General features: G+C 57.1%; 58 protein-coding genes and 1 tRNA gene (1 of these 59 running past the window's edge). 38 read left to right on the forward strand and 21 right to left on the reverse strand.

The features are described 5' to 3' along the window. On the reverse strand, positions 1-52 hold the 5' end (the start) of the coding sequence (locus tag HZB34_07870; protein MBI5315872.1) for a hypothetical protein. 770 nt of this gene lie to the left of the window's left edge; only the first 52 of its 822 coding nucleotides appear in the window; the start codon lies at positions 50-52; its stop codon lies off the left edge, out of view. Positions 53-168: 116 nt separating this feature from the next. Between HZB34_07870 and HZB34_07875 the strand changes: the two genes are divergently transcribed. The 6 genes from HZB34_07875 (at position 169) to HZB34_07900 (ending at position 6296) form a co-directional block, all read left to right on the forward strand. Next, positions 169-1122, forward strand: coding sequence for a chromate resistance protein (locus tag HZB34_07875; protein ID MBI5315873.1), 954 nt, complete (start codon positions 169-171; stop codon positions 1120-1122). Between the two features lie 30 nt (positions 1123-1152). After that, a complete protein-coding gene (locus HZB34_07880; GenBank protein MBI5315874.1) occupies positions 1153-1866 on the forward strand; it encodes a DUF1080 domain-containing protein in 714 nt (237 codons plus the stop codon). Positions 1867-2038: 172 nt separating this feature from the next. Beyond that, positions 2039-3049 (forward strand): extracellular solute-binding protein, encoded by a 1011-nt coding sequence (locus tag HZB34_07885; protein MBI5315875.1) that lies wholly within the window; start codon positions 2039-2041, stop codon positions 3047-3049. A 44-nt stretch (positions 3050-3093) separates the two neighbouring features. Continuing rightward, positions 3094-4620, forward strand: a complete 1527-nt coding sequence (locus tag HZB34_07890; GenBank protein MBI5315876.1) for an iron ABC transporter permease — start codon at positions 3094-3096, stop codon at positions 4618-4620. After that, positions 4617-5348 carry an ABC transporter ATP-binding protein gene (locus tag HZB34_07895; protein MBI5315877.1) on the forward strand — a complete coding sequence of 244 codons (732 nt, stop codon included), beginning with the start codon at positions 4617-4619 and terminating at the stop codon, positions 5346-5348. Before HZB34_07890 ends, HZB34_07895 begins: the two co-directional genes overlap by 4 nt. Before the next feature lie 657 nt (positions 5349-6005). Beyond that, positions 6006-6296: a hypothetical protein gene (locus HZB34_07900; protein MBI5315878.1), complete on the forward strand. Its 291-nt coding sequence runs from the start codon at positions 6006-6008 to the stop codon at positions 6294-6296. Positions 6297-6395: 99 nt separating this feature from the next. On the opposite strand, the gene HZB34_07905 is transcribed toward HZB34_07900, so the two are convergent. From HZB34_07905 to HZB34_07915, 3 genes are all read right to left on the reverse strand, one after another. Then, positions 6396-9488 (reverse strand): efflux RND transporter permease subunit, encoded by a 3093-nt coding sequence (locus HZB34_07905; protein ID MBI5315879.1) that lies wholly within the window; start codon positions 9486-9488, stop codon positions 6396-6398. A 2-nt stretch (positions 9489-9490) separates the two neighbouring features. After that, positions 9491-10672, reverse strand: a complete 1182-nt coding sequence (locus HZB34_07910) for an efflux RND transporter periplasmic adaptor subunit (GenBank protein ID MBI5315880.1) — start codon at positions 10670-10672, stop codon at positions 9491-9493. Positions 10673-10857: 185 nt separating this feature from the next. Further along, on the reverse strand, positions 10858-11316 hold the full coding sequence (locus HZB34_07915; GenBank protein ID MBI5315881.1) for a hypothetical protein: 459 nt from the start codon (positions 11314-11316) through the stop codon (positions 10858-10860). A gap of 1112 nt (positions 11317-12428) precedes the next feature. Between HZB34_07915 and HZB34_07920 the strand changes: the two genes are divergently transcribed. From HZB34_07920 to HZB34_07945, 6 genes are all read left to right on the forward strand, one after another. Further along, positions 12429-14855 (forward strand): hypothetical protein, encoded by a 2427-nt coding sequence (locus HZB34_07920; protein ID MBI5315882.1) that lies wholly within the window; start codon positions 12429-12431, stop codon positions 14853-14855. A 26-nt stretch (positions 14856-14881) separates the two neighbouring features. Then, on the forward strand, positions 14882-15427 hold the full coding sequence (locus tag HZB34_07925) for a hypothetical protein (GenBank protein ID MBI5315883.1): 546 nt from the start codon (positions 14882-14884) through the stop codon (positions 15425-15427). A 180-nt stretch (positions 15428-15607) separates the two neighbouring features. Continuing rightward, positions 15608-15928 (forward strand): winged helix-turn-helix transcriptional regulator, encoded by a 321-nt coding sequence (locus HZB34_07930; protein MBI5315884.1) that lies wholly within the window; start codon positions 15608-15610, stop codon positions 15926-15928. Between the two features lie 43 nt (positions 15929-15971). Beyond that, complete coding sequence (locus HZB34_07935) at positions 15972-16838, forward strand: arsenite methyltransferase (GenBank protein MBI5315885.1); 867 nt, start codon at positions 15972-15974, stop codon at positions 16836-16838. A gap of 7 nt (positions 16839-16845) precedes the next feature. Further along, positions 16846-17322, forward strand: coding sequence for an arsenate reductase ArsC (locus HZB34_07940; protein ID MBI5315886.1), 477 nt, complete (start codon positions 16846-16848; stop codon positions 17320-17322). 162 nt (positions 17323-17484) lie between these two features. After that, the gene (locus HZB34_07945) at positions 17485-17994 is read left to right on the forward strand and encodes a thermonuclease family protein (protein MBI5315887.1); all 510 of its coding nucleotides are present in this window, start codon (positions 17485-17487) and stop codon (positions 17992-17994) included. 155 nt (positions 17995-18149) lie between these two features. On the opposite strand, the gene HZB34_07950 is transcribed toward HZB34_07945, so the two are convergent. Further along, positions 18150-18554 carry a hypothetical protein gene (locus HZB34_07950; GenBank protein ID MBI5315888.1) on the reverse strand — a complete coding sequence of 135 codons (405 nt, stop codon included), beginning with the start codon at positions 18552-18554 and terminating at the stop codon, positions 18150-18152. Between the two features lie 511 nt (positions 18555-19065). Between HZB34_07950 and HZB34_07955 the strand changes: the two genes are divergently transcribed. The 3 genes from HZB34_07955 to HZB34_07965 all read left to right on the forward strand — a co-directional run bounded on the left by HZB34_07955 (position 19066) and on the right by HZB34_07965 (position 20675). After that, complete coding sequence (locus tag HZB34_07955; GenBank protein MBI5315889.1) at positions 19066-19518, forward strand: GIY-YIG nuclease family protein; 453 nt, start codon at positions 19066-19068, stop codon at positions 19516-19518. Positions 19519-19542: 24 nt separating this feature from the next. Further along, on the forward strand, positions 19543-20160 hold the full coding sequence (locus tag HZB34_07960; protein MBI5315890.1) for a class I SAM-dependent methyltransferase: 618 nt from the start codon (positions 19543-19545) through the stop codon (positions 20158-20160). A 134-nt stretch (positions 20161-20294) separates the two neighbouring features. Further along, the gene (locus tag HZB34_07965) at positions 20295-20675 is read left to right on the forward strand and encodes a hypothetical protein (protein ID MBI5315891.1); all 381 of its coding nucleotides are present in this window, start codon (positions 20295-20297) and stop codon (positions 20673-20675) included. Positions 20676-20793: 118 nt separating this feature from the next. On the opposite strand, the gene HZB34_07970 is transcribed toward HZB34_07965, so the two are convergent. Further along, complete coding sequence (locus HZB34_07970; GenBank protein MBI5315892.1) at positions 20794-20967, reverse strand: hypothetical protein; 174 nt, start codon at positions 20965-20967, stop codon at positions 20794-20796. Between the two features lie 308 nt (positions 20968-21275). On the opposite strand from HZB34_07970, the gene HZB34_07975 reads away from it, so the two are divergent. The 3 genes from HZB34_07975 (at position 21276) to HZB34_07985 (ending at position 24116) form a co-directional block, all read left to right on the forward strand. Next, the gene (locus tag HZB34_07975; protein MBI5315893.1) at positions 21276-21992 is read left to right on the forward strand and encodes a glycosyltransferase; all 717 of its coding nucleotides are present in this window, start codon (positions 21276-21278) and stop codon (positions 21990-21992) included. A gap of 308 nt (positions 21993-22300) precedes the next feature. Continuing rightward, a complete protein-coding gene (locus HZB34_07980; protein MBI5315894.1) occupies positions 22301-23329 on the forward strand; it encodes a peptidase in 1029 nt (342 codons plus the stop codon). Between the two features lie 10 nt (positions 23330-23339). Then, positions 23340-24116 carry a hypothetical protein gene (locus HZB34_07985; GenBank protein MBI5315895.1) on the forward strand — a complete coding sequence of 259 codons (777 nt, stop codon included), beginning with the start codon at positions 23340-23342 and terminating at the stop codon, positions 24114-24116. Between the two features lie 33 nt (positions 24117-24149). Here the strand turns inward: HZB34_07985 and HZB34_07990 are convergent, their stop codons facing one another. Together HZB34_07990 and HZB34_07995 are read right to left on the reverse strand one after the other, a co-directional pair. Next, positions 24150-25403: a tetratricopeptide repeat protein gene (locus HZB34_07990; protein ID MBI5315896.1), complete on the reverse strand. Its 1254-nt coding sequence runs from the start codon at positions 25401-25403 to the stop codon at positions 24150-24152. 106 nt (positions 25404-25509) lie between these two features. Further along, positions 25510-25938: an HIT family protein gene (locus HZB34_07995; protein ID MBI5315897.1), complete on the reverse strand. Its 429-nt coding sequence runs from the start codon at positions 25936-25938 to the stop codon at positions 25510-25512. Positions 25939-26131: 193 nt separating this feature from the next. Between HZB34_07995 and HZB34_08000 the strand changes: the two genes are divergently transcribed. The 10 genes from HZB34_08000 to HZB34_08045 all read left to right on the forward strand — a co-directional run bounded on the left by HZB34_08000 (position 26132) and on the right by HZB34_08045 (position 36158). Further along, the gene (locus HZB34_08000) at positions 26132-27007 is read left to right on the forward strand and encodes a hypothetical protein (GenBank protein ID MBI5315898.1); all 876 of its coding nucleotides are present in this window, start codon (positions 26132-26134) and stop codon (positions 27005-27007) included. 2 nt (positions 27008-27009) lie between these two features. Further along, positions 27010-27441: a YjbQ family protein gene (locus tag HZB34_08005; GenBank protein ID MBI5315899.1), complete on the forward strand. Its 432-nt coding sequence runs from the start codon at positions 27010-27012 to the stop codon at positions 27439-27441. After that, positions 27438-28550 carry a trypsin-like peptidase domain-containing protein gene (locus tag HZB34_08010; protein ID MBI5315900.1) on the forward strand — a complete coding sequence of 371 codons (1113 nt, stop codon included), beginning with the start codon at positions 27438-27440 and terminating at the stop codon, positions 28548-28550. The genes HZB34_08005 and HZB34_08010 overlap by 4 nt, the downstream gene beginning before the upstream one ends. 74 nt (positions 28551-28624) lie before the next feature. After that, positions 28625-30382: an AAA family ATPase gene (locus HZB34_08015; GenBank protein MBI5315901.1), complete on the forward strand. Its 1758-nt coding sequence runs from the start codon at positions 28625-28627 to the stop codon at positions 30380-30382. Positions 30383-30432: 50 nt separating this feature from the next. Beyond that, a complete protein-coding gene (locus HZB34_08020; protein MBI5315902.1) occupies positions 30433-31959 on the forward strand; it encodes a proteasome accessory factor PafA2 family protein in 1527 nt (508 codons plus the stop codon). Further along, positions 31956-32150, forward strand: a complete 195-nt coding sequence (locus tag HZB34_08025) for a ubiquitin-like protein UBact (protein MBI5315903.1) — start codon at positions 31956-31958, stop codon at positions 32148-32150. The genes HZB34_08020 and HZB34_08025 overlap by 4 nt, the downstream gene beginning before the upstream one ends. Positions 32151-32231: 81 nt before the next feature. After that, on the forward strand, positions 32232-33005 hold the full coding sequence (locus tag HZB34_08030; protein ID MBI5315904.1) for a proteasome subunit alpha: 774 nt from the start codon (positions 32232-32234) through the stop codon (positions 33003-33005). Next, entirely contained in the window at positions 32998-33828 is an 831-nt protein-coding gene (locus HZB34_08035; GenBank protein MBI5315905.1) for a hypothetical protein, read from the forward strand. Before HZB34_08030 ends, HZB34_08035 begins: the two co-directional genes overlap by 8 nt. Before the next feature lies 1 nt (position 33829). Continuing rightward, entirely contained in the window at positions 33830-35314 is a 1485-nt protein-coding gene (locus HZB34_08040) for a proteasome accessory factor PafA2 family protein (GenBank protein ID MBI5315906.1), read from the forward strand. Positions 35315-35519: 205 nt separating this feature from the next. Continuing rightward, on the forward strand, positions 35520-36158 hold the full coding sequence (locus tag HZB34_08045) for a class II aldolase/adducin family protein (GenBank protein ID MBI5315907.1): 639 nt from the start codon (positions 35520-35522) through the stop codon (positions 36156-36158). A gap of 528 nt (positions 36159-36686) precedes the next feature. On the opposite strand, the gene HZB34_08050 is transcribed toward HZB34_08045, so the two are convergent. From HZB34_08050 to HZB34_08095, 10 genes are all read right to left on the reverse strand, one after another. Continuing rightward, positions 36687-36762, reverse strand: a tRNA-Asn gene (locus HZB34_08050). A 106-nt stretch (positions 36763-36868) separates the two neighbouring features. Beyond that, complete coding sequence (locus HZB34_08055) at positions 36869-37138, reverse strand: hypothetical protein (GenBank protein ID MBI5315908.1); 270 nt, start codon at positions 37136-37138, stop codon at positions 36869-36871. An 84-nt stretch (positions 37139-37222) separates the two neighbouring features. Further along, positions 37223-37501, reverse strand: coding sequence for a pyruvate ferredoxin oxidoreductase (locus HZB34_08060; GenBank protein ID MBI5315909.1), 279 nt, complete (start codon positions 37499-37501; stop codon positions 37223-37225). 23 nt (positions 37502-37524) lie between these two features. Beyond that, positions 37525-38232 (reverse strand): 2-oxoacid:acceptor oxidoreductase family protein, encoded by a 708-nt coding sequence (locus HZB34_08065; GenBank protein MBI5315910.1) that lies wholly within the window; start codon positions 38230-38232, stop codon positions 37525-37527. Between the two features lie 23 nt (positions 38233-38255). Continuing rightward, positions 38256-39161, reverse strand: coding sequence for a ferredoxin oxidoreductase (locus tag HZB34_08070; protein ID MBI5315911.1), 906 nt, complete (start codon positions 39159-39161; stop codon positions 38256-38258). Positions 39162-39269: 108 nt separating this feature from the next. Next, complete coding sequence (locus HZB34_08075; protein MBI5315912.1) at positions 39270-40481, reverse strand: ferredoxin oxidoreductase; 1212 nt, start codon at positions 40479-40481, stop codon at positions 39270-39272. A gap of 46 nt (positions 40482-40527) precedes the next feature. After that, positions 40528-41163, reverse strand: coding sequence for a carbon monoxide dehydrogenase (locus HZB34_08080; protein ID MBI5315913.1), 636 nt, complete (start codon positions 41161-41163; stop codon positions 40528-40530). A 354-nt stretch (positions 41164-41517) separates the two neighbouring features. Next, positions 41518-42783, reverse strand: coding sequence for a hypothetical protein (locus HZB34_08085; protein MBI5315914.1), 1266 nt, complete (start codon positions 42781-42783; stop codon positions 41518-41520). Between the two features lie 93 nt (positions 42784-42876). Continuing rightward, on the reverse strand, positions 42877-43155 hold the full coding sequence (locus HZB34_08090; GenBank protein ID MBI5315915.1) for a hypothetical protein: 279 nt from the start codon (positions 43153-43155) through the stop codon (positions 42877-42879). Next, on the reverse strand, positions 43152-43571 hold the full coding sequence (locus HZB34_08095; protein MBI5315916.1) for a DUF2203 domain-containing protein: 420 nt from the start codon (positions 43569-43571) through the stop codon (positions 43152-43154). The genes HZB34_08090 and HZB34_08095 overlap by 4 nt, the downstream gene beginning before the upstream one ends. A 201-nt stretch (positions 43572-43772) precedes the next feature. Here HZB34_08095 and lexA point away from each other — a divergent pair, with 201 nt between their 5' ends. The 6 genes from lexA to HZB34_08125 all read left to right on the forward strand — a co-directional run bounded on the left by lexA (position 43773) and on the right by HZB34_08125 (position 48828). Then, on the forward strand, positions 43773-44318 hold the full coding sequence (gene lexA / locus HZB34_08100; protein ID MBI5315917.1) for a repressor LexA: 546 nt from the start codon (positions 43773-43775) through the stop codon (positions 44316-44318). 8 nt (positions 44319-44326) lie between these two features. Continuing rightward, a complete protein-coding gene (locus HZB34_08105) occupies positions 44327-45037 on the forward strand; it encodes a hypothetical protein (protein MBI5315918.1) in 711 nt (236 codons plus the stop codon). A gap of 2 nt (positions 45038-45039) precedes the next feature. Then, positions 45040-45330 (forward strand): hypothetical protein, encoded by a 291-nt coding sequence (locus HZB34_08110; GenBank protein MBI5315919.1) that lies wholly within the window; start codon positions 45040-45042, stop codon positions 45328-45330. A gap of 22 nt (positions 45331-45352) precedes the next feature. Further along, entirely contained in the window at positions 45353-45745 is a 393-nt protein-coding gene (locus HZB34_08115) for a hypothetical protein (GenBank protein MBI5315920.1), read from the forward strand. 42 nt (positions 45746-45787) lie between these two features. After that, the gene (locus HZB34_08120) at positions 45788-47452 is read left to right on the forward strand and encodes a hypothetical protein (protein ID MBI5315921.1); all 1665 of its coding nucleotides are present in this window, start codon (positions 45788-45790) and stop codon (positions 47450-47452) included. Between the two features lie 509 nt (positions 47453-47961). Further along, the gene (locus HZB34_08125) at positions 47962-48828 is read left to right on the forward strand and encodes a hypothetical protein (protein MBI5315922.1); all 867 of its coding nucleotides are present in this window, start codon (positions 47962-47964) and stop codon (positions 48826-48828) included. A gap of 370 nt (positions 48829-49198) precedes the next feature. Here HZB34_08125 and HZB34_08130 read toward each other — a convergent pair whose 3' ends face one another. From HZB34_08130 to HZB34_08140, 3 genes are all read right to left on the reverse strand, one after another. Then, positions 49199-50464 (reverse strand): hypothetical protein, encoded by a 1266-nt coding sequence (locus HZB34_08130; protein MBI5315923.1) that lies wholly within the window; start codon positions 50462-50464, stop codon positions 49199-49201. Between the two features lie 67 nt (positions 50465-50531). Further along, positions 50532-51095 (reverse strand): LPP20 family lipoprotein, encoded by a 564-nt coding sequence (locus HZB34_08135; protein ID MBI5315924.1) that lies wholly within the window; start codon positions 51093-51095, stop codon positions 50532-50534. A gap of 3 nt (positions 51096-51098) precedes the next feature. Further along, positions 51099-52199, reverse strand: coding sequence for a hypothetical protein (locus HZB34_08140; GenBank protein ID MBI5315925.1), 1101 nt, complete (start codon positions 52197-52199; stop codon positions 51099-51101). 426 nt (positions 52200-52625) lie between these two features. On the opposite strand from HZB34_08140, the gene HZB34_08145 reads away from it, so the two are divergent. The 4 genes from HZB34_08145 to HZB34_08160 are packed head-to-tail and all read left to right on the forward strand — an operon-like array spanning position 52626 to position 56616. Then, complete coding sequence (locus tag HZB34_08145; GenBank protein MBI5315926.1) at positions 52626-53654, forward strand: alkaline phosphatase family protein; 1029 nt, start codon at positions 52626-52628, stop codon at positions 53652-53654. A gap of 29 nt (positions 53655-53683) precedes the next feature. Then, positions 53684-54097: a hypothetical protein gene (locus HZB34_08150; protein ID MBI5315927.1), complete on the forward strand. Its 414-nt coding sequence runs from the start codon at positions 53684-53686 to the stop codon at positions 54095-54097. Between the two features lie 13 nt (positions 54098-54110). After that, entirely contained in the window at positions 54111-55493 is a 1383-nt protein-coding gene (locus HZB34_08155) for a HEAT repeat domain-containing protein (protein ID MBI5315928.1), read from the forward strand. A 40-nt stretch (positions 55494-55533) separates the two neighbouring features. Further along, positions 55534-56616 carry a HEAT repeat domain-containing protein gene (locus tag HZB34_08160; protein MBI5315929.1) on the forward strand — a complete coding sequence of 361 codons (1083 nt, stop codon included), beginning with the start codon at positions 55534-55536 and terminating at the stop codon, positions 56614-56616. Positions 56617-56824: the final 208 nt, after the last annotated feature.

The raw sequence follows: 56824 nt of genomic DNA on the forward strand, positions 1-56824 counted from the left end.
AACTCAGAATATTACTAAGTGCCCGGCGCCGCCCAGTTGTTATCCAGGTCATTAGCTTATCCCCCAGGCGCTGGGAGAGGCTCGGCTCATCGGACTCCCTCGACACCCCGAATGCATGTACTGTAACGTGTGTTTTAATTATAAGCAACATCTGTTACAGTGCCCATGATGACTTGGCTTGTCCTCTCGTATTCCCTGTTGTCCCAGTTGGGGTCTAGCACTCGGGTTGGGCTATGGCGCCGACTCCAGCGGCTGGGAGCCGTTGTTTTGAAAAATGGCCTCTATGTTCTGCCCGATCGCGAGGACTGCAGGGAGGCCTTTCAATGGCTTGCCCAGGAGGTTCAAGAGGCGAAGGGGGACGCCATCGTGATGAACGTCGACCGGTTTGAAAGCATGTCCGAGTCGGAGCTGATTACGCTGTTTCACAAAGCGTGCAAGGAGAAGTATGAACAGCTTGATCAGCAGATCGCCGTTCTGGAGAAAAGCCTTCACCCACGATCACAACGGAAGAACCTCCCTCTGATCAGCAAGAAGCTCATGAAACTTGAGCAAGGGTATGAGGACGTGACCCGGCTGGACTTTTTCGACTCCCCCTATGGGGTCCACGTGGCCTCGCGGCTGCGTCATCTGAAGCAAAGCTTATCCCAGGAGAGCCCCGCCATCAAAACGGTGCCCGTCGCTGCACTCGCAGCGTATCGAGATCGGCGATGGGTCACCAGGCCCCGCCCGCATATTGATCGCCTGGCCTGTGTGTGGTTGATCCGGCGATTCATCAATCCGACTGCTGTCATCCGCTATGCCACCCAGCCTGATCCCGATGAAGTGAGGTTTGATATGCGGGGAGCTGAATTCGGCCATGAAGGGAATCGTTGTACCTTTGAGACAATGCTGCTTCGGTTCGGCCTATCCGACCCAGCGCTACAAGCGATCGCTGAGATAGTCCATGAAATTGACCTGCGAGATGGCCGTTACGCACGACCAGAGGTTGCAGGCCTTGATGTCATTCTCAAGGGATGGCTCCTTGAGAAGCTTTCGGATCACGAACTGGAGTCACATGGCGTAACCCTCTTTCAAGCGATGTATGCGGCGCTTTCACGCAAGCCGAGGCCAGCTGACAGCTAACCGACCTGGCATTAGAAGAAGGAGAATCAGATGCGCAGTGACTGGTGGCGTTTCCTCATCATGGGACTCGTGATGCTGCTGATATCCTGCAGCGCTCCCAATGTCACCACGGCCCAACCAAGGAGCGGCACCCCGTCCACGACAGAGGGATCGATGTCTTCCCATGAGATCACTCTCACATTCGACAGCTTCGAGACAGGGAGGGTCCCTCCCGGCTTTTCGACTGCCCTGACTGGTGGTGGCCCGGTCTCCTGGGTGATCCAGGAAGACCCCACGGCACCCAGTGGAGGCAACGTGCTTGCCCAAACAAGCGCCGACCAGACCGACTACCGCTTTCCCGTCTGCGTCTACGACAAGTTCACGGCCAAGGATGTCGAGGTCTCCGTGAAGTTTAAGGCCGTCTCAGGGACGGTGGACCAAGCAGCCGGTCTCGTGGCGCGGTTCAAGGACAAAGACAACTACTATGTGGTCCGTGCGAATGCCCTTGAGGACAACGTCAGGCTCTACAAGGTCGTAGGTGGCAGTCGTAAGCAACTCGCGGGGGCCAATGTAAACGTGCCGCATGGCGAATGGCACAGCCTCACGCTCGCGATCAAGGGTAGGCACATGGAAGTGCGTTTCGACGGCACGCTCCTGTTGAAGGCCGATGACCGGACCTTCGAAGAAGCAGGCAAGGTGGGACTGTGGACCAAGGCCGACTCGGTGTCGTATTTCGATGATCTCCGGGTGAGACCTTTACAGTAAAGAGAGCACGTTGGGAGGACTAAGGCCCTCAATGGGAATCGTGGCACTTTAGGATCGCAACCAGCAGGTTCGCTTTCCTCACAGCAAACTTGCTCAGACCGGTCAGATGGGCTCTGTACAGGCCCCTAACCTGCCACCCAGGCAATCATCGTCAATCGTTAGAGGAAAGCCAATGCAACGGATTCTCGTCGGGGTCCTCTTGGGATTACTGGCATCAGGCCTTCTCAGCTGCAGCCGAGGAGGAGCCCAAGAAGTTGTCGTCTACACGTCCGTGGACCAGGTGTTTTCCGAACCGATCTTCCGCGCGTTCGAGCGTGAGACCGGAATTGCCGTCCGCGCGGTATTCGATACCGAGGAGACGAAAAGCACCGGAGTCCTCAACCGCCTCATCGCGGAAGCGCGGAGTCCCCGCACAGATGTCTTCTGGTCCGGGGATCCAGTTCGCCCATTTGTCCTCATCAACCATGGCCTCGTCGAGGCGTATATTTCTCCAAGCGCCACCGCGATCCCACCTTCCTTTAAGGCCGCCGATGGCACATGGACCGGTTTCGCTGCCCGAGCGCGGGTGCTACTCGTGAATAAACATCGGGCCCCTTCGCAGGACACCCCCCGGTCCATCGAGGACCTCGCGAATCCTCGGTGGAAAGGGCAAGCCGCCATGGCCAATCCGCTCTTTGGCACCACAACCATGCATGTCGCTGCACTCTTCGCTACCTGGGGACAAGCGCGGACAGAAAGATTTTTGGAGCAGGTGAAGGCGAACAAGGTACGGATTGCCAGCTCGAATGGAGAGGTCAAAAGGCTCGTCATTGCCGGCGAAGCGGCCTTCGGGCTTGTTGATAGCGATGATGCAACAGATGCGCTGAACGCAGGAGCGGCTGTGGAGGTGGTCTACCCCGACCAAGACACGCTCGGCACCCTCGTCATGCCGACCGCCGTCGTGCTGATCCGTGGAGGACCGCACCCGCAAAACGGACGGAAACTGATCGATTACCTGCTCAGTCCTGATATCGAAGCGCGCATGGCAGGGACCGCCGGCCACATGCCTTTGCGCAGCGCTGTGCCGACCCCGGTGCACGTTCGCCCAGTGAGTGCTCTGCGCATGATGCCTGCGGACTACTCCCGGGTGACCTCGGAGATCGAGCGCATCCAGCCATGGCTCCGGAATTGGGTCGGCCTGTGAGAACTCCTCTCAAGCGACTCGAGGAACCTCTTGCACTTTACAGTGTGGGTGTTGTGCTTTGCCTCGTGGCGCTGGTGCCATTCCTCTTCCTTGCCGGCGAACTGGTGGTCGGCGGCCCGAAGGTAATGTCCCAGAGCCTTGCGATAGTCACCTCGTTTCGCCTTCAGAAACTCTTTCTGGACTCTTTCGGTCTCGCCCTTGCGGTGACCGTCCTTTCCCTCCTGGTCGGCGTGCCCATGGGAGTGCTTCTCAGTAAGACGGATGTTGCCGGCCGATCATTGGCTCTGCTCCTCCATGCCTTCCCCATCTTCGTCCCCCCGTTTCTGCTTGCCCTTGGCTGGTTCTACGTGTTTGGTCACCACGGGTTCCTCGGAAACGAAAGGACCGGAGCTGCCCTGTTTAGCCCGCTCGGAGTCGTGGCCGTGCTTTCTCTGAATTTTGCCCCCATTGTCACCCTGTTTGTCGTGATTGGCCTACAAGGCATTGATCAGACCTTGGAAGAAGCGGCCCGTCTGGTCGCTCCGCCGTGGCGGGTGCTGACCCGTATCCTGCTGCCACTCACCTGGCCGACCGTGGCGACCGCAACCCTCGTCGTGTTTGCGCTCGCCTTCAGCGAATTGGCGGTACCCATGTTTTTGCGCGTACCGAATTATCCGGCGGCAATTTTGGCGCGCCTCGGTGGCATGCAATATGATCCCGGCGAAGCGTTTGCGCTCGTGTTGCCTCTGCTGGGGCTTTCGCTGATTCTCTTATTCATCGAGCGCCGGTTCCTGGGCGAGCGGTCGTTTGAAGTGTTTGGCCTCCGTTCCACAGAAGCATGGACGAGGCCGCTCAGATCCTGGCGGCCCGTCATGAGCCTCGTCTGCTGGTTACTCGTACTCTTCAGCATCACGCCCCTTGTGGCCCTAGCGATTCGTGCGAGCGACGGTGGCTTTCCTGCGGTCTCCCAGTGGATCGGGTCTAGCCCAGGGTACAGCGTACTATTCGGGAGCATCTCCGCGACGGTGATTGTGATGATCGGACTCGTGGCAGGTCGCGCGGTCGCACGGAAGACACCTGGCTCCCGCTATTACGATGCCGTTGCCGTCCTGGCGTTCGTCGCACCCGCGTCCGTACTCGGTGTGGGCCTCATCGCTGTGTGGAGTCGTCCAGCGACCCAGTTCGTATATGGAAGTATAGTCATCGTATGCCTTGGTCTTATCGCCCGGTATGGAGTCATCGGCATCCGCACCCTCGCTGCGACGATTGCCCAGAGTTCGCCTCATTTAGAAGAGTCGGCGGCCGCCTTCGGTGCACACTTCTTTCGACGGCTGACCCGGATCTTGCTGCCGATGCATTGGCGAGGCGTCGTCGCGGCATGGTTGCTTGCCCTGGTGTTCTGCTTGCGCGATCTTGACACGGTCATCCTGTTCTATCCACCCGGAATGGAAACCCTGACGATCCGTATCTTTACGCTGGAGGCGAATGGCCCGGAGGCTGTGGTCGCCGCACTCGCCGTGCTCCACATTCTCCTCACAGCGGGCGTGCTCGGCGCAGGGGCCGCCCTCCTTCTCCGAGGAAGACCGCGGTGAGCGCACTGATTGAGCTTGAAGACATTTGGTTGTGCTACGGAGGCCACTCGGTGCTTTCCGGCCTGAGCCTCTCTGTCCCTGAAAGGGACATACTGGCCCTGCTGGGCCCCTCCGGGTGCGGGAAATCCAGCGTGCTGAGGCTGATCCTCGGTTTGACAGCGCCGGATCGCGGTGTGGTCCGTCTCCGGGGAGAGACCGTGAGTGAAAACGGACGCATCATGCGTCTGCCGGAGGAACGCGGTCTCGCTGTGGTGTTTCAAGACCTGGCTCTCTGGCCTCATCTCACGGTGGGCGGTAATCTCAACTTCGTGCTCGGCTCGAAAAAGCTCCCGAGTGAAGAGAAAGATCTGCGGATCACAAATGCACTCCGGCGCGTAAGTCTCGGTGGTATGGAACACCGGTACCCAACGGCGCTTTCGGGCGGCGAGCGGCAGCGTGTCGCGATCGCGCGAGCCCTGGTCCTGGATCCGGACGCGATTCTCCTTGACGAGCCCGCATCCAATCTTGACGTGGTTCTCAAGCGTGACCTCCTCAGGATGTTCCGACAAATCCTCAAGGAGCGGGAGGGGACGGCGCTATACGTGACGCATGACCCACGGGAAGCAGCCAGCCTCGGCGATCGTATCGCGATCATGGAGAAAGGGCAGATTGTTCAAGTAGGTGAGCTGTGTCAGCTACGCGCTCTTCCCGCAAACGATTTTGTCCGGGCTTTCGTGGAGGACATCTAGCAAGGCAGAAAGCCGCTATTGCAGTCACGGGAGTGTGCTGAAACTGGCTCTGCAAGAAGAGCGAATCGGGGCCATTGCATCGTGATCAACGACAACGAGAACATTTATCGCTCCCGCCCGGTACGCTGCCTGACGCTTTTGCGGTCGGGACGTTGTTTGACGGGCGTACCGCTGGAGACTAGAAAGTTGTTCAGTCCAGTCATGCGCCAAGCCCACCTCACGTGATCGGGCAACTCATGGGGAAAGGGGCGGAACATGCGTAGACGGTGGTCCTGCTCAGCGGAACCACGTCGTTGGATCTGGATCTGGAAGTATCACTGCTGCCGGAGGAGGGCAAAGCGGACATGGGTGGTGGCCTCATCTGACGTGCAGCAGACGCTCAAGACTTTCGACCGGATCATTGACGTTCAAAGTGGCGTAAACTCCGCGTCATGACGAGGGGATGCCAGCTACAAGTCTTCTTTGATGCAAAGTTGGTTTTGATTCGTGCGATCAGATCTTCACACCGGGCCAGGTTGGGCTCTGGACCAAATCTGACGCGGTGACATATTTCGACGACCTGCGGCTTCATATTCTGCCCTGAGAGCGCGTGCGATGATCAAGGTAGTTACAGCCTTCGGGAAAGGAATGCGGAGTGCCCAACACATACGGAGATCTGTGACGGGACTGTTAGCGCTGATGTGTGCGGCAGGGTGCGCGATGTTAAGCGGAATCCCAGATCTCGACACTCCAGATGGACGGGTGTACGCGCAACGTTGTGGAGGCTGCCACGGCGTGTCCTATATAGGAGGTCATGGGGTGCCGGATCCGCGGTTCCGGACGATAGCGGAATGGCAGGAAGTCCTGCCCAAAATGGACCGTCTGATCCGCGAAAAAGGACTTCCACCACTGACACAACCGGAACGTGAGACCATAATCCGCTACCTCAGCCAGCACGCGAAATCTTAGGGTTCCCCCTTGAGGCGGCATTCCAACACTGGGCTCAACGTCATGTGTCGGAGTGGGACTTCCTGGAATTCTTTGAATTAATGGATTCGGCCCAAGCTATCACGGCACTCGGGACACTCCATTACTCATCCTGCGACACATACGGGCATACACAGCAGGAATGACCAGCAGTGTTAACACGGTCGAAGTGAGCAGCCCGCCGATGACTACCGTGGCGAGGGGCCGCTGGACCTCAGCTCCCATGCTCGTGGCCAGTGCCATGGGAAGAAATCCGAGGCTGGCGACGAGTGCCGTCATCAGCACGGGCCTGAGTCGGTCCATGGCCCCCTGCGTGATGGCCTGCTCAGTAGGGAGCCCTTCGGACTCGAGTAGCCGGATGTGGCTGACCAGCACCACACCATTGAGCACCGCAATGCCAAACAGGGCAATGAATCCAATGACTGCCGAAATACTGAGCGGCAAACCGCGTAGCCAGAGGGCCAGAATGCCACCAGATAGGGCCAAGGGGACATTGAGAAAAATCAGCAGTGCGGGACGCATGGCCCCGAAGATGACCGACAGGACACCCAGAATCAGGAGGAGGGTGATGGGCACGACCACAGCCAAGCGACTGGTGGCTTCTTGGAGATGCTGAAACTGTCCGCCCCATTTCAATTCGTACCCTGTCGGAAGTGATACCTCGCGTGCCACTCTACGTTGAGCCTCTGCTACAAAGCTGCCAAGATCCCTTCCGCGAATGTTAGTTTCCACCACGATACGTCGCTGCACGTGCTCCCGGCTGATCTGCGCCGGTCCCGTGTCCACCCGGATGGCCGCCACGCGGGAAAGAGGAACGAGTTCACCTTGACCGGTGGGGATGAGCAGACTGCCCAGTGCGAGAGGATCAGCTAATGCGCTGTCGGCTAAGCGGACGACGAGGTCAAAGCGTCGTGGGCCTTGCACCACAGTGCCGACGACACGTCCCACACGTGTGGCTTGAACAAGGGTCAGCACATCGTCTGCCGTGAGTCCATACCGGGCGATCTGTTCCCGATCCACAATCACTCGCAGCAGTGGAAGGCCCGCGACCTGTTCAACTTTGACGTCGGCTGCGCCACGCACGGTTTCTAACTGACGCGCCACAGCCTCGGCCTGCTTTTTGAGCACCTCCAGATCAGGCCCGAAGATCTTGACCGCGAGATCGGAGCGCGTTCCTGCGATCAACTCGTTGAAGCGCATCTCAATCGGTTGCGTAAATCCGAGGCTCACGCCCGGAACTGCTTCAAGAATGGCGGGCTTCATCTTGGCGATCAAGTCTTCGCGCGTGCCGGCCGTCGTCCATTCGTGCTGCGGCTTGAGGATGACGAACACATCGGACAGCTCCACTCCCATCACATCGGTCGCCACCTCGGGACTCCCGGTTCTGGTCACCACCTGCACGACTTCCGGAAATTGGCGAAATACCCGTTCGACGTCCAAGGCAGTTCGGACCGACTCGCTCAGGGACACGCTGGGTAATCGCCATACTTGAATCGCCATGTCCCCCTCGTCGAGTCGAGGCACAAACTCGATGCCGAGCCACCCGGTGATTCCAAGACTCACCACGAACAGCCCAATGGCTGGCGTCACCACCCAGGCCGGGCGCGCGATTGCCCATCTGAGACAGGGCTCATAGGCACGGCGCAGCATGCCGATCACCGGCGTGTGCTCATGTCCAGATTTAGCCCGCACAAACCACAAGGCAAGCAGGGGGGTAACCGTCACTGCGAGGAGAAGTGATCCAGCCAGAGCCAGGATGACGGTCAGTGCCATAGGACGGAACATCTTTCCCTCGATCCCGGTTAGCGCCAGGATCGGCACGTATACGAGAATGATGATACTGACGGCCAGGGTCATGGGGCGAAGTACCTCGCGGCCGGCCGCCTGGATCTCACTCAGCCGTGCGTCCTGGCTCATGACCCCCTTCTTTGCCAATCGACGGAGGATGTTGTCGACCATTACGACCGAACCATCCACGAGCAATCCAAAATCGATGGCGCCGAGACTCATGAGATTGCCGGAGAGCCCCGCCTGCATCATCCCGCTGAACGCGATCAACATCGACAGCGGAATGGCGGACGCCACGATCATGCCTGCGCGAAGATCGCCGAGGAAGAGGAACAGCACTGCGACGACGAGGAGTCCGCCCTCAAGCAGATTGTTGCGCACGGTGTGTATCACCTTCGAGACGAAGATGGTTCGGTCGTAGTAGGGTTCAATTGTCACACCAGGAGGGAGAATCGCTTCAATCTCACTCACGCGGATTTTGACACGTTCAACAAGTTGCTGCGCATTCTCGCCCGCCAACATCTGGACCATTCCGATGACGGTTTCGCCCTCTCCCATCGCGGTCGCCGCGCCGATGCGGAGTGCCGACGCCTCCTTCACCTCCGCGAGGTCTGAAATGAATATCGGTACGCCCCCGGAGCCGCGCGCCACCACAATCCTCGCGAGGTCGGCCACCTGGGTCGCCAAGGCCTCACCACGAATGAGCAATTGCTCGCGTTGACGCTCAATGTAGCCACCGCCGGCGATGGCATTGTTCCGTTCGAGCGCCTCAAACACTTGCCGAAGCGACAGTTTGTAGGACAGGAGCTTCGCGGGATCGACCACCACTTGGAACTGTTGAGGTTCTCCCCCCCATATGTTGACTTCGACCACGCCCGGCACCGCCCGCAGGCGCATCCCGATCTCCCATTCGAGCAGCGTTCGGAGTTCCATGGCACTGTAGCCGTTTCCTTTTACGGTGAATTGATAGACTTCGCCCAATCCGGTTGTCAGCGGTCCCATAATCGGACGGCCATACTCGACTGGGATACGTTCCATCGCACGGGCCAGCCGTTCGGCCACCAACTGTCTCGCGCGGTAGATGTCCGTCCGATCGTCGAAAATTGCGGTGACCGCCGAGAGCCCATAGCGCGACACAGAGCGGAGTTCGCGTAGGGCGGGCAATCCATTTAGCGACGTTTCAATCGGAAACGTGATGAACTGTTCCACTTCAACCGGGCCGAGCGCGGGGGAGCGGGTTAGGATCTGGACCTGAACCGGGGTCAGATCCGGCATGGCGTCAATGGTGAGGTGGAAGAAGGACCACAGGCCGATGACGATCACGAAACTTGTTGCCACCAGCGTGAAGAAGCGGTAGCGCAACGAGAGGGTGAACAGCCGTTCCATCTTTACCCTCCCTCTCCGGACTCGATGTGTTCTTTCAGGAGGACGTTCTTCAGGTCAAAGACCCCGTCGACCACCACCTGCTCGCCCGCTGTCAGTCCTTTGCGCACTTCAACCCACCCCCCACCTTCGCGACCGACGTCAATCGGGACAAAGGCATACCCAGTCTCTCGCTGCACGAACACGCCACGCACGTTGTCCGCCGTCGTCACCGCTGAGACGGGAATCGCCAAGGTCGGTGCACTTGCGATGGCCAACTGAACATCCACATACTCTCGTGGCTTCAGGCGCTGCTGCTGGTTCGCGACCTCGAACCGAACTCGAATCGTCCGGGTGGAAGCATCCGCGACCGGCGCAAGATACGTGAGCGGAGCCGTGACCGGCTCACCGCCCTTCGGCAGGATCGTCCCCACATCGCCCTCTTTGAACTTTCTGGCCTGTTCAATCGACAGGTTCGCGAAGACCCAGACCCGGCTCGTGTCGACGATCTCGAACAGCTCCTTTCCAGGAGCGACTCCCTGCCCCCGCACAATATGTTGCGCCACGACGGTTCCGGCGATCGGCGAGGTGAGCGTATAGCGATGCCCCTCCATATGACTGCCATGCTCCAGTTGATGTAATTCATCTGCCGTCAGGCCCATGTTCAGCAGTTTCTCGCGCACGTGCTGGAATCTCGCCTTCGTCTCCAGATATCGGCCCTTGTCTTCAATGAGCTTTCGTTCGGACACAATGTCCTCGGCCCGAAGTTTTTCTGTTCGCCGGAAGGTGTTCTCGGCCACATCGACCTGCGCCTTGCTCACGAGGTACTCTTCAACTAGCTGATCGAACTGCAAACTGCCGATGGCCGCGAGCGGCTGACCGGGCTTAACCCGATCACCGAGCTGCACGTGGATCTTCTCGACTTGTCCTTCAATCCGGGACGTAATCTGGGCAACCTGCTTCAAGTCGAGGGCGACTTCGCCCGGGGCCGTTACCACCTCTGGAACGACGTGCACGGCGACCGTGTCGATCCGTACTCGATCCCGCACGGCCGCCGGAGCTTGAATGATGCTGATGCGAGGAGCGCCTGATTGTGGCGATTTCGCCACCGATGATGCAGGTTCGCTACTGCGATCTCCGCACGCCGTGAAAGACAGGAACAGCGCGAGCAAGCATGAGCCGCTCCAAGTAATCCCTCTGGTTCTCATAGATCAGGCTCCTATCTGAATCTCTTCGCAGGCGATACGCTCGGACCATCCATGATAAGCCGGAGGGCTCAAAGTGGACGGCATCGCGATCCCCGGAGGTCAGAAGATGGGAAGGGCATCGCCCCTCACCGACATCTGACGCCGATATGTTGCGTTACTTGATTGTCAAGAAACGAAAAAATGGATCAGAGGGATTGAAAGGGAGGGGCACGCAGTGGGATGGCAGTGGAGAGAAACAGAATGTTGGGTGGGGTGTCGGGCTGCAATGCAGCCACGACAATGGCTTGATTGGTCGTTGAACTGCCGTCGGATGGCAATTCAGCAATTATAATTCCTGGCTTTGGCTGTGGACGATCGATCGGAACGGTCAGCAGTGAAAAATCGAGTTCAGCGTGATTGAGCGCATGACCGAAATGCCCAATAGTTTGAAGATGCTGATGCGCGGATTCAGGACAGGTCGAATCGTGGACAGTTTCCGTGAACTCGCACTCGAGGTCTGGGGAGAAAACAGTATGGATCGTGCCACCATGAACATGACTCGCATCCCCGTGAAGATGATCGGCTTCGGGATGGATATGAAAGAACGGGACCACGAGCATCCACGTGGTCAACCAGAATATGGCAAGTATACGGACTCGCGTCACGCTCAACACCTTTCCGCTCTCGGTCTTTGTAACCTGAAACTCAGGCTACACCACTTGGGTCGCAGGAGCAAGTTTCAACGCCTTTGCTTGTTGTCATCCAGGGAATCCAGAGAACGAATCGGTGCTTAGGTGGCTTTCTGGAAACTCCCCTTTGCTGTGCTAAATTCGTGCTAAAAGTTATCTAAATAGATGAGAACCATTGAAGTCAGTAGAGTCGCTAGAACACTCCTAAGTCTTGGTATACAAATAAAAAACGGGGAAACCATTTGAAACACCGAGTCTTTTTAAAATCGTCTTGTTCACATTCGTAAACCGCAGGTCGTCCGTTCAATCCGGATCGCCGGCTCCATTTTCAGTGGCTGATAGAAGCCTCGCAAGCTCGAACCTGCGCTTGTGCTAACCGACCGTCCTGCCTCCAACGCATCCAGCCCTTCCCGCGGACTTTCCACCGCCAAGGAGCCGCAGCAGTGAGAGGCCGCTGTTCGTCTGCCGTGGTCAGCCGGCGATCCCGAGTGTTGTTCTCCCGCTCCATCGAGACACGGCAGACCTGGTTATCGGTACAGCATCCCCACTCTCGACGACCCGGATAAAGCGCTCTCGAAAAAGTCGCAAGCTCACGATTACTCGTGGCTGGTGTGACCCCAATGGTATAGAGCTGGCTCTTATAGCTCAGGATCAGCGGCGACGTGACCCTACGCATAGAGCTGCGGGAGAGGAGAAAGGAATTGGGCAACCTGGTCGGACGGGGCGGGACCAGACTTAACGCGAACCCGCTTTTCTAAGAGCTTCAAACGAATGGCCGCTACACGGAATCACAACGCTCTCATCCTATACAGGGCTATTATAAGTAAGTGCGTACGAGTACTAGACAATATTTAATTGCAGATTCCAATCAATCCCATTTTTCACTCTGCGCCTCAGCCTGGATCATGTACTTAGCGGACCCCAGGGACAGAATGTACCGTGCCCGTATGTAACCCTTTTGGGGGGGGGTATCAGTGACCCTTTCGGGGTATTGTCATGTCCCCTCGAAAGTATCACAACGTCCCCCACAAGCGGTATCCCTGTTGATAACGATGAGGTGTTGCCATGATCTGTAAGGAGGTGTTGCCATGCAAGTTGTAGGAAGTCCGATTCGAAGCAGATCCGGTATGCTCTGGGCCGCAGCCGGAGTTGCATTGTTCTTGCTCATGCAGGCGCCACTTGCGCGTGCAGTACTCAATCCACCGACTCCGTATGTACTTGATGCGGGAACCCAGCTGACGCTCGAGCAGGCCGGGATTCTCAAGCAGGATGGCCAGAAGTGGGGCCGCGTGCTGGGGAAGGCGCTGTTCTGGGATCAGCAAGCCGGCAGCGACGGGAATGCCTGCGCCAGCTGCCACTTCCACGCCGGAGCCGACACGAGGCTCAAAAATCAGATCAACCCGGGTTTCAACGACATCACCGTGGGAGTGAATGGAGATACGACCTTCGGCTCAGAGCGGTCGGATACTCTCGATGTTGCTCGGGGTATGATGCCGTCCGGTTCGCCGGCCGGTCCGAACTATACATTGAAGCCGGGGGATTTTCCCCTGCATCAGCTCAAGGACGAGACAGACCGGAATTCGACGATCAAAACCACTACGAATGACCGCATCTCCTCCCAGGGCGCCTTCGACGGAACCTTCTCGAGGGTGAAAATCCTGGGTCAGCCGGATAAATGTACGCTGGATGGCGAGATCTTCCACGCGGGCCGCTATGCGGCACGCCAAGTGGAGCCACGCAATACGCCGACCACCGTCAATGCAGTGTTTTTTCACCGCAACTTCTGGGACGGTCGTGCCAACAACCTCTTCAACGGCGTGGGCGTCTTCGGCATGCGTGACATACACGGCGATCACAATAAGCGCCTGATCGTCCTGGATCAGACCAACAAGCCGCAGCTCGGCTATCTACAAGTCGAGAACGCCAGTCTCGCCTCCCAGGCTGTCGGTCCGCCGCTGAGCGATCTGGAGATGTCTTGCGGTGGCCGGTCCTTTCCCGATGTCGGGCGGAAATTATTGTTCACCATCCCGCTGTTCCAGCAGAAGGTGGACAAGAGCGACAGCGTGCTCGGCCCCTATGTCAGCCCCCTTGGCAAGGGCCTCAAGCTGCAATACCGCTATGCGGAATTGATCAGGAAGACGTTCGATCCCAAGTATTGGGCTGCACCGGGGCGCTACAAGATCGAAAATGGGAAACTGGTGAATGACCCGAAAGGGTACACACAGATGGAGATCAACTTCTCCATGTTCTGGGGCCTCTCCATCATGCTCTACGAATCGACCCTTGTGTCGGACCAGAGCGAGTTCGACTCCCGCCAGGCGGATGGCCGCTTGGTCATGAATCCTGCGTTCGGTAACCCTAACAACGGACGCTGCACCACCAATCTGCCGGCTCCCCTTAGCGGCGATGAAGAGTTATTGCTGCGAGGATGCACAATCTTTTCTAAGGCAAACAACGGCAGCAATAGAGGGAATGATGGATTGAAGGGGGGAGGCTGTTTCACCTGCCACATCTCGGTGGGGGGTGGACAAGTAGGTGGAGTAGCAAGGTTTCCTTCGCCCATGCTCGCCGAGAACACGTTTCAGGCAGGGGAGACATTTCCGATTTTCCTGCCAGTCCCCGACAGAAATGGCGTCAGAGCCCTTCGGGATCAGGGCTTTGCGGGCCTCGGCCTCCGGCCTGCATTCACCGATCAGATGAGCGGGAAGACGGATCCCTACGGTAACCCGCTATCGTTCGGGGGACAGCTCTGGAACCATCTGGACGGCCTGGCCAATGCCGTCCTGGACCCACCAGTTCAACGGGCCATTACGGCGGGAACGGCACCGGCCCGAGTCGTCGGAGGTGGAGGGGGCACCTTTGCCAAGCTCGAGGTGGACGGCTCGTCCAAGGCCCCGATCCTACGCAACGTTGCGCTCACACCGCCCTACTTCAGCTGGGGGGGGTATCCGTCGCTGCGGCAGCAGTTGAAAGTCTACAACCGTGGTATGAACCGGCGTGATATCACAGCCGCCAACGGCTACGCCGATCGTCCAGCCGGAAGCACCTGTACGACCGGCGACAACTCTGGCTCTGGCCCAGACGGCAAAACGGCCTTGACAGCACTGGGTAGTGACTGCAGCACCAACACCACCGGTGCCATTGTCGCTCTCGGCCTGGCCGATTGCGAGGTCCCTGCAGGGACTGCGCCTGGAGACGAATGTATTGCTCGGGGTTTGACTGTGGCCAATGATGATCTGGCTGCGCTTGAGCGGTTCATGAAATCGCTCACGGACCGTCGTGTTCAGTGCGACATCGCGCCGTTCGACCATCCGGAGTTGAAGGTCACCGATGGGCATTATGCCAGTGACCAGAACCGCGATGGTAAGGCGACCGACATCGCCTTCTCGCTTCCTGCGGTCGGTGCCTCGGGCTATGCGCCTGCGTCAGGGTTCTGCATTCCGAACTCAGGCGATCTGTTCGCTCCGGGCATGCAGGCGAGGTCCGGTGGTGCACGAGTACCATTGGCGCCCTAGGTTCGCATTGTCGCGATAGAGCGGTTGTGAATATTCATGCAATCAGACCGACGCCGGCTTCGTTTGAATGGAGCCGGCGTCGGGCTCCCTCCCGAAACTGTACTGTACTGCCTATTCTCCATGGGATGCCGATGAAGGCTATATGGCTAGGAATGAGGCGAGGGCTTCCTGGCTTGCTGCTTGGTGTGAGCATTCTCGCAGGGGCCCTTGGCTGTGGCTCAGGCGCTACTGACGATCGACCGAATCACAATTCGCCCATAGGGGTAAGCGAGCCAGCCGGGTTGCAGACGAGCCCTGTCGCTGGGAACGCTACGACCGCTGCGACAGCGAAGGGTATTCCGAAGGAACCATTCTCAGGGTCGAATCACAAGGCCATGCCACCCGATGATGTGAAAGCCCAGGAGCGACTGAAAGAGCTGAATGTCTGGGCCAAACAGGGATTCGCGGAAGAGGATGCCCCCCTCATACGGGCCTTGAACGACCCGGATGAACGGGTGCGTACGCGAGCGCAAGAATTGATGGTGGGAGACTGGTCTGCTGAGAGCACCGCGGGTTACCCCCCTCCACGCTAACGGATAGCCGAACGCGTCAAGTTGTCCATTCAATCCGGATCCGCATCTTTTTTTAGCCGCTTCGCCAATGCTCGTCTCTCGAGCAGAACCTGGTGTCACAGGTTCTGTGAGTGTTTCGTTGGACACCTCCTTGTCGTGGCGGGCCTTGACTAATCAAGTTTCGTTGATATATATGTAGCTATGGTCGCGTTCACTGTCCCGCTGAAAAAATCCGTCTCACTGTTTCATGCCTTATCAGACGAAACGCGATTAGTCTTGCTTGAACGGTTGAACGAAGGGGAGCAATGCGTCTGTGAGCTGACAGATGCCATGAAAGCCTCACAGTCTCGCCTGTCCTTTCATCTCAAGGTGCTCAAGGGCGCCGGGCTCATTCGTGATCGCCGGGAGGGGCGTTGGATGTACTACTCGATCGATCCAACTGCGATTGAGGAACTTGAAGCGGTGATCGATACCTTGAAGCAGGTCGCGAAGTCAGCTGGCTCAGCAAGTCGGTGCTGTTGATTTTTTGATCTAATTGATCAACATTTATTGATGGGAGAGGCTTATGATTGATCAACAGGGGTTAAAAGACGAGATCAAGGCTCGGTATGGGAAAGCCGCGTTACAATCCCAGCAAAAGGAACAGCGTTCCTGTTGTGGAGCCGGTTCTGTTCTGACGGACGGGCAGCTCGACCCTATTACCGGCAATTTGTATGGAGATGGCCAGACGGCAGTACTGCCAGAAGAGGCAGTTCGGGCATCGCTCGGTTGTGGCAATCCGACCGCATTAGCACACATTGCGATGGGCGAGACAGTCTTGGATTTGGGGTCTGGCGGTGGAATCGATGTGCTGCTGTCGGCCAGGCGCGTTGGGCCAAGCGGCAAGGTCTACGGGCTGGACATGACCGATGAAATGTTGGAGCTGGCCAGAGCCAACCAAGCCAAGGCCGGTGTCACCAATGTCGAGTTTCTCAAGGGCGATATCGAACACATTCCCCTGCCGGACAATTCGATTGACCTGATCATCTCCAACTGTGTCATCAATCTGTCGCCGGATAAGGATCGGGCGTTGGCTGAAGCCTTTCGGGTGCTGAAACCTGGTGGGCGGTTTGCTGTGTCAGACATCGTCATCCGAGGTGAGATGCCGAAGGCCATTCGGCAGAGCATCGAATTATGGGCTGGGTGCATCGCTGGTGCCTTGGAGGAGACAGAGTACAAGAGGAAACTCAGCCAGGCTGGCTTCGAGCAACTGTCTATAGAAGCCACGCGCGTCTATACGGCCCAAGATGCCCGGGATCTCTTCAACGGGACTGGCGTTGAAATTGAGGCGGTCGCCCCCCTTGTCGATGGCAAATTCGTGAGTGGCTTCATTCGCGCGTCAAAGCCAGTCGCGAGCCAAGCGGCCTGTTGCGCCACAAGTTGTTGCACATGAGCCAATCGTGAAACAGCGGATTCTGTTTCTCTGTACGGGAAACTCGGCGCGCAGCCAGATGGCAGAAGCCCTGCTCCGTTTGATTGCGGGTGACCACTTTGAGGCCGAAAGTGCCGGGACCCATCCGGCCGGCCTCAATCCTATGACGATAGAGTCTATGCAGGAAACCGGCGTAGATGTTCGACACTATCGATCAAAGAATCTCGATGAATTTGTCGGTCAGCCCTTCGACTACGTCATCACGGTGTGTGATCGAGCCAAAGAGTCCTGTCCGGTCTTTCCCGGCGCGATCAATCTGCGTCATTGGTCTTTTGATGACCCGGCCCAAGCCCCATTGGACAGCCGGCGGGAGGTCTTCCGGCTGGTACGGGATGAAATTGCAAACCGGCTGTGCCAGTTTTTGATCGAAGAGGTGCGATTCGCCCCTACGGCTTTGCAGTGCGATTGTTGCAAGGTTCAACTCAAGCCTGACCTTATTGCCTAGACTTTGCGATGGCGTCTGAACGGGTCTGCGAGTATCCAGACTTTGCGTGTCTGTTCTGCTCAAGTAGTTTGTCAACATTCTGTTAGCTTCCTTGATCTCCGTGGAGTGTCTCGCTGTCAAAAAAACGAGAAATAGTTGGCTGGACAGGCCAGGGACGTTAGCATGCGTATCATGCTGAAGCATCGCATCATAACTGGTCTCGTGCTTATCTTGGTGGCAGCCTGTCCGTCCCTCTCCTGGGCGGACTTTGCCGCGAAAGTCGTCTCTGTCCATGAGGGTGATCGTGTCACGATCCGTCACAATGGGAGAAGTGAGATGATTTACCTCAAAGATATCGATTGTCCAGACCTCAAGCAGCCCTATGGTAAACAGGCGAAGCATGTGACGGCTGCTTACGTCGGGAACCGGGACGTGGTGGTTCGAGCGCTCACGCGAGACAAGCAGGGCCGGATGTCGGCCGAAGTTCTCCTTCCGAACGGACCGAACGTGGGGCGTGAACTGGTGAAGGAGGGACTGGCCTGGTGGCAGAGAGCAGGCTCGAGTGATCCTAGCCTTGGGGATCTCGAAGAACTCGCCCGGGCCGAGCACAGGGGCCTGTGGTCAGAACCAAATCCAGTGCCACCCTGGAAGTGGAAACCCACGAAGAGGACTAGTCGGAGGTATTCGAATTAGGTTTATCCCCCTCGCATGCCGGCGATCTTCCGCATCCGCGGCATCTTCTCTCATCACAACTGACAACAGCTTTCATCGTATAAAGATACGTTGCCTCGATACGGCGGCCCCTGCCTGAAGCAGAGCGCATCAAGCAGGGGCAGAATTGTCAGGCTTTAGCTGCCGGACGCAGAATCTGTCGGTAGCGGGGAGGGTTCCGTTGTCGATGGGTCGGCAAAAGAAGGAAAGAGATTGTCCATAAGCGAACCATGGCCCTCTGCATGGGTACTATCGCTCTTTGACCTGACGGCAGGAACGGTCTGGCTATGGGCAATTGCCTCGGCAGGAGGGATCGTGCTGGTCTTGAGCACCTGCGTGACCTGCGCGTTGGTCAGGGGCTCAGACTGGTTCTTCGAAGCATAAGGCTGGTCCTGCCCGGAGTAGTACCAGAAACTACCGGTAATGATGGCAACGGCCACAACCAGCCCGCCTACGAGATAGACCTCTTTGGTGTCCTTACTCGGCCCGACAATGGCAGGGGAGATGTTCCCTGCCGAAACTGGCGATGATGGATCCTGCATGATGCAAACCTCCTGTTTTCGTGAAACGTTAAAGGTGAAACGTGAAACGCGCGGACAATCATTAGGCCTTGGCCCTGCATCACCTCCCTCCGGCCGCTGATTCCGTCTGCCGACGGGCCAGTGCTTGAGCAATCGGAGTACCGGTGTTTCGAAGAGGAGAAAGCGAAGGGGAGTTGAGGAAAATTCAGGGGTTCAGAGAAAGGGAGGAGGGCCTGCGCGATGCGGGGAGGTTCGGACCGGCGTGGGATGCGGGGAGGGACCCGCAAAGCAGAGGAGGGAATAGCCAGGTGCCCTTCGTGCTCGCGGAACCCCCACGATGAAGCTGTGGTCGTTCGACGCGCGCAGTAAAGGGCGGCCTGGCTACTCCCTTGCGGAGGACGTATCTGACCTATAGGTGAGTGGATAAGCGTAGGCGGTTGCAGTAGACTTGCCCGCAACAGATTGCTCAGGCTGCTTTGCTATGCATCCAAGGTAGATCGCCGCACGCTTATTGGCCTGGACTGTACGCGCAATGACATCAGCCACTATCAAGCTTTTCCTCCCACGTGGAGATGCGAAGAGCCTCCGCACTGCCGAAATATCTAACTGGACCGGCAAGGCCGTCGCCGCGCCCCGCACCGAACTAGACGAACTTCTAGCTCGCGAAGAACTCGAAAAAGCTGGCGTCTATATCCTCATTGGCAATCACCCTCTTACTAATGCAGCTCGTGCCTACATCGGAGAGGCGGAGGTCATTCGTGATCGACTTAAGCAGCACAAGACAAAAGAGTTTTGGGTTTCAGCCATCGTTTTTGTCAGCAAGGACGAGAACCTGACTAACAGTGTGTTGACAAACGAGATGACGACACCGGAAACGACACCACGTCTGAGATCACTGACGGAAGCTGAATGGCCTGCGGGCTGTTCAGAAAGGCCGTCCAGCAAGGCCGCAGCGAGCGAAGAGGCGACGCGTACTCTGTGTTGATTTCAAACAATCTTCGGAGAACATATGACCACGCCCAATCAACACTGGAACGCAGTCTTCTCGACCAAATTAGACCAGGAACTCGGCTGGTACGAACGCGATGTGGCGCAGACATTGAAGTTCCTGGATCTTATCCCCGGGAGCCGTACTGCTACGATATTTCTTCCCGGTGCCGGGACGTCGGTTCTCGTTGACGAGCTTCTGACACGAGGGGCGCGCGTGATCGTGAATGATGTCAGCGATGAAGCCTTGAGGAAATTGGAGAAAAGAATCGGGAATATTCAGGACAGAGTGACTTGGCTGCACCATGATATGTCCAAACCGATTCCTGCGGGCCTTCCACAAGTCGATATATGGATTGATCGTGCCGTGCTGCACTTCTTGCTTGATGACGCCGAGATTGAGGGGTATTTCAGGAATTTGCGGTCCCTGCTACGGAAGGGAGGGTTTGCCCTGTTGGCCGAATTTTCAACCGCGGGAGCACCGATGTGTGCCGGGCTGGATGTGCATCGCTACTCTCTTGAGGAATTGACGACACGATTGGGAGAAGGATTCGATCTTATCAAGGATGAAGATTATACATTCATCAACCCGTTTGGCGACCCCAGGCCGTATGTCTATGCGCTCTACAAGAGAAAATGATGACCCTGACAAGGTATCGGGAACCGATTTTCGCCAATCCTACCTTCTTGCCTTCCTTCCTCAATTCTGAAATGATTCCTGCCGCCTTCCCCCTACACGCAATCTACCGTATATGCCACATGTTTGGGGTATGAATGAAAACTGAAGAACCGGCCCTTGCTGAAAAACTGCCCATCTATATGGTGGCATGGTCGCTTCCGCCCTGTTTCGTGATTCTAGCGGTAATTGTTTTGGCGTTGGATTCTTTCAACGACGCTGGGGTTGCCATACTCAAAGGCAAGTACATGTTCCTCCTGTTGGTGGGCGGGACGCTTCTGAACCTTTGGTTCTATGCCGTGCGCCAATTTAAGCTGAAACGGAAGCTCAGCCCGCTTCATATCATTGCCAGCCTGCTGTTTCCGGTCGCCTATATGAGTTTCTACTATGGAGCAGACACAACCCTAGTCATCGCGATCTGCCTGGTGGGGATTCCTGTCAGCATTTTATCGGCTCGGCAGTCTATGAATATGGTGTGAGTCTCTGGGCTGAGAAACATGTCTGCAGGCGGCTTAATATCAGAGAAGTCTGGCAAGGAGGAGGGCAGGGCCAATCAGGAGACGCTCGGCATGGTAGGTGTCAGAAGGTCCTTGAGGATCAGTATTCATCCAATTCATCCGTTTCGTCCAACAGCTCGGCCGTGAACTCGGTATTTCCTGGGTCCCACTTCGCCAATGGGATACCCCCAGCCTTTAGAATCGCTTCCTGCTCCGTGCCGGCCGCGATCGTGAGATCATAATGAACGGTTTGTCGCACCTGAAACATTTTCATTTGGTTGCCTCTTGACGCTGATCGTTCAAATATCTACACCCTTGACGGAATCGACGGCCAACCGAAACGGGCCTTCTCTTTCATCGCCACGGATGCGTGGCGGATTCTAGCATTGAACGAGTTCGACCGGCTACCAGGCGACTGGGCGATTTCTGATTGAGAGGGAAGAAGGAGCACGGTCATTCTAGTATTCTGCTGCTCCACCCTTTCAGCTGCCAGTTCCCATCCCCATGGGAGTTCGTTGACCGCTCAGATTTGGATCGCTATCATTGTATCGACCCGATTACGCATCCTGTTGAGTTGGGATTATGAAACCGATTCTCTCCGTGGCGATCCCCGCACATAACGAGGAGGAGCACATAGCGCGATGCATTGAGAGCGTCGTTGCTGCCGCTCGCCGCGCCTCCCAGCCAGTGGAAGTGGTTGTTGCCTTAAATCGCTGTACAGATAGAACGGGCGAAGTAGCTGAATCTCTTGGCGCCAGGTGCGTCGTCGAGGATAGGAAATGCATCGCTGCCGTTCGAAACGCTGCCGTCCGTGCTTCGACTGCGTCGGCAGTAGCCACGCTTGACGCCGATAGTTGGATGTCCCCGAACACGATTTCCGAGATCCTCGAGCGGGTCTACGATAGTCGCTATGTCGGGGGAGGGTCCGTGGTAAACCTCGAGCGCTATTCGACAGGAATCGTCCTTAGCCTTCTTGCGATCGCTCCCTATCTCGTCAGGCAGCGCGTATCCATTGGGATGTTCTGGTTTTTGCGCGAGTCGTTCGATGCGATCGGCGGCTTCGACGAAACCCTGGTCAGCGTGGAAGACCTGGACTTCGCCGTGCGCCTCAAAGCACACGGGCAAAGTCGCGGGCAGCGATATGGCACCATCTGGCGCAACGGCATCACGACGTCCTGCCGGAAGTGCGATCAGTTTGGAGACTGGTATATTTTCCGCAATCCCCGCCTTGTCAAGGCACTCTTCTCCGGCAGGAACAGACAAGCGGCGGATCACTTCTGGTACGATGCGAGGCGATGAAGTCCTGCCTGTTCATCGATCGGACCTTGGGCCTGGTCTTGAAATCCTGCCATACTAGGATCCACAGCTGTCACATATGCCGCCAGCATGCCTGGTCAAGCAATGTCCCCTGTGGGCCATTGACCCACACAGTAACCCGATCCGATACAGGTGCAGTTCTGTATTTGCTTCCATACAATTTCTCTGCTTCATCATCTTGCAGCTATGCTCGTTATCGGAAGGCACAACATCTGCATGATCGGCACCTGTCAATCTAAAGACCCCGTGGTCTCTGTCGTTCCACATCATCATTGAAAGGAGATGTGACAATGGACAACCGCCCAAAGGTCTGTATCGATCGGATTCTACCCAGAGATCTGATGAGGGCTCAGTTCACCAAGCCCATGCGGGGGGGCGGAAGGAGGGCAATCGCTCCAATTGGGAAGACCTGGATGAATGGTTCGACGCTCCGAGTGCGATTTTTGGGCGGCACTCCGACCGAGCAAACCGTCGCCAGACAACAGGCTGGCTGGTGGTCACAGGTGGCGAATCTGAAATTTGATTTCAACAACGCCTTGAATGCCGAGATTCGCATCGGGTTCGATCACAACGATGGGGCCTGGTCCTACGTCGGGACCGATAGCAGGAGCATCCCATTGGACGAACCGACGATGAACCTGGGGTTTCTGGATGGAGGGACTGCGGGACATGAGTTTGGTCACGCGATCGGATTGGCCCACGAACATCAAAACCCCGCAGGAGGGATCCAGTGGAACGAAGCAGTCGTGATTCGTGAAGCAGCGAAGGCGCCGAACTTCTGGGATGAGGCGACCACGCGGCACAATATTCTTAAGAAGTATCGCGCAGATCAGATTAATGGGACGGCGTTCGACCCGGACTCCATCATGCTGTACTTCTTCCCTCCATCCTGGACGCTCAACGGCGTCGGCACAAAGGCGAATGAAGTCCTTTCGGCGATGGACAAGGCCTTTGTCGCAGGCGCCAAAATGTATCCAAAAACAGGAGGCACGACTTCTACCGCTGTTGAGCTGCGCGTGAACGCCAAGCGCCGCACGCAGGCCTCGATCGGGAAGGTGGGAGAGGAGGATCTCTATCGGTTTACCGCCACGGTGGATGCCCGATACCTGATCGATACCCTGGGGCCGACAGATGTGGTGATGAAACTGTTCGGGCCGAACAGCGAGACCGCGTTAATTGCAGAGGATGACGATTCAGGGCTCGACCTCAATGCCAGGGTCGCAAGTGACCTGATCGCCGGTGAGTATTTTGTGCAGATTCGTCATTACAGTCGTCAAAGCGGGACAGGGAAATATTCGATCAAAGTCCGTAAGCTTTAGAGGAGTGGCCATGATCATTTCAGTTATCAACCATACGGCAGGGCAGGTGTCCGACGAAGAGCTGCAAAATGCCATTCGGGCGATTAATCGACAGATTCGCGATGACTATGAGCCCTATTGGCACATCGGTGGAGAGTTGCGCTTGGAAGGGAAAAGCGGGGCCAAGCCCTCGAAGCAGAATCTCAGCGACATGCGGGGCGATGCAGTGCTGTACCTCTGGAATGCGGTGGACGTCGATGACGCGTTAGGCTACCACGACGCCAACAACCGCGGTATTCCCTATGGATTCGTGTTTACAGAACTGGCCAAACAGCTTGGAGAGAACTGGTCGGTGACTTTGTCGCATGAGGCCCTGGAAATGTTAGGTGATTCGGAAGTGAATTTGCTCGTTCAGGGTCCGCACCCAGCTGAGCCAAGCAGGACGGTCTTTCATTGGTATGAGATGTGTGACGCAGTTCAGGCCGAGACCTATGAAATCGATGGCGTGGCAGTCTCGAACTTTGTCTTGCCGCTCTATTTTACGGGTGGAGACGAGATAGGAGGGCGCAACGACTTTCTTGGACGGACCTATAAGGGAAAGACCTTGCGGTCGTTCGGGGTGAATCCAGGTGGGTACGTTGGATTCTTCGACCCTGAGAAGGGTGATCATGACACATTCACCGCCAAGGGGGATGGTGTGGCAGCTCGCCGCCTAAAATGGAAGTCTCGAGCAAAGGGCGCCAGGAGAGGGATTCGCTATCAGCGTTATGCGTGTCGGCCAAACCGTCCAGCCAGGAAAAGACGGTAGAGTTCCAGCAGCCTGCCGGCGGACGAAGGCTCGCTAGCGACCTTCAATTGCATCCAGAACCGCGTTCATCTCCTCCTTGGGCAACCCCTTCAGCACCATCTCCGCTTTCTGCAGATCCTGTGCGACACCGAGGCCTTTGCCGTAGATACGTGCCAGCGCTTTCTTGGCTGGGATGAAGCCATCGGCAGCGGTGGTGGCAAAACATGCGAGGATGCGTTTGTCGAATTGAGCAAGGCTGGTATCGATGCCTGTTTCATACAAGCGCGCCAGTTCGTCGTGCGCATCTTCGCCCAGTGCAAAGGCTTCGGCAAACAGAGCGGTGATTCCGTTGGAGGCCTGGCCGCTTTTGAGCAGGGCGATACCCACTGATTCGTTCGAATTGTGCCTGCCGGCATCCGGGTAGTCGCCCCAGAGCTCACGGCGATATTGCCTGAAGGCACTCATCGCGTCCATTCGGCGCTGCTCAGGCTGGTCGGGCGAGAGGGCCTGGCGACGAAGCTGTGAAAGGGATTCCGCTGCGCGCTGCTGACCGAACTCCAGAGCCTTGGTCCACCAGCGGATCGCGAGTGCCATGTTCTTTTCGACGCCTTGTCCGTGACGGTAGGCGTTGCCGATGGAGTACTGCGCCTGTGGAATTCCGCTGTTCGCCGCGTCCTCCATGAGGAGCGTGGCTTCCCGGTCCTGATTCGTCAGTTTCAAGACCAGCGCGAGGCGATAACGGGCGTCGTGAAAGTTCGGTCGCAGATCCAGGGCCTTGCGATAGGATTGGATTGCGGCTGGTAGGTTGCCCAGCGAATACTGGACGCTGCCCAAGCTGTAATGCGCAAGTGTTAACTGGGGGTCGAGCATGATGGCGTCCATCAAGGCGATAGAGGCTGCCTGCTCATCGTGTTTGGCCATTAGTGTGACACCGAGTTGCAGATAGGCTTTGGCGTTACGTGAGTCGAGCTTGATTGCCACGCGGCATTCATCGAGCGCGCTGTCGAGATCGCCGATGCGATAGAGCCCCTGTGCTAACTTCAGCCGGACGTCTGCGTCGTTCGGCGACAGAAGGGCTGCGCTACGCAATTCACCCAGCACCGTCACCTGGTCCGTCTGTTCCTGTGGGAAGAGTTCGGGTGGCTGGTTCTCATCCATAGGCGCGGGTGAGGTTTCAGAAAACGGGGGCGGGGACTCAAGCGCTGGGGCCGGTTCGTTCTCGGGCGCTTGCGCAAACGCTGACTGGCCGGAGAGTCCTGTGACGAAGGATGCACACAAGAGGGCTGCGAGCAGTAATCGACGGTTCATTGTAAACTGCGGCCCTCCGGATTACTTGTCAAAGATCTATAGTATATCACCGAATCGATGTCGGGAGCCCACATATGGTTCGTTGAACGGAGCAGCAATCCGTGCTTCAACTGACGCTCTGAAGGGCCTGCTGCAGCAGCTGAACGGCGCTCCGGAGATCAGACTCTGAGAGGAGTTTGAGATCATGCTGTACCACCCACACTGGTTTGAGGGGGGCGGGGTCGTCGGTGAGTCGGGGAATGAGATGCCAGTGGATGTGGGGGAGTTGGTTGCCGAGGAGTTCGTAGTTGATCTTCCTGGCCGCATAGACTTGGGCTAGTGATTGAGCGACGAGACTCACTTCCTCCATCAGCTGAATCCGCTCTGTGGAAGACAAATGAAACAGTTCGGTTGCGTGGCGCTTGAAGACGACCACGGTCCAGCCGGGAAAGAACTGGTCATCGTGAAGATAGGCCTTTGACAGTCCAAGGTCGGCAATAAAATGGCCTTCTCTCGGCCAGCTGCCTAGGCATGCTTTGCAACTTGAGTCTTTCATCGTTGATTGGCCATCCGCCACTCCTTAGATACTCGCTCAACCTTGACCTCAACCTCAGCCTTCCATGTGCGGTCTTCAGTAGGATAGCAGAGATCACGGCTTCTATCGAGGCCACAGACAGGCTCGCCTTGACACCTCGTTTCATCCGACGATATTCTGCTCGCGAGAGTCGGATTGTGTTCTGCAGATTCCTATGAAGCCGAATTCCTCTATTGCACGCCGTGCGCCACTGCTCGTCCCACGCTCATTGGTGTCTCAGCTCATGCGTCTGTACGACTATCCGCATCCGGTACATCCCAGGCAAGTGATTCGAGGTTACGATCGGCCCCATGCGATCAGGACTGCGCGCATGTGTGCGGCAGTTGCGACGGCATTGGGGCACGGTACGGAACGAGTGCACCAGTATCAGATTGCCTGTCTCCTGCATGACTTGGGCCGGGCCGGGCTCGATCGCCGACTCTTCGGGAAGATCTGGTCCTGGGCCAAGGAGCGGGGGATTCCGACGAGGCCACGGGAATGGAGAGCCCGATACAAAAACACTCCCTACGGACATGAAACGGAAGCCTTCCTCAGATGCTATCGAAAAGACCTTGAAGCCGACGGTATTCCGATGACTGCCTGGGCGAAAGAACAGGTTGAGATGCGGCTAGGGTACTCGCGCCGGCTGGCCCGCCGGTTGCGGACGGTTCGGCCAGCCCTGAGAAAGATGGGGGTGATCTGGCTCCCTTGGATGCAGCAGGTGATGCTCTATTATTATTATCCCGAGAAGCTGGCCACTGCCGGGCCCTGGGTCAGGCAGTTGGCGGAAATCCTCGTCGCCTGCGAACAGTTTGAAGCCTATAGCAATCAGCGTCGTGGGCGCGATTACTATGTGCGAGAGAAGGAAACGTTGGCCGATGCCTTTGCCTATCTGGAGACGTTGCAGCAGGAAGGTATGTTGAGCGGCAGGGTGGTGGGGGCGTTGCGCCGGTTGACGGCGCAGGGCGAGTTTGATGCAATTCTGGAGGAGGCACGAGGTCGTGCCTTCACACGGAGCGAGCGACGCGCGCTCCGAGCGGTGGAGGCATAAAGATGGCGGTCAAGACGGTGTCGTTGCGGCTTACTATGGAAGGGGGCACCCAAATCGAAAATGTGACGAAGTCCGTGGCCGAGGCCCTGGCCGGTACCGGGCTGTCGGCTGGGATCGTGACGGTGTTCGTGAAGCATACGACTGCATCGGTGATGATTATCGAAGATGAGCCTGGTATCAGAGCTGATACCAAGACCTTTTGGGATCGGGCTGTGCCGGCCGATCCAGGCTGGCAGCATAATACGAGAAATGCCGGTGAGGATAACGGCCACAGCCATTTGCGGGGTCAGCTGCAGGGACCGTCTGTGACCATTCCGTTCCGAGACGGGGTGATGTTGCTGGGAACTTGGCAACAGGTCGTCGTCGTCGATTTTGATACCAGATCTCGAACCAGGGAGCTGATTATACAAATCATGGGGGAGCGAGGGGGATGAAGAAACCAATTATTTCGATGGGACTCTTGCTCATCAGCCTCTGCCCTGTCTTGGCGATGGCTGAGTGGGGGAAGCCGTTGGGCGGGAACTACACCGGGCCCGAAGGAAAACCGCGCCTCGTGGCGCCCTCACCCGTTGAGTTGGGCGCAGACGAACGGGCTACGATGGCCGTGTTCGAGCAGGCAACGAAATCCGTGGTCTTCATCGCCAATACGGCCATCAGGCGTGATCCCTGGTCGTTCGACCTGTTCGAGGCCCCTCAGGGGTCCGGTTCCGGCTTTGTGTGGAATAAGCAGGGACATATCGTCACCAATTTTCATGTCGTCTATGGAGCCAATTCGATCAAGGTGACGCTCGCCGACCGGTCCGAACATAAGGCTGTCGTGATCGGCGCCGATCCCGATCATGACCTTGCAGTGCTGCAAGTCCAAGCGCCGGACGAGGCGCTTTCGCCAGTGGTGGTGGGCACCTCGAATGATCTGCGGGTCGGGCAAAAGGTCTTGGCGATCGGCAATCCGTTTGGCCTCGATCACACGCTGACGACCGGCGTGGTGAGCGCCTTAGGGCGGACCATCAAGTCACTATCGAATCGGACTATTGAAGGGGTCATCCAGACTGATGCCGCCATCAATCCCGGAAACTCCGGAGGGCCCTTGCTGGACAGCGCCGGCCGCTTGATCGGTGTGAATACCCAGATTGTGAGCCCGAGCGGGGCTTTTGCCGGAATCGGCTTTGCCGTGCCGGTCGATACTGTCAATCGCATTGTCCCGGAGCTGATCAAGCACGGCAAGCTCATTCGCCCGGGGCTCGGAGTCTCACTCGTTCCCGATGCGATGGCCAAGCGGTGGGGGATAAAAGGACTGATTATCGGCAAGGTGTCCCGTGGCAGCGGGGCTGAGCGGGCGGGGTTGAAGGGCGCGCGCGAGACCTTCGCCGGGCGTGTAGAATTGGGCGATATCATTGTGGCCGTTGACGGCAAGCCAATCGAGACCCAGGACGATCTGATGGATGTCCTGGATCGGCACAAAGTGAACGATCCGGTGACGGTAGAGATTCTGCGAGAAAAGCGCCGCGAACGTGTATCTGTGACGCTCCAAGCCATTAATTGAACGGTTGTGATAGACGACAATCCATGAGGCCGCTATGGTAGGATCACCCATCTGTTCCGTATGGAGGACCACCGATGAGTGATCGCCGACCCGCTGATCAACAGGACCCGGAGCCTAACGGAAAGACGGAGGCTGCCGCGAATCAGTCGACGCGTGCGGGAACTGATCCGCTGGAGCTCATTGAACAATGTCTTGCGTCATTTCCCGACGGCGACCCGAGGCAGAAGATTCTCTACAAGCTGCGCCATGCTGTGATCCTCGGACAAGCAGCCCAGCAGCAGCGCGAGGTCGAATTCAAGAAAGTCGCCGATGTAATTGCGAAGCTCACGGCGCCGGCAAACCGGGTAGGCACCCTGCTTGAGGTGCCTGGTGAAGGCCTCGCGCGGATTCTGGTGGGAGGGGCTGAATACTATGCCTCGGTCGATCCACGAGTGCTGGTGGCCGAGCTCAAGATCGGCGCACAGATTCTGGTCAACGAAGCCTATGCGGTGATCAAGATCTTAGGCTATGACCGTAATGGGCCCGTGTTGAAGGTGGCGGAAGCGTTGGCGGATGGGAGATTGCGTTTCGAGCAGGAGATGGGCCGGCAGGTCTTGATTCTCCAACGATCGAGCGATCTTATCGGCGTGGATCTGAAGGCCGGCGATGAGGTGCGTATCGACTCCACCCTCCACGTGGCGATCGAAAAATTGGAAGACCGGAAGGCCAAGTCCCGCCTGCTTGACGAGGTTCCCGCTGTCACATGGGAGCAGATCGGGGGGCAAGCCGAGGCGATCGCAGCGATCCAGAAGGCGATCGAGTATCCCCTACTCCATGCAGAGACGTTTCAGCGGTTCAAGTTTACTCAACCGAAGGGCTTTCTGCTCTATGGGCCTCCTGGCTGCGGGAAGACCTTGATCGGGCAGGCTGCTGCCGCCAGTCTCTCGAAACTGGTAGGGGAGTCGAGCCAGGGAGCATCCGATGAGAAGGGAGGCAGACCGCCGGTGACCAGGGGGGCCTTCCTCCATATCAAGGGGCCGGAGATATTGAATATGTGGCTGGGGGAATCGGAGCGGATGGTTCGGGATCTTTTCGCCCAGGCCCGGGCTCGTCGGAGCGAGGGGGCATTGCCCTTTATCTTTATTGATGAGGCTGAGTCGATTCTCGGCACGAGGCGGGCATCCCGTTCATTCAATATCTCCAGTACCTTGGTGCCGATGTTCTGTTCAGAGATGGACGGAATCGAATCGTTGCACGATGTGGTGATCATTCTGGCTTCGAATCGGCCTGATCTGATAGACCCAGCTGTCCTGCGGCCAGGGCGTATCGACCGCAAGATTAAAGTGAGTCGGCCGAATCGTGACTCAGCTGCGGCGATTCTCAATGTGTACCTGACAGAAGACCTCCCGCTGGACCGGCAATGGATCGACCAGCACGGCGGAGACCGGAAGCGAGCCTGCGCCGACCTCGTAGAGCATGCGCTCTCCGCGATCTTCTCGCGCATCGATGAGAATCGACTCTTGTCGATCAGGCTTCGAAGCGGACAGAACAAGGTCCTCTATCGGGGCGATCTGATCAGCGGCGCGATCCTGGCTTCGATCGTTCAACGGGCGAAGGAACAGGCGATCGATCGTGTGATTGCAGCAGGCGGGATTGAGCAGAGCGGTATGACCTTGGACGATTTGGTGAACTCCGTGCAGGCAGAGTTTCGGGAGGGTGAGATGCTGCCGCCCGACGATGCGGCGGAAGAATGGCTCAAGCTTCTCGATCACCATCCGGAACAGGTGGTGGGAATCTCGTCGTTCCGGAGAGGGCGGCAGTCCGAAGAGAAATTGATCAACCAAGTAATCTGACGACGTAAGGGGTGAGGGGTAGGGGAGAGTACGCCTAAGGGAAGGGCATGATGCGGCTGTTTGGAATTGAAACAGAGTACGGGATTACCAGGGAAGACCAGGACCTGGTCGATCCGGTCGTGGAGTCGATGGAGCTGGTGCGGGCCCATCTCACTGCTTCGTTCGAGCGGCGCTGGGACTATGGCGGTGAAGATCCGCACGAGGATGCGAGAGGGTTTCGGGTCTCCGGCCTGCAACAAGATAAAGAGGAAGACGAGTTCGCCAAAGTTGATGCCCATCGCCCGTTTTCGTTTCACGAGATGAAAAGCGATCTGGTGCTCCCGAACGGCGCACGTTTCTATAACGACCATACGCACCCTGAATATTCCACGCCTGAATGTCGCACGCTCTTAGCTCTCCTTGCCCATGACCGTGCAGGGGAACGGATTGTTCAGCGGGCGGCAGAACGTCGCAACCATGCGCTGGGTGGAGCCTATGTACAGCTCTACAAGAACAATACGGACTTTCACGGGCATAGTTATGGCTGCCACGATAATTATCTCGTCTCACGGTCGATCCCCTTCCCTTCGCTGACTGCGGGGTTGTTGCCGTTCCTTGTCAGCCGACAGGTGATTGCGGGAGCAGGCAAAGTTGGTGTGGAGGGTCAGGAAAGCGGATTCGTGCCGGGCCAGTATCAGTTATCGCAACGAGCGGATTTTATGGAGACTGATCTGAGCGTTGACACGATGCACAACCGGCCGATTCTGAACACGAGGGACGAACCACACGCGGCCCGGGACAAATATCGACGGCTCCATCTCATCATCGGCGACGCCAATATGTGTGAGTACAGCACGGCGTTGAAAGTCGGGACGACGCAGTTGGTGCTGGAGCTGATTGCGCGAAACGCAGTCCCCGTTGTTGAATTGGAACATCCGGTCACAGCGGTGACACAGCTGTCTCGCGATCAGAATCTGAAGGCGACGGTTCGTCAGAAAAACGGCAGCAGCATCACGGGCCTCGACATCCAAGAGCAGTACTACCTCGCGGCCAAGAAGCACTTGGCCGGTGTTGACCAGGAGACCGATTGGATCCTGCACGAATGGGCCGCCACGCTTCGGTTACTGACCGGTGATCGACGACAACTGGTCGGGCGGATTGACTGGGTCACCAAGCTCTGGCTGTTGGAAACCTTTATGCAGGAAGAACGGATCGGGTGGAATGATCCCTGGTTGGCGAGTTTGGACTTGGAGTACCACAATATGAATCCGGATCGTGGACTCCTCCTGGGGCTTGAGGCTGAGGGGAAGGCTTGGCGGATGACCTCTGAACAGGATGTCGACTCAGCCCTGGCGACTGGTCCGGCCGATACGAGGGCGGGGATTCGCGGCCTCTGCATCAGACGGTTTCCGGATCAGATCAAATCCATGCAATGGGAGCGTATACAGTTCAGCGGCGGGCTGCTTCCGCTGACATTAGAGATGGGCGATCTCTTTCATCCGCAGGCGGTGCAGGCCTGCGCGCAGATATTCGAGCACGCGGCATCTCCGATGGACGCGCTGAATTCATGGAACAGCAGAAAGGAATCAGGATCATGAGCTACATCTCAATGCCGGAACGCCGTGAAGGGCCAAGCAATCCGATGCCGAAGGCCCCGAGTCCGTCTGATGAGGGCGGTGGGCCGAAACGGCCTGAGACAGGGTCCCCCGATAAAGATAATTTGCTCAAGCGTATGCGCAAGGTTGATCCGAAACAGGCTGAGAGATATCGGCAGAGAACAGGAGAGTAAGGACGTTAGGGGTGAGGGGGTAGGTTCTGAGATCCGATCGCCTGACGCTTCACGTTTCACGCTTCACGAGGGGTTTTCAAGATGGGGATGCAAGGTGATTTCTATCAACTACTCAAAGAGCAGGGCTATACATTGGGAAGTTCAGGCCAGGCCGGGACTGGTCATGCGCTCACGAATGCCACGACGATATTGGCCTTCAAATATCGCGATGGTGTGCTGGTGGCGGGAGATCGTCGTGCGACCGCCGGCAATATGGTGATGTACGATCGCACGGATAAGGTGTTGGAGATCGATCGCCACAGCGTGATGGCGATTGCCGGCGTTCCGGCGACCGCCTATGAAATGGTGCGAATCCTGGAACACTCTTTCAAATATTACCGGAGGACGCAATTACAAGAATTAAGTTTCGACGGCAAACTTCGCGCGGTCTCGAAGCTTTTGAAGGAGAATGTGCCTGCGGCATTGGCCGGGACCGGCGCGGTCGTCCCGGTGTTCGCCGGCTATGATATGGACCAGGGTTCAGCAAAAATCTATTTCTACGATATTCTCGGGGCGGAGTTTGAAGGAGTGGAATATGCTGTGTCCGGGTCCGGTTCCCCCACGATCCGGGGGATCTTGCACTATCTGAATACATGGGGTGAGCAGCCCCTCAATGCGCTACCTCAAGAGCAGGCGATGGTGCAGGCCTTACGATTGCTCGCAAGTGCAGCGGAATTCGATTCGGCGACAGGAGGGGTCAATAGGGAAGCGAGTCTCTACCCTGTCATCAAGTTGATCACTGGGGCCGGTGTGCAGACCGTACTGGACGCGACATTGAAACCCCTCTACGAATCGCAGGTGGTGCGCTATGTATGAAGAGCCCTATCGCTGGGTGGAAGCAGTCGGCAATCGGCGGCAGTATCTCGACGATCAATTCAAGCAGGGGAGCCCGGTTGTCGCGCTGACCTATGAAGGGGGCATTCTTCTGACGACGGTCAGCAAGGGGACACCGAAGCTCTACGAGATCTACGACCGGTTGGCGTTGGGGGGGATGGGGCACCCCACGGATTTGGAAAAGCTGCGCTTCAGTCTGCTTGAAATGGCGCATGTCGAAGGGTTCAACCGCTCACCGGCCGATGTGACGGGATCGAGACTGGTGAAATACGGTATTGCTCCTGTGATCAAACAGGCTTTCGAGGAAGTATACAAGGCGCCGTTCATCGTACGCATTCTAGTGGCCGAGTTGGGTTTGAAGCCGGAGAAGGACGCGCTTCTGACGATCAACTACGATGGTACGTTTGAGGAAACGACTGGCTGCGCGGTCCTGGCTGCCGCCCCGGCTATCCAAACGAAGATGCTGGCCTATCTTAAGGAGCAACAGCCAGTCACACTATCATTGGAACAGGCGTTGAATTTGGCATTGCGTGGTTGGGCAATCGGTTCGATGGCCCAGCAACAGGCTGAGGCGGATCAAGAGACTGAAGCCAAGTCGGCGGCGACCGGAGTCGGCTCATCAGCTCCTGCCATTCCAAGCAATGACACCTTGATCGCACACGTGCGTGGCCTTGCCGGTGAACGGACGATCGAATGTGCAGTCCTCGAACGGCAGGCTCCCGGCACCTCCAAGTATCGTTCGCTCAAGCAGGCAGAACTTTCACAGCTCCTGCCGAAGGTGCTTCAATCCGTTGTGGCTGATTGAGATGTTGAACCGTATTTTCGGACTTGAAACCGAATACGGACTCTTGGTGAATCACGACCGGCCTGATCATTCCCCCACCTGGTTTGCCCACAAGATCCGAGACCATCTCTTTCACGTCCAACGGCGAGGCGTTCTCGACCTGCACCACCGGGGACATGATGAACCGCCGGGCAACGGAGGATTTCTCACCAATGCTGGGCGCATGTACCTCGACATGGGACATCTGGAGTGGGCTTCACCGGAGTGTGAATCGCTCACTGATGTGGTCGCTGCCGACCGTGCAGGCGATCAGTTGCTGCAGGATGTGATTCAAGACCTTGGTCTGGCCGATATGGTCTCGTTGATCAAGAACAATGTGGACCATGAAACCGACGCGACCTTTGGATCGCATGAAAACTACCTCGTGTCACGCCGGTTCCCCTTTACCAGACACGGCCTCGGACCGTTGGTGACCTTCCTGGTTACCAGACAGATTTTTACGGGGGCCGGACGTGTCGGCACGGCTGGTCCCCAGGATGCCTGGATTCAGAGGGACCGGCTCATTGTGCCGAGAGGAACCAACTATCGCCACACGCAGCAGCCTCTCCTCCCGTTTCAGATTTCTCAGCGTGCAGATTATATCGTCAATGACTTCTTCGAATGGGTGCAGCAGAATCGCGCCATTGTGAATACCAGAGATGAGCCGCTGGCTGACCCGAATCAATACCGCCGAATTCATCTTTTGTTGGGCGATTCCAATATGGCTGAGGTGGCAACGGCGTTGAAGTTAGGCACGACAGGACTGGTCCTTCAACTGATCGAAGAGGGCCATGCGCCACTCGACCTTGAGATCCATGAACCGGTGGAAACTATGCAGGAATTGTCGCAGGATCAGGGTCGACAATGGATCGTTCGGTTGGACTCAGGGAAGTCGATTTCTGCAATCGACATTCAGGAGGCGTTTGTTGCTGCGGCGCAGGCGCATTATCGGGGGCAAGACGAAGAGACTGATTGGGTGCTCGATCAATGGGAAGCGGTTTTGCAAGACCTCCGCGGAGACTACCAGGCACTAGTCGGACGGGTCGATTGGGCTTCGAAGTTGTGGCTGCTCGAAACCTTTCGTGAGACGGAACAGATGACATGGGCAGATCCGGCCTTGAAGAGTCTGGATCTGGAGTATCACAATCTCCATCAAGGCAAGGGGCTATATTATGGGCTCATGGAAGAAGGGCGGGTTCCACGGCTCACTACGGACAAGGCAATTGCGTTGTCCATGGACCATCCGCCTCGTAACACAAGAGCGTTTGGGAGGGGTGAACTTATCCGACATTTGCTAGCCTGTGAACATCCTGGCGAGCCGGTTGATCCCGAATCGGAAGCACGGTTTTCTCCCTCGTATGTGATCAACTGGTCCATCTTTCAGCTGCGTGGTCACACGCCATTTCCCATGCCGGATCCCTTCAAAACCTACGTACAGGAAGTGCGCGCCCATCTTCAGACAACCTGATCCGGTTGCTGTTCAGACCTATCTCATTTTGCCCGAGATGCCTCAGCCTTCGTTGGGCTGCTGTGCTGAAACGGTTTTTTCTTGCCTGTGAGGCATTCTTTCCAGCAATACTTCTTGTAGTAAAGAAGGTGGGCTGAGTGTCGTTTCAAGGCATCCTAAGCAGGATGCCGATAGCGAGGTTCAGAAGGAAACAGGGGGAGGGAGTATGCTGACGGCAATTGGCGACGTGATGCGGCGGGCGTATGAACGGGGATGGATTACGACCAGAGACGGCAACATCAGTATGCGAAAGCGAGAGGGGAAGTATCTCTATATCACGCCTTCAGGTTGGCGGAAGACGATTGTCCACCCGGAACATGTCGTGCGACTGGAGATTATGGAAGACCCGGTGACGCACAAGCTGATTCCGAATGTCCGTGATGGACAAAGTCCTTCGGGCGAGCTGTGGATGCATTGGAATTTGCAGCGTGATTCGAAACGCACCAGGACGGTCGTGCATGTGCATGCGACTCACATCGTGGCTGCGATATATGCGGGCGTCGATCTGCAGAAAATTAGCGCCGAGTTTCCCGAAATTGCCCGCTATACGCGTGTGGGACCGACCGTGCCGACGCTGCCGGCGCTGTCTCGTGAATTGGCCGACGCAACGGCAGAATGTCTCGGGTTGAAGCATGATGGGATGTTGGCTTTCGATATTGTGGGGCAATCCAACCACGGGGTCTGTGCCGTTGCGCAGGATCCATGGGCCGCCTATGAGCACATTGAACGGCTCGACCATGTCTGTGAGATTGTTCTCAAGAGCGGTGTGGCGGCACTCGCCTCCACTCAACCAGCAGGCTGTTGATAAAGTCCGCCAGCAGAGAGAGATGGCCCGGTGAGTCCCCTGTGCTCGCGCAACGCGCGGCCTCAGCAGGTGCGGTGCAAGGGCGTAAGGAGCTTTCTTTGCTCCCGGAGCGTGCGCCCTGAGAAGGGCCTCGCTCGACGGCCGCAGTCGAAAGCTCCTCACGCCCTTGCTGGCCTTGGTATTGGCATGAAGAAAAGAATAGGAATGGACGCGCGCAGTGGGGGACTCATCCGGGTCATCCTTTGGATACCGTAAACGAGCGAGCCTGGAAGAACGATCTTTGGTCGCTTGCTGCGGCCTTGCACGCGGAACGGTGCGTCCTTGGGCGAGGAGGTTGTCTTGGCAACCTCTGGGCGGGCGGGTGGAGTGACTGCCGGGGTTGGGCGGGTGAGAAGGCTAGCCTTTCTTAATAGCCTGCGATTGGCTTCTCAACGGGTCTACGAGTATCCTCACTGGCGGCCTAAGAGCTAGACCGCATGGCACAAAAAAAGACTATTGGCGCATATGCCAATAGCCCTTTTTGTATTGTGGCTCCCCGGGCAGGACTCGAACCTGCGACCAGCCGGTTAACAGCCGGCTGCTCTACCAACTGAGCTACCGGGGAACGAGATCGTCCATATTCGGGAGTTGCATTCTAGCAAAAGATGTAGGTTGGGAGGGAGATTTTTTTCAATCAAGGCAGGTCGCCCGCCCTGCATGCTTCCGCCTCTTTATACATCAAAATCTTCGGTCTCATCCTCATCCGAGCTTGCATCCGTGTTGCCTGATGCAACGGAGGCGTAGTGCTTCGCCCAGGTCAGATAAAGATTTCCGCTGTCACGCATGGTATCGGCAGCCTTGACGAGTGTCTGTGCCAATTCCGGGTCTTTCCCGCTGGCATGAATATCGGCTGCGCGCCGTTCGAGCGCTTTCGGGTACTCGTGAATCAGACCGGCAATCTCCCGGACGAGCTCATCAATGACATTGTCTTCGGTTTTCATCTGAATCCCTCCACAACACCAACAAAAAACCCCATAGCGCAGGCGCCATGGGGTCTTGCGCGGGAGACCCGCTACACGAAACGGTTAGCCTTGGTAAGCCTGCCCCAGTGCGGCGGATTCGCCTTTTTGCGACATCAGTTTTCCGGTGGCGCTGACTGCCTGCATGGTGATGGCATAATGCTTGGCCGCGTCGCAGACGATCACACAGAGTTCACAACCTTTACAGCGATCAATGAAGACCTCGGCCACCATTTTCCCCGGATTGAGGTCGAGGCAGTTGGCCTCAGGACAATACATGATGCAGAGCCGACATCCCTTCTTGGCCACGCATTTCTCATCGATGACTTGCGCAACGTTATACATGCGAGCTGGTTCCTTCTCTCTCGTTAGGCTGCAACGGCGGGATTACCGACCCGTAGCTCGTACTTATTCTTGTCGGCCCACTCACTGGCGATGTCGTAAGCCGCTTTCACCGTTGCCAGGTTCTTGGCCAGCAACATTTCTTTCTTGGCAAATTTCTTCTTGATCGCTTCGTCCAGGGAGGCGGTTCCACCGGAGGCGACGAACTTCTTCCCGAACCGTTCCTGTAAGGCGCCGTCCAGGGCATCCATCGACACGCACTTGGTAATGCCTGCAACCGATCCAAGCATCGCCATATTCGTCGAGAGCTCGGTGCCGGCCACCTCGATGGCGAGCTCAGTGCCTGCGATATAAAATAATGCGACGTTGAGATCCTTCAGCCGCTGGATATCTTCGTCAGACAGAAGAGGCTGGTCGGAGTTGATGATGACCAGCCCGCCTTCCTTCACGCCGGAGTAGAAGGGCATGGTATAGCTCTTCCCCATGGTGATGACTTGGGGATGAAAGACCTGGATGACGTCGGGAAACACCAACTCGCCACGGTCGTAGATCCGTTCGATGCCGATCCGGCAATAGCTCTCCGCCGGCGCCATGCGTTTTTCGGCGCCGAAGAAGGGATTGGAGATCGAAAACTTGCCGTCGCGATTGGCAGCCATGGCCAGGACATGCGCGGCGGTGACGGCGCCCTGTCCGCCTAATCCCGACATTCGGACGTTCAGTCTTTTCTTGATCATGGTCGTCTCTCCCGAGATTCGGTTTAGGCCCCTTGCGCGGCGAGCTGCTTCGCAGCGGCCTTCTTTTCCTTGTCCTTGGCAGCCAGCTCCGCCAACAGTTCCTTGGCTGGCTCACTGATAAATTCCTTGTACGCGAACCGCTCGGTCGGCTTCTCAGAATCCCGCATTTCCTGGAGCCCTTCCATGCTGTTCTTCCCGATTTCGAGAATGCAGGGCGTGTAGAGCTGGAGATAGGTCGGGCCGATTTCGCGCGCGATCATGACCGCGTTCCGGACCACCTTCTCAACAAGCGATGGTTTACTGACGGTGCAGGAGATCACGTAATGACAGCCTGATTCGCGAGCGATTTCCGGCAGACGGACCTTGTCGAAAAGCTTTCCGACCGGGGCCATCTTCGCGACGAACCCCTTCTGCATCAAGCCGCTCTCCTGGCCGCCGGTATTGGCGTACAGTTCGTTATCGAAACAGATCGTGGTGAACTTCTCTTGGCGAAACCAGGCTTGCAGTGTCATGTCGAGGCCGATATCGACGGTGGCGCCGTCGCCGGCGAGCACGACGACGTCTTTTGTCCGGCCAGGGAAACGGACGGTTAAGGCGCGCTTCAAGCCGGAAGCGATGGCGTTTTGATTACCGAAGAGGGAGTGAATGTTGTGCACGGCGACCATGGGGAACACCAAGCTGGTGCAACCGGTGGAGCCGACCATGACTGTGTCTTCGGGGTTCGGCAAAGAGGCCAGGATGTAACGGAAGGCCATGGATTCCGGGCAGCCGGCGCAGAGGGAGTGCTGCTCGATCAATTCCTTGCTGTTCCCGATATCCTTCCAGCCTCGGTCCTCCTTACCATAGGTCGCGCTCTTGACCAGGTCTTGATAGTCGGACGGCATAATGTCGTATAGGTCTTCCGAAATCTTGATACGCTCCTTGCTCATGATGGCCTCCTCGTTCGAATGATTATAGAAGGTTAAGGCTGAGGTTGAGTGGAAGGCAGATAGCTTGTTCTTCCCTTGACCTTAGCCTCGACCTTAACCTGTATCCTATCAGCTACCACGACCGGCCAACGACATGGCACGCATGCCGAGCAGGTTCTTGATCTCGGAAACAATAATTTCCGGTGGCATCGTCATGCCTCCGCAGACACGCGGACCGGCGTTCAGACGATCGCTGTTGGGGATGCTGGCTCTAATTTCCTTTGCCAACCACCCGGTCACGTTGAACTCCGGGACGACGATGTACTTGGCGTTCTTTGTGGCTTCACGGATTTCCTCGCCCGGCCAAGGCCGCAAAGCCTTGATCTTGACCAGACCGCAACGGATACCTTCATCCTCGAGGAGCCGGATGGCTTCACGACCCTGTGACACTGCTGTACCAGAGGAGACAATGACGACCTCGGCATCGGTATTTTCTGTCTCGATCAATCCATTGATCCACTTGATCGTGTGCTTGCGGGACCGTTCCACTGCCGCCCAGACTTCTTGCTGCCAGGATGCGTGGGTGGCATAGCTGATGTAGTTGCTCTTCATGACAAACGGGTCGCGCATCATTCGGACTGGCGGGCATTCCATATCCATACAGGGCACGGGGGAGCGGTATGGGTCATAGGGTGGAAGGCACATGTCGGCTGGGGTGAGGTTGACCACATCCTTCGTGTGGGTCACAAAGAATCCATCGCAGCAGAGGGCTAAAGGTAGGTGGACATCAGGTTCTTCCGACACCATGTAGCCTTTGAGGATCCAATCGAAGAAGTCCTGTGCGGTTTCCGCATGCCAGACGAGCATACCGGTGTTCAAAAGATATGAAATCTCCAGAGTGTCAGGCTGGATCGACAGCGGCGAGTTGATGCCACGACAGGTGACGATCATTTGAATCGGCAACCGTGCGCCGGCCCACATCGGAAAGTTCTCCATCGCGCGCATTGTGCCGGGCCCCGCCGTCGTCGTAAATACCCGGGCTCCGCCGAAGGCCGCTCCTGCGCATTGCGACATGACTGCGAATTCGCTTTCGCCGCGGAAGTAGTCGCCGATGTAACCCTCGGCAAAGAGTTCGCCGATCAAGGCGGCTGCTTCGCTCTGTGGTGTAATCGGGTAGGCGATCATGACGTCACAACTGGCCCGTCGGAGTGCTTCCTTGATGACTTCGCTGCCCGTATAGAACGACGGCGTGCGGGGCGCTTCGTGCATCATTGTCCAAGTATCGGTAAACGTCTGCCCTTTTTTATTTTTTGTGCCGATGACTGAGTGTGTGTCTGCCATGGGTCACGCTCCTTTCACGATCATCAGAGTCTCAGACGACGTAGCGTTAATTTGAGGCTCCGCTTTTGGCTGATGTCAGCCGTGGTTGGACTGTCCCTTTCAATTTTCTCACCCACTCGGCCAGTTTCATAATCTTTTCGACCGATGCGTCACGGAACGAGAGCATGGCATCTTCATGGCCGGCTTGCGCGCACATGGCAATCGTGTAGCAAGACGTGCCGCCTCGAATAATTTTGAGCGACAAATTCGCTTGATGGCAGTGGACCCCGATGAACATGCAGCAATCGATTTTGTTGTGCCAGATGGTCAGGTTCGGATGGTTGGGATTGATCTCGACTTCAGGGTTGATCTTGGGGTATTTGGGGCGGTAGTCCGGCATCGGGATCAACATGGGCGTTTGCCCCGGCTGCACACATTCCTTGAGCGTATTGTACAGGTGGCGGATGGCGGTGGCTTTCTTGGCCGCTTTTTCGTTCCAGGCCCATAGGACTAAGGGGCCGGGGAAGAGGGTCGGCACCTTGGCCATGAGAAATTGTTTCGCCGCTTCCTCGTAGGCCTTTTCCTCTGGGACGATGACGCCGTTGATATGAGCTTCCCCAGGGTTTGGCAAATAAATGCCCATACTTGCCGCCGCTGGAGGAAGAAAATGTTCCGGGCCTGGAAGGACGCGATACTGACTCATTACAGATACTCTCCGGCAAGGGGTTAAAGAACGAGAAATGCAAATTTTCCAACATACTCAACGATGCTCACTCTAAGCTCTTTCTGTGCCCCCTGCAACGTGGCAGAAGGCCCACCCTTCGGAAATTTGGGGCTATAGAGCAAACAAGAGTTAGGCCCTTTGTCCTAAGATGAGGGCCGTGCTCATAGGCGCCAGTCGCGCCTATATCGTTCCTACTTTAAGCGTGCGCATTATAGGGTTGGCCTGTCCGGTCTGTCAAACCTCGTCTTCAGGAAGTCAGGTCACGACGGGCTGGCTGGAGGCTGGTCGGTTTGATTGTGAGATGCTATTAGAATGCGGAGATATTACGCAATGTTACGGCAATTGTTCACAGGACGAATTAGATCCCAGGACACAGGCTCGCTCAAAGTCTTCCTTGGCGAGCCGACCCTGTGATCGTTCTTGATACAGCTTCGCCCTGGTTACCAGAGCGGCAAGATTGGTGGGGTCGGCGCGAATAACGGTGGACAGATCTTCAAGCGCCTCTTCCGGCTGATTCAGCTTGAGATAAATTTCACTCCGTAGTGTATAGGCCTCCTTTTGGTAGGGGATCCAGCTTTGTGGTGTTTCAGCCTTGAGGAGCTTCTTCAGTGTTGCCAATGCTTGACGCCAGGACTTGGCGCCAGCCTGGCGGCGGGCTTGTGTCGTGTATAGGTCGATGAGACGTAGGCGGGCGATATCAGCAAACGGATCAAGATCAAGAACTTGCTCGTAGGCCGCGGCAGCTTCCTCCCACTGTTTTCGCCACGCGAGTACATCTCCCTTTCCAATCCATGCCCATATGTTCTTGTCGTCGAGCCTGAGAGCGAGATCGAAGTCTATCCCGGCTTTGTCCAGATAGTTCGTATACTGTGCTGGTCGAGTTTGTTGGGAAAAGGCCAGTGAAACCAGCCGAAGATAGGTTTGTCCTCGCACAATCAGGGGATCGACGTAGCGATCGTCGAGAGTGGCGGCATCGGTCGTGAGCTGGATCTTGTCCCATAGATTCGAGGTGTGGAGGGCAGTCTCGACCATCGCGCGTGCCCGTTGTTGTGAGGTGGACTTCCCAGTCGGATCGATTGACAGCATTCGGACGCCAGTCGGTTGCCGTTGAAGTTCTTGCAGTTGCGAGCGCAATTGGTGATTTTCGTGCTGGAGTTGGCGAAAGTGCTGCGCAAGTTTCTGGTCGGATTGAAGCCGGCTGATCGCCTCCGCCAGAGTGGCTATGTTGACCGTCGCACGAATCCGTATGAAGAAAACGGGACGGTCCAGGTTGAAGGAACGCCTGGTTTCGAGGATTTCCGTTTCCGTGATGGCGGCAGCAATGGTTCTGATCTCCAACGAACTGGTCTGTGTGGTTTTTCCGCCGGACTCTTTCTCTACATCGAGGAATGTAGATTCGAGATACATGCCGGCTTCCTCCACTGCCCTGCGTTGGGCTCGTTGGAGGACTTTCTCTTCTGCCCCGGCTAAGGTATCGCCATCGGCCATCACATATTCGGCGTCGGCGATGACGGTTTTCGTGGAAGCGCTGTATGCAGGGGTTCCCACTAGAAGGAATAGGAAAAGGGAGGGATAGAGCAATATTCGGGAGAGTTTCATTCAGATAACTATACCGCTCACTGGCTGGAGGGGCAATGCAACCAAAGTGGGGCGGAAGAAGTAAGGACTGAAAGAGAGGCAGTAGGCCTTCGGCTACCGCTCCTTTGGGAAAACCTGAGTAAATGGATGGACTTCAACCCGTTCAAATACCCCATTGACTGTATAGGGGTCTTCGCGAGCAAACCGTTGGGCATCTTCCAGCGAGTCTGCCTCGATAACGATCAGACTTCCTGTCTTATCCATGAGAGGACCGGCTAGCACAATCAGGCCCTGGGCATCGAGAGGTTCCATCTTGGCGAGATGCGCCGGGCGATAGATTTTTCTCTTGGCCTCTCCGTCGGGCCCATCAAATCCGAGAATGACAAATTTCATGAACGTCCTAAGCCTTCCAGCGGACAGCGATCTTTGTAGCCGGTGGTCGTTTCATGCCACCAGAGAATCTCTTGTTCTCCGAACTTCCAGCAGAGATAGACCACTCGTCCGTCGAGAAGATGGGGGAAATCACAGAGGCCGAGATCCAGGTCCTTGACCAGGATGCCAAGTTCTTGAATTGCCTGAAGATTCGCACTGACTTGTTGAAGGGCTGAGATATACAGGTGCCCAACGGTGCTGCCTCCACCGTATTCAGCCTGGGCACTGGCTTTCTCTGTGTCTTCTTTCGTGCGCGCCAAGATCATCTTGGCGCGTTGAACCGATGTCAGTTTGGCGTTGAGTTCCGGGATGAGACAATTGGCTTCGGCTAAGGTAAATATTCGCTCGTGCTGTCCCTGTTCATCATCGTGCGCCATACTGTGCCTCCGCGAGCCCCTCATTTAACACACCACTCTTTTGTGCTGCAACCTAAGCGTTCGAGTAAGTAATTGCGTCAAAGCAGGAAGGAGGCTTGGCTAGGCTGGTTGTGCGAGGTGAGGGCTCAGAAAGGCTAGAACGACAGAACCCCTTTGCCCCCCACTTGACAGTCCTTACTTCGATATGTAACATTTTGTGACATGACGGCTAAACAGTTCAGGCAGGCGCGGGTTCGGTTGGGATACACGCAGGCGAAGTTGGCGGAGGTGCTGCAGCTGAGCCGCATGACGATCAGCCGCTATGAGGCCGGCACGTGGGAGGTGCCTTTGTCGGTCGAGATGGCTTTGGACCAGTTAGGATCGGCGCAGATTCCGATGCTCGGGATGGTGGCGGCAGGGGCGCCGATCGAACCGATCACGCAAGCTGAATTGGTGGCGGTGCTGCCGCCGCTGTTGCGAGGAGGAGAGACCTTCGCGCTGCGGGTGAAAGGCGAGTCGATGAAAGACGACGGCATTTTCCCCGGCGATCTGGTCGTGGTCCGGAAGCAGGGTACTGCGCGGAACGGGCAGACGGTGGTGGCGCTGGTGAATAACGAAGCGACGATCAAGAAGTATTACCGCAAGGACGGCCGAATCGAACTGCATCCGGCGAATACAGCGATGAAGCCGATCGTCGTGTCGTCAGGGGACGAGTTTTCCATTCAGGGGATTGTTGCGGGTGTGATCCGCCACTTCAACGAATCGTGAGGTGCTCTATGGCTCTGGTCCAGCAACAAACGATGGAGTTTCCGTTTCGCACAGAGAATGGCGGCGTGGTCATCGATGCGCCTCGCCGCCTGTTGGCTGCGTTGCGGCGGAGTGCTGTGTCGACCGATCAGCCGAAGGGGTTGGTGCTCTTGTCCGGACCGCCATCTGTCTATCGACTGGGCCTCTGTGCGGCAGTCGATCGCGCGTTGGCCGGTGAACCGGTCTTGTATCTGGCCGGCGCCAATGTCTTTGATCCGTTCTTAGTGGGGCGGCTGGCAAGGGCCAGTCGGGTGGCACCGGCTCATGTGCTGCAGCAGATTCACGTCTCACGGGCCTTCACCTGTCATCAGATGGTCCGGTTGGTCACGGATTGTCTCCCGTCGGCGTTGCGTAGCTATGATGCGCGATTCGTCATTCTCGCCGGTCCGCTCGACACGTTGTACGACCAGTCGGTGCCGGAAACGGAAGCGATGCGCCTCTTTCGTGCCATGACGGAGGCTCTTCATGATATGGCCGGCCATGGCGTACAAGTGCTGTGTGTGACTCCGCTCGCGCTGCCTGAATCCGGCGGGCGCAGCCGATTTATGGAGACACTTCGTGCGCAGGCACGCCGGGCGATCGACCTGCGAGAGGCCGAGGATGGGCTGTGGCTTCAGGAAGAGGGAGGGCTTGAGCCCAGACGCTGGAGGATTCCGCGTCCGCTCTGGAATCGGTTATAGGCATGGGCCGCACGCTTGTCACGCTCACACAATTGGTCCAGCAGGAAATCGACTCGTGGAGCCGCTACCGGCGTGCGTTGCGGCGCGAGGATCAGCAGGCGCTCGATGTATTGTTCGCCGCAGCCCGCCACCATGCGTCGGCCGGCGCCTATCTCGCGCGTGAAACTCCGTTCGAAGTGATGCTGCTGTCGATGTTGATTGAACAGCAGAAACAGGTCGGCATATTGCAACAGAAAGTGATGATTCTTGAAACCCGCATGCTCCACGACTCGACTCACGGGGTGGCTTCTTGATGTCTATCCGGCGCAAGAGGGTATGGTCGTCTGGCTCCTTTGCGAGGATGGTCGCCGCATCCGGGCCGTCGATCCCTTTGTGCCGACCTGCTACCTGTCGGCTCCGCCGTCTATCCGAGAACAGGTGCTTCGGCTACTCCGCCATGCCTCCTGTCGTATCAGCACCAGAGAGGTGGAACGATACCAACTCGGTGCGCTTCGCCCGATTCCGGTGCTGGAGGTCTCGGTTCATGCTCCCGCGCAGTTTTCGTCCATCACACGACGTCTGATCCGCGTCTGTCCGGACGCGCAGTTCTTTCACGTCGATGTGTCACTGCCGCAGCGCTATTTTTACGATCGGCAGCTCTTCCCTCTCGCCCATTGTGAGGCAGACTTCACAGCCGAAGGCCTGATTCAATCGATTCAGGCGCTGTAGTCCCCCTGGGACACGGATTATGGCCTCCCGCCTCTTACGATTATGGAACTGTCCCCGGACAGTCCGTCACCCAACCCGAATCATGGTGGAGGTGGCCCGCTCGTGGTGCGAATAGACGGGAAGGAGCGTCTGTTGGAAGGCGATGATGCCGATGTAATCCAGCGCCTCGACCAGCTGCTCGCGCGAGAGGACCCCGACATTCTCTTGACGGACTGGGGCGATTCCTATTTGCTGCCTCGTCTCATGACCATGGCGAACCGGTTATGTCTGCCGCTTGCACTCAATGGCGATCCCCGCCGATCCATCGGTGCCAGGAAGCCCCATTCGTATTTTTCATATGGCCGTATTCTGTCCCATGCCGGATCCTGCACCCTGTCGGGACGATTGCACCTTGACCGGCACAATTCCTTTGCGTTGGCGGAGACGGGCCTGGCAGGCCTTATCGAGCAGGCCCGTGTCGCGAAGGTCGATTTGCAGCAGATGGCTCGCACGACGACCGGGACGGGGATCACGTCGATGCAGCTCGAGACGGCTTGTCGAGACGGCCTGTTGATTCCCTATCGCAAGCAGGAGCCGGAAACCTTCAAATCCGCGCTCGAGTTGCTGCGCACCGACCAGGGTGGGCTGGTATTTGCCCCGATCGTCGGCTATCACGAACAGGTCGGCGAACTGGATTTCTCTTCGATGTATCCCTCCATCATGACGCGCTTCAACATCTCGCCTGAGACGGTCAATTGCCGGTGCTGTCGCCATGATCCCACTGCACGGGTGCCGGAGATCGGCCACCACACCTGCCGACATCGTCAGGGCTTGGTGCCCCGCACACTGGCCCCATTGCTCGACAAACGTGCGCGATACAAACGGCTCATGACCGCTGCGACACAGCCGGCGGAAAGGGCCGTGCTCGACCAACGACAAACGGCGCTCAAGTGGCTGCTCGTCGTCTCCTTCGGCTATTTGGGATATAAGAACGCCCGGTTCGGCCGGATCGAAGCGCACGAGGCGGTTACGGCTTACAGCCGCGAGCTGCTGCTGCAGGCCAAGGAGGTTGCCGAGCAGCAGGGCTATCGCCTGCTGCACGCGATTGTGGACTCGCTCTGGCTCGTCAAGCCCGGCGCTGTCAGGACGGATTACGACAGACTTGCGCAGGCGATCACCGAGCGAACGGGGCTCTCGATCGGTGTGGAAGGGGTCTATCATTGGATTGGGTTTCTTCCGTCACGGGTCAATCCACTCATGCCGGTGCCGAATCAGTTCGTGGGCCTGTTTGACCATGGCGCGATGAAGATCCGCGGCATCGAGATCCGTCGCAGCGATGCGCCGCCGCTTGTTAGGCGAGCGCAAGCAGAGATGCTGCGCTGTCTGAGCCAGGCACGGACGTTGGTTGAGTTACGTGAACGGATTCCGCAGGCATTGGAGACCATCCGTGCCTACCGGCGCTATCTTCAGGATGGTCTTGCCACGGTTGAAGAATTGGCCATCACGAAATCGCTCGCAAAAAAACCGCAGACCTATCGTCATCAGACTTTGTCGATGATTGCCGCGCAGGAGCTGCTGGCTCGGGGTGTTCCACGCAAGCGGGTGACACGATTCATTACATCATCACGGACGCGAAGGCGGCTTATCCTGCAGACCGTGTACGGGCGGTGGCCGGACTCGATGGGACCTGGAGCTGCGATGTCTCGGTCTATGACAACCTGCTTCTGAAGGCGGCCCTCGTGCTATTGACGCCGTTGGGCGTGACAGCGACCTCACTGAACGAATCTACTGCAGGATGCTGAAAAAGTCGCTCTTCTCACCCGCCCAACCCGGACGCGCCGAGACGCGTCTTTCCCCATGCGCGTTCTCCCATCGAAAGCATCCTCAACGTAGCCCACTCGGAGAATAAGCTGTCTTGGCAGCTTGGGGTGGGCGGGTGAGAAATGCTACGCCTCCGGTGCTTTCATCGGCTGCGGCCTTGCTGGACGAACTTTTTGAGCATCCTGCCCAGTATTCTCCCATTGCCCCAGACAGGCTGATGTTCATCGTGCACAATAATATTGCGGAGCCCGGAGAGGGCGACGTTCAAACCTGTCCATACCGCCGGCCCTTGCCTGCGGATAGAGGGTGCACAGAGCCTGTTTCTGCGGGGTTATCCATGGCACCCATCTTGCTTAATGCCTTGGGTTCCAGGCGTGCTGTAGGGGGCATCACATCAACATGAAAAGGGGGATCACATGGCACCAGTGTTGGAGCTCGATCGGCAGACAGACTCGTTTGTGCGGCAACTCGAAGAACAACGGAAACTTGAAAAGACTCTGCTGGTTGAACGGGTTCGTGGAACGAAAGAGGGGCTAGAGTCGGTCTTCAGCGACATCAAGAGCCGTGTAGCGGTGCTGGAAAAGCTGAACGGGTTGGCGAGTGCCAGCTGCATTGCGCCGGTCGGCTGGAGCAAGCTGATCTTTACCGGAGCGGATAGTGTCTCGGCGCCGAACACCATCGGATTCGGTGATCGGGATGAAACATTGTGCAAGCTCGATCAGATCAAATATCTTGAGGACACGCACTATCTCCGGCTTGCCGCAAATCCCTACTACGTGGAGCATAGGCTCCCGAGTAAATCACTTCAGGCGCGCGTCGGGGCCAATCCGTCACTATGGGATACGCTTGGGTATGTCCATGCTGCTTACACGACCCTATTGCAGATTCCCGCCTCATTGGAGCCGACGACTGTGTCCATCATGTCACGGGTGAACACACTGTTTAACTGGGTTGAAGCTAATGCGGTCGGAGACCAGTGGTATGCCCATGTGTCGGCCGCCGTGCGACTGTGGGTCACCTATGATGGCGAGTTTCGTCAGGCGCCGTCCGCTCAGCTCGTGAACCTTCTTGCCTCGCCAAGGCAATTGCGGACCCATCAGGACATTGCGTCGCATGCGCCGAGCGCAGCTCTCACGATGCAAGTCTCGGTCTCAGCCGGCAGTGGCACGACGATCAGCGTCTACGAATCCATTGAACTCGTCGCCACCACACCGAACGGCCACGCCTATCTTGACGGCATCTTTTCGTGGGAACCGTTGGCGGTGCAGTTGCGCGAAGGGTAGCAGGACGCTGAAAAAGAGGGATGGGGTAGCTGGGACGATCCCCTTGCTCGCGCAACGCGTGGCCTCAGAAAGATGCAAGGGAACAGGCAGACCGTTCTTCTTGCTCGCAGAGTCCCCACGATAAAGCGGTGGTCGCTCGATGCGCGCAGTAAAGAACAATCTGCCTGCTCCCTCTGGGAAAGTTGGAGACCCAGAAGGCCCTCGCCCGGGCAAATGGCACGTCTCGGCGTGCCAGTGAGTGGGCGGGTGAGAATGTTGCGCGCAGTTGGGATCATCCCACCCACCACCCCATACTAAAGAGACAGCTCGCTACGGCCTTGCTGAGAGGCCCTTTTGAACATCCTTGGGGTTGGTGGTCGAGGATGGCTCTCTATGAATAGAGTGTGTGCACGATTTCAGCTGTATTGAACAGCATCGCATTCATGCGTGTATAGGCAGCGTGGCCAAAATAATGGTCGCGCACATTCGTCGACCCGGTGGAATCCTTGTAGTCGGCAAGAATCCCCAATCCCTCGCTGGGGATTCGGACAGCACGGCGGGCGCACTCTAGCCATCGTTCAAACCCATCAAACGGCTCCACGATCTCCCACACGGCTTTATTGGCTGCCCTTCCAGCATCGGTGACCGGTACGGCATCGCTGCCGGCTACGGCCAATTGCTGAATGTAGTCGCCGCCCCAGGCAATCGGCATCTCCATGGTGATCTGGGGCAGCTCCATCTTCGAGAGCCAGGTCTTTCCATCGGTCCGAAGATTTCGATGGTTGACGATGTGCAATAGCCTGCCTAGTCCAGAGGGATCCCACCCGTAGCGTACCGGCGCGCCCAACGTGACGGCGTCCAGCATCGCTTCATTGAGGAGCGTGCCGCTCGACAACAAAGGAGCGATACGTTGGATCGTCGTCGTGATGTCAGGTCGATTGGCTTGTGAGGCAAATGCCGTCAGGATGTCGAACAGCCTTGTCCGGCTGCTGGTCGATGTCATACATAAGAGGTTCGAAACAAGGGCGAGGACTAATCCTGCCTGTCCATGGGCCTGGATGAGTATCCGGTCTCCCTGGCCCAGCTTGTAGGTTTCACACCAGTCACGAAGATGCCCGAGGATCGAGACTGCCGCCGAGGCCCGGCCCAGGTGGTGGTGTTCACAGGACCAGAGCTTCCGGACACAATGGATTGGGCGATCCAAGCTACGGTTGAGCGATTGTCTCATGAGTTCCACATAGGTGTTCGTGAAATTACCGGCGTCCCCAATCTGTTCATCGAGCAGCTTCTTGGTGGCATCATCGTCTACGAGGGGAGGCTTCAACCAACCGGGCGCTGGTGGGATGCCATTACTCTGCTCGCGCATGAGAGCCAGTAAGGCGTCGAGTCCCGCCACACCGCGTGAGTAGCCACGCTTGAGTCCGCCCAGCTCATCCAACCGTTGCACCCCAAAGACGTCGGTTCCGATAATGGAACCGTGTAGCAGGACGATCACACGAACACCGGTTTGCGAGAGACGTGTGCCGAGCGTAGCCATGGTATCTTGGCCAGGAGGCGATTCTGATAGAGACGTCAGCGTGACCTCGCGAACGGTGATCCGTTCGCCAGGATTCTTTCGGGACAATTCGTCGTGCTGAAAACTGTTTTCGGCCGGCATGGAGAGTTACATACCCGATGTCGAACGTAGACTGCAACGGAAGAGCCGGTAGGAGGCAGTCAGACCGTTATCGAACCACTGTTGGGGTTGCTTCGAGGCGGTCCGGCGCTGGGTTAGGCTGGATCTGGCTCTTGGGCATGACGGCAGTGGCGCTACACGTTTTGTTGCCTTCGTCGATTTGGCGATCGACGATTTTCACACCTTGTAAATATTCTTGAACGATTTCCTCCCGCGTGACTTCGATATCCTGCTCTGTCTCGCGGCCGGTCCGCTCGCGGATGCGGTCGACCATATGTTCTTTCACCAGAATGCGGATTTGTTTCGCGAGGTCGGTGCGGGCAGAGAGTTCCGATACGCGCTGGCAGACGATCGGACCCTTGGCCATATCACCCTGACCCTTGCCGATGAGGTATTGGTCTGATGAATAGCTATGACGATCGTCAATCTTGGTAGATAACCTCGACGGTGCCCTTGAAGAGTCTTGTTGCATGCTCTGCTGCTTGAGTTGATCAAAGGATTGTTCTGCATGGGTTCGAACATCGCCTGAATCCGCAGCAAACGAATACAGCTGCAGCAAGACTGCGCAACCAGCGGCGATCAACGCGACCAACTGACTACCTCTGCTTCTCACTCGTTACCTCCCTCGTCCTCCGCCCCCACCGTGCCCGCTCCCCGATCCTCCGCCTCCTCGACCGCTGCCCCCTTGATGTTCGCCTCTACCGAAACCATGGGGCGCAATCTGAGGGGACATCTGTGGTATGTGCCGGAAGGTTTGCGGATGGATTTGATTCATCGCCGGGGCAATTTGGCTTGTCATAGGTGATATGCCTGGCGAGGGCGGCATCTGATTCATGAGGCCGGGTTGATGGCTTGTGTACGGTTGCCCTGTTGGTGTGTGATACGTGATTTCGTTCAACGTTCGTCGAACGGTCTGGGATCCCGGCGCAGGTGTGATCTGATGGCGTGGCATTGTCGCTGGTCTCGCTCCCGGTTCAGGGGGAATGGGCGGTTGTGGCGGCGCCGGCGGCTGTCTTGTCGTAGTCACTTGCTGTGCCACATGGACATGCGGGCTTGTGGAATATAAGCCTTGTGCGGCGGCCAGAAGAGTCTGGATGTGGGCCAACCCCATCTGGGAAGAGGGATAGACCGCCGGTGAGATGAGCAACCAATCCGTCCAAGCTTGCGAGACCATGGCGTTCGATTGCACTCGATTCAAGATGCTTTGGCGGTGCTGGGCCGCCAGCCGTGTCTGCTCCGTGGTCGAGGCTTGTGCCAAAGCCTGGTTCGCCGCGGCGAGTTCTTGCTGCAGTTGGTCATTTTCCTGTTGCAGCGCGACGAGTTGATGCCAGGCGTCCTTGTTCTCCCGCAAGGTCGCGATGGCCTGTCGCACTTCTTCCGTATCGATCTGGGCCACCAGATCCGTTCTGACGACGATGGTATTTCCATCAAGCGTCGTGTTGGTCGCCTGCTCCAGGACAAAAACCAGGCCAGCGGTATAGGTTCGAATTTCGTCTTTCGTCACATCAAGACCGTTCACGATGGTGATGTTCTCGAGGTAGACGGCGACCTGTTCCAGGGCGTTTCGCTTAGCTGTTTCGGTGGCCAGGCGGATGGCGTCTTCTCTGGTGTCACGGTCTCCCATCCTGTGTTCGCCCTGGGCGGCCACCACTCGGATTTCTGCCAGAGCAATTGCCGGCCAGGCAAATAGGATTATGAACAGAGTAATGAGGCGCATCGTCCTTACCATATTAGAATAGAACCGCCGCATCCCGAGCCGAGTCGTCGATAGTCGGGAAGCTACTGATAAGCATACACTGACATTGACGGTCCTGCCAGGAGCGGCTACCCCTATGAATCCTGAAGGATCGTGCAGGTCGAGCCTGGCCTCGCTTGCCTTGGCGGAAATGGCCATGATAGCGTAGAAGTCTTCTGGCAGGCTGTTGATAAAGCCCGCCAGCGGCGTTCTCGCATCGTTCAGAGGCTCAACGTACCGAAGTGTACGCCGCGCCTCTTCACTCGCTGCGGCCTTGCTGGACGGCCTTTCTGAACAGTCTGCCGGTCATTCAGCTTCCGTCGGTGGTCTTGGGCTAAGGAGTCGTTTCCGACGTCGTTATCTCGTTCGTCAACGAACTGCTAGGCGAAGAAGAGAAGGAACAGATCTGTGTACAAGCTATTCAGCTTTGGTCGCGGGTGGTCGATTCGGATGCTGGCCATATCATTGTTCTCTCTCTGTCTGCTTTCCCAGAGTGGGACAACAGTGGTTGCTGGCTCGGCGGCGGCTCAGGTCTCTGCCTCAGTGGCTCCAACTGAACATGTGATTCTGTTCGTCCTCGAGGGTTTCGGGGAGAACTCTCTAAAAGGCGGTACGATGCCAACCCTCAGCCGGTTGATCAAGGAAGGGGCTGTTACCTGGTCAGCCACGGCGGTAAGGCCTGCTTTGCGACTGCCGACGATGGCGTCACTCATTACGGGGATGCCGGTCGAGAAACATGGCATTACCTGGAACACCTTTGAATTCAGCCGCGGTTACCCGCGCACGCCGAGCCTGTTCGACTATCTCGATTTAAGCGGAGGGCGTGACAGCGCGATTTTCTTTATGGACGAGTCGCTCTATCAACTGGCGAGACCGGAACCCTACACCGATTACCAGATGTGCGGGCCCCTGAAACCTGAATGCAGTACAGATCGGATCGTGTCCTACATCCGTCAATATTTCCAGAAAGCAGCCAGCGGTCATGGCTACGGACATGCGATCCTTTCGCTCCCGCATTTCTTGGTTGTGCATCTTCCCGAGGCTGGTCGAGTGGGTGTATCGAAAGGCTGGACCTCGAAGGAGTACCGTGACGCCCTTCGCTCGGTGGATAAGGCGATCCACTCTGTGTTGGATATCTATCACGAGCGGGGGCTGACCAAGCGGACAACCCTCTTTGTCACGTCGCTCAGTGCTGACGGCAGGGACACGAGCCAAGAAGCGGCTGATGGGAGCGTTCCGATGGTTCCTTGGATTGCTTCGGGAGTGGGGATTAAACCTGGTTATGCCATTCACCAGCCGGTCTCCATCTTAGATACCGGCGCAACGGTGATGCGGACGTTGGGATTGCAGACCCATACCGAGTGGGAGAGTCAGGCCGTGGAAGAAATTTTTCAGGCAGCCTTTGCCGCAGCTTCACAAGGATCCAGCCTGCAATAGGTCGCGTCATGCAGAAGGTGACAAGGTACATGATCCTTTGCCTGGTTGGAGGGTTGTTGGGCTCTGCGGCGGTGGTCTCGCCGGTCGTGGCTGGTCAACCGGCTGCCTACACCCAGGAACATACGATTACCATCGATGCCACTACGATAAATCCTCAGACTTGGTGGCAAGTGCCCGGCGTTACTCCATCCATCTACGGTTCCGATCCAGAGTCCATGGACGCTTACAGGACGACCGAGTTGCGGGTCCTCAAACTGAAGCCGGGGAAATATAAGTTTGTGAGCTTCACATTTGATTTTCCGTTCGCGGTGAACATAGAAGGGAAATTGGAAATCGCCCAGTCGTTCGACCAATGTGTGGAGGGGCGAGGGACCCAAACTCTGATTGTCCGCTGCAGCCGGACCTTTCCGTACAGCGGTCAACGTGATTACCAGTATCAGTAGAGGAGCGGTACCGATGGCCCAGACGCTCGAAGATCTGTTAGACGCACTCGAGGATGTCGACGATGCGACTCGAGAAGAGGCATCCAAGGCTCTTGGGGAACTCGCTGACCCCGCGACGTTGGACGTGCTTATCGGCGCCTGTGGGGACGAATATTGGACTGTGCGGGCCCATGCTGGTTGGGGAGTGGCCAGGATCGGCGGGCCGAAGGCGGTGGAAGCGCTGATCGTCCTGTTCAACGATTCGATCATGGAGGTGCGGAACGAAGCTGTGGCTGCTATGGCCTCAATGGGGGCCACGGTCGTTGACCGTCTGAACATTGCATTAAAGGATGAACGGTGGCGTGTCCGCGAACATGCCGCAAAGACCTGTGGGGAGATAAAGGATCGGAAAACCGTCGAGGCGCTCATACCTGTGTGTCGAGATCGCGATGGAGCCGTAAAGAGTGCGGTGGCAGAGGCGCTGGGTAAGATCGGCGATCCGAGGGCGATCACTGTCCTCATCAAGTTTTTCCGTGACCCGTCGAAAACGGTTCGGGAAACAGCCGGGACTGCGCTCATCTCCATCGGCCAGCCTTCCGTCGATCCGTTGATTGACTGTCTCAAGGACAAGGATTTTGTCGTCAGGTGTCACGCGGCCCGCGCACTCGGGGGGATGACTACCGACTATCAAATCGGCCGAACCTGGGTACGGGATTCTAAAGTTGTCGATGCCCTGATTGCTGCGCTGAAAGATCCGGATCGGGCTGTCCGCGAAGATGCCACGATTGCCCTGGGCCAGATCGCCGATCCAAGGGCGATCGATGCCTTGATCGAGGCGATGAAAGACGGAGCGGTCAAGCGGCATGCCATTGCATCGCTCGGTATGATCGGCGATCCCCGCGCCTTGCCTCCTGTCCTGGATGCATTGAAGGGGAAGGGTATTCGACAGGATGGGGCCCCGACTCCAGGCTGCATCGTCAGTGAGGACGCATTTATCAAGGAAGCGGCAGCGACGGCGCTCGGCCAGTTTCGCGATCCTCGCGTCATTCCCGACCTGATCATGTTGTTGAAGGATGGAGTGTTGCGTGAGAAGGCCAGCGCCGCGCTGGCAACGATCGGGGATACGGCAATCGAACCATTGATCGCCTTTCTGTATGATCCGAAAGCATCCGAAGTCGTTGCAGAAGGGGAGCGGGTGCTCTCCTATGCATCGGTCCGACTGACGGCGAAAGATGCCTTGCGGCAACTAGCGCTCGAAACACTTGAGAAATTGGGGTGGATACCGTCCCCGGAAGACGTCGTCGTCAATTCGAGCGCGGTCGACAATGCTCGGGTGGACATGCCGCTTGGCGACTCAGGCCGATTCGGCCCTTCGGGTGATTTTGCACAGGGGTCTAGGGGCATAAAGGCTAGATGACCATTGATTGGGTAGGTACCTCTTGGAATCAAGGTCAGGCATGGCTGATACGGTAGCCGAACAGATCGCGGCTCTTGAGGACGAGGATTGGGCGATCCGCGAAGAGGCTGCCACGATGCTTGGCACGTTTCGGGATCCGAGGGCTGTGGCGCCGTTGGTCTCCATGCTTCGCGATCGCGATCGCGCGGTTCGTGATGCAGCGATCGGGGCTCTCTTGGCCATGGGAGAGCCGGCTGTGTTGCCGCTGGGGGATTGTCTGTCTGATCCGGTGCTCACCGTTCAGGAGCTGGCCTCATCGGTATTGGCGACTATTGCCGATGCCAGAGTCCTCACCCCGCTGATGGCGGCGCTCTCGAGTCCCGATTGGATTGTGCGGATGCACGCGGCCAAGGCGTTGGGTCGGATTCAAGATCCTGAAGCTGTTGGCGTATTGGTTCCGCGCCTCCAAGACTCGGTGAAGGCTGTGCGTGAGGAGGCGTCGACGGCCCTCGCGGCCATCGGAGAAGCAGCGCTCTCGTCGTTGCTTGCTGCGCTGACCCACGGCGAATGGTTGGTGCGGTTGCATGCGGTTGAGGCCTTGGGGAAGACAAGATCCTCCCAGGCTGTGGTCCCGCTGTTGTCGGTACTCTTTAACGATCAGGACAGGGCGGTCCGTGAGGATGCAGTCCGCGCGCTCGGTCAGATCGGAGATGCGCGCGCCGTGGAATTCCTCGTGATGGTGATGAAAGAACCGGGGCTGCAGCCCCTGGCCATTGAGGCGCTGGGCCGGATCGGTGATCGCCGCGCAGTGCCGGTTCTGATCGATGTGCTTGAAGGCGTGGATCGACCGAAGGCCTCGCAGCCGATCGACAGCTGCGGTGATCATTGGAATGAGGACATCATCGTATTAGGCGTCGCTGCCAAGGCCTTAGGGGTGATCCGAGACGAGGCGGCCATCCCATCACTCATCAAGGCGCTTCGCTATACGATGACACGAACAGATGCCGCCGACGCCTTGACTCGATTCGGGAATCGCGTGATTGCGCCGTTGCTGGCGCTGTTGGCACAGGAATCGGATGACAACATCCGCTACCATGTCAAAGAGACGTTGGCGAAGGTGGGCTGGCGGGCAGGGCGCATCTAGCAGGATGCTGAAAAAGCCGCCAGCGGTATTGGGGAAGGTTGAGGCTAAGGTTAAGGTTGAAGTGAGGGACCTCTGAATCTTGCTCAACCTTGACCTCAGCCTTATTCAGACGCTGCGGCCTTGCTGAACGGCCTTTTTGAGCATCCTGTTGGGCCAATGTGTAATGGTGAATGTTGAATTGTGAATTGATCGCTCAGCGTTTATTGCA

The organism is Nitrospirota bacterium (assembly GCA_016219645.1).
Taxonomy (GTDB): Bacteria; Nitrospirota; Nitrospiria; order Nitrospirales; family Nitrospiraceae; genus Palsa-1315.

Bases quoted from the DNA above. Each gene is read 5' to 3' on its own strand.
- HZB34_08160 (MBI5315929.1), top strand. From the start codon at position 55,534: ATGGCTGATACGGTAGCCGAACAGATCGCGGCTCTTGAGGACGAGGAT.
- HZB34_08005 (MBI5315899.1), top strand. From the start codon at position 27,010: ATGGCGGTCAAGACGGTGTCGTTGCGGCTTACTATGGAAGGGGGCACC.
- lexA (MBI5315917.1), top strand. From the start codon at position 43,773: ATGACGGCTAAACAGTTCAGGCAGGCGCGGGTTCGGTTGGGATACACG.
- HZB34_08115 (MBI5315920.1), top strand. From the start codon at position 45,353: ATGGTCGTCTGGCTCCTTTGCGAGGATGGTCGCCGCATCCGGGCCGTC.
- HZB34_08055 (MBI5315908.1), bottom strand. From the start codon at position 37,138: ATGAAAACCGAAGACAATGTCATTGATGAGCTCGTCCGGGAGATTGCC.
- HZB34_08140 (MBI5315925.1), bottom strand. From the start codon at position 52,199: ATGCGCCTCATTACTCTGTTCATAATCCTATTTGCCTGGCCGGCAATT.
- HZB34_08105 (MBI5315918.1), top strand. From the start codon at position 44,327: ATGGCTCTGGTCCAGCAACAAACGATGGAGTTTCCGTTTCGCACAGAG.
- HZB34_07970 (MBI5315892.1), bottom strand. From the start codon at position 20,967: ATGAAAATGTTTCAGGTGCGACAAACCGTTCATTATGATCTCACGATC.
- HZB34_08150 (MBI5315927.1), top strand. From the start codon at position 53,684: ATGATCCTTTGCCTGGTTGGAGGGTTGTTGGGCTCTGCGGCGGTGGTC.
- HZB34_07955 (MBI5315889.1), top strand. From the start codon at position 19,066: ATGACATCAGCCACTATCAAGCTTTTCCTCCCACGTGGAGATGCGAAG.
- HZB34_07950 (MBI5315888.1), bottom strand. From the start codon at position 18,554: ATGCAGGATCCATCATCGCCAGTTTCGGCAGGGAACATCTCCCCTGCC.
- HZB34_07935 (MBI5315885.1), top strand. From the start codon at position 15,972: ATGATTGATCAACAGGGGTTAAAAGACGAGATCAAGGCTCGGTATGGG.
- HZB34_08040 (MBI5315906.1), top strand. From the start codon at position 33,830: ATGTTGAACCGTATTTTCGGACTTGAAACCGAATACGGACTCTTGGTG.
- HZB34_08065 (MBI5315910.1), bottom strand. From the start codon at position 38,232: ATGATCAAGAAAAGACTGAACGTCCGAATGTCGGGATTAGGCGGACAG.
- HZB34_08155 (MBI5315928.1), top strand. From the start codon at position 54,111: ATGGCCCAGACGCTCGAAGATCTGTTAGACGCACTCGAGGATGTCGAC.
- HZB34_08125 (MBI5315922.1), top strand. From the start codon at position 47,962: ATGGCACCAGTGTTGGAGCTCGATCGGCAGACAGACTCGTTTGTGCGG.
- HZB34_07920 (MBI5315882.1), top strand. From the start codon at position 12,429: ATGCAAGTTGTAGGAAGTCCGATTCGAAGCAGATCCGGTATGCTCTGG.
- HZB34_07975 (MBI5315893.1), top strand. From the start codon at position 21,276: ATGAAACCGATTCTCTCCGTGGCGATCCCCGCACATAACGAGGAGGAG.
- HZB34_07965 (MBI5315891.1), top strand. From the start codon at position 20,295: ATGAAAACTGAAGAACCGGCCCTTGCTGAAAAACTGCCCATCTATATG.
- HZB34_08075 (MBI5315912.1), bottom strand. From the start codon at position 40,481: ATGGCAGACACACACTCAGTCATCGGCACAAAAAATAAAAAAGGGCAG.
- HZB34_08000 (MBI5315898.1), top strand. From the start codon at position 26,132: ATGAAGCCGAATTCCTCTATTGCACGCCGTGCGCCACTGCTCGTCCCA.
- HZB34_08025 (MBI5315903.1), top strand. From the start codon at position 31,956: ATGAGCTACATCTCAATGCCGGAACGCCGTGAAGGGCCAAGCAATCCG.
- HZB34_07905 (MBI5315879.1), bottom strand. From the start codon at position 9,488: ATGGAACGGCTGTTCACCCTCTCGTTGCGCTACCGCTTCTTCACGCTG.
- HZB34_08070 (MBI5315911.1), bottom strand. From the start codon at position 39,161: ATGAGCAAGGAGCGTATCAAGATTTCGGAAGACCTATACGACATTATG.
- HZB34_07910 (MBI5315880.1), bottom strand. From the start codon at position 10,672: ATGAGAACCAGAGGGATTACTTGGAGCGGCTCATGCTTGCTCGCGCTG.
- HZB34_07880 (MBI5315874.1), top strand. From the start codon at position 1,153: ATGCGCAGTGACTGGTGGCGTTTCCTCATCATGGGACTCGTGATGCTG.
- HZB34_08010 (MBI5315900.1), top strand. From the start codon at position 27,438: ATGAAGAAACCAATTATTTCGATGGGACTCTTGCTCATCAGCCTCTGC.
- HZB34_07990 (MBI5315896.1), bottom strand. From the start codon at position 25,403: ATGAACCGTCGATTACTGCTCGCAGCCCTCTTGTGTGCATCCTTCGTC.
- HZB34_08060 (MBI5315909.1), bottom strand. From the start codon at position 37,501: ATGTATAACGTTGCGCAAGTCATCGATGAGAAATGCGTGGCCAAGAAG.
- HZB34_07985 (MBI5315895.1), top strand. From the start codon at position 23,340: ATGATCATTTCAGTTATCAACCATACGGCAGGGCAGGTGTCCGACGAA.
- HZB34_08020 (MBI5315902.1), top strand. From the start codon at position 30,433: ATGCGGCTGTTTGGAATTGAAACAGAGTACGGGATTACCAGGGAAGAC.
- HZB34_07945 (MBI5315887.1), top strand. From the start codon at position 17,485: ATGCGTATCATGCTGAAGCATCGCATCATAACTGGTCTCGTGCTTATC.
- HZB34_07960 (MBI5315890.1), top strand. From the start codon at position 19,543: ATGACCACGCCCAATCAACACTGGAACGCAGTCTTCTCGACCAAATTA.
- HZB34_08095 (MBI5315916.1), bottom strand. From the start codon at position 43,571: ATGGCGCACGATGATGAACAGGGACAGCACGAGCGAATATTTACCTTA.
- HZB34_08130 (MBI5315923.1), bottom strand. From the start codon at position 50,464: ATGCCGGCCGAAAACAGTTTTCAGCACGACGAATTGTCCCGAAAGAAT.
- HZB34_07980 (MBI5315894.1), top strand. From the start codon at position 22,301: ATGGACAACCGCCCAAAGGTCTGTATCGATCGGATTCTACCCAGAGAT.
- HZB34_08080 (MBI5315913.1), bottom strand. From the start codon at position 41,163: ATGAGTCAGTATCGCGTCCTTCCAGGCCCGGAACATTTTCTTCCTCCA.
- HZB34_08035 (MBI5315905.1), top strand. From the start codon at position 32,998: ATGTATGAAGAGCCCTATCGCTGGGTGGAAGCAGTCGGCAATCGGCGG.
- HZB34_08045 (MBI5315907.1), top strand. From the start codon at position 35,520: ATGCTGACGGCAATTGGCGACGTGATGCGGCGGGCGTATGAACGGGGA.
- HZB34_08015 (MBI5315901.1), top strand. From the start codon at position 28,625: ATGAGTGATCGCCGACCCGCTGATCAACAGGACCCGGAGCCTAACGGA.
- HZB34_08120 (MBI5315921.1), top strand. From the start codon at position 45,788: ATGGAACTGTCCCCGGACAGTCCGTCACCCAACCCGAATCATGGTGGA.
- HZB34_08030 (MBI5315904.1), top strand. From the start codon at position 32,232: ATGGGGATGCAAGGTGATTTCTATCAACTACTCAAAGAGCAGGGCTAT.
- HZB34_08085 (MBI5315914.1), bottom strand. From the start codon at position 42,783: ATGAAACTCTCCCGAATATTGCTCTATCCCTCCCTTTTCCTATTCCTT.
- HZB34_07875 (MBI5315873.1), top strand. From the start codon at position 169: ATGACTTGGCTTGTCCTCTCGTATTCCCTGTTGTCCCAGTTGGGGTCT.
- HZB34_07885 (MBI5315875.1), top strand. From the start codon at position 2,039: ATGCAACGGATTCTCGTCGGGGTCCTCTTGGGATTACTGGCATCAGGC.
- HZB34_08090 (MBI5315915.1), bottom strand. From the start codon at position 43,155: ATGAAATTTGTCATTCTCGGATTTGATGGGCCCGACGGAGAGGCCAAG.
- HZB34_07995 (MBI5315897.1), bottom strand. From the start codon at position 25,938: ATGAAAGACTCAAGTTGCAAAGCATGCCTAGGCAGCTGGCCGAGAGAA.
- HZB34_07930 (MBI5315884.1), top strand. From the start codon at position 15,608: ATGGTCGCGTTCACTGTCCCGCTGAAAAAATCCGTCTCACTGTTTCAT.
- HZB34_08110 (MBI5315919.1), top strand. From the start codon at position 45,040: ATGGGCCGCACGCTTGTCACGCTCACACAATTGGTCCAGCAGGAAATC.